Below are 54,124 nucleotides of genomic sequence, written 5' to 3'. Positions count from 1 at the left end.
GAAGAGCACGAAACCAAGGTCGGCCGCGGCGGCGGTGCCGGTTCGTTCGGCCCCGGCGACGGAGCGGGCGCGGCGGACGTAGCCGCCGGAGGAATGGGCGGCGCCCCGGCCCGCCCAGGCATGGGCTTCGGAGCCCGCCCGTACGACGACGGCAACGACCAGCCCGCGTTCGTCATGGAAATCGAGGACGACGAGGTATTCGGCAGCGGACATCGGTCCGCGCCGCCGGTGATCGGGGAATAGCTGGGGAGTCCGTTGTGGACGGTGGGGTTAGCGCATCGTCCACAACGGACTCACCGGGCTAGTCCGCGATGGCGGCCCAGTTCTGCATCATCCGGAGGGCGCTGGTCAGCGACTTGACCCCCTCCCGGAAACCACGCATCGAGTTCCGCAACGATGCGCTCATCTCTTCCAGTGGTCTCATCTGCGCTAGAAAAGCGTTCGAGGCTTCTTCTGCGCCACTCAGTGGCTTGGTGACCAAAGATATCGACTTGAGGTATTTGCGCTCATTTTCGAGCTGGTCATGCAGGTCGTTGTCCTTGAGCTCAACGCTGCGGGATCGCAAGACCTGGTCCGTTTTGAGCGTTGTCGTCTCCAGTATTCGTGCCTGATTCCGGAAGTTATTGCCGAACGGCAGCAGTTCGGAAGCCGTCTCCATAAGCACCCGCCTGATCTCGGAGGGAGACCTTTCAGTGAGTAACTGAGCGGAAGTGGTCAAAACGGTGGGGAGCGTGGCGAGAGCGTTCTTCATGCCCAAAATTGTCTGCTCGTTTTCTTTGGCGAAGAGTTTGAGGGCGTCGCTGACCTCCGCTGCTCCGGCCTCGGAGGAGAGAAGAGACGGCGTGGCGGAGGGTGACTGCTCGACGATAGTGACAGCCTCGACTAGTTGCGCGGCCAGAGCGAGCATCGTTCTGCGCCAGGTTGCCGACCGGGAGCCGTCAGTCCAGGTTTCTTTCAGGTCTTTGTACTGCCGGTCGGCGATGATCCGGGACGCTACGTCGGTGCTCTCGGTGGAGAGGTAAGAATGGCCGAGCAGGACGACCGGGAGGATCAGGCCGGTGGCGCGAAGACGAACCGCCTCGTTGTAGAAAGCCAGCAGTTCCTCGCGGCAGGAAGGCCGCTCGAAATACTGCCGGGTGACGATCGGCATGAAGATCGCGGCACTCTCGATGCCCTGCCGGATTCCGTCCCTCCAGTCCTCGCCCCAGCCGATCGTCTCGCGATCGACAAATATCTCCAGGGTTCTTCCTTGATCGGCGAAGGCTAGATGCTTGAGGGACTTCGTGAACGGCTCGATAAAATCGAGCACAACGTCGTCAGCATGCGCGTAGCTGAGAAACACCCGAATGGGAGGATCGGCCGGTCCTGTCATTCGCGAAAAATAATCCGCGACCGCGTCCGGGCACAACAAACCTGGATTTTTGTCCAGGTGTTGTCAAGTGGACGAAACTGGTCAGTACCGGTAGAACTTCTCCGCGCGTCCCTGCCGCACCAGCTTCAGCCACTGCACGAACGCCTTCGGGTCCCGCTTCACGCCCACGAAGTACAACCCGAAGCGCAGCACTTCCAGCGCCCCGATTTTCCGCATTCCCGGCTGCGACAGCAAATACCCGCGGTTGCGGTAGGTGTAATACCGCTTGACCTCGTTCTCCGGGTCCTGTGCGTGGAATTTCCCGCCCAGCATCGGCTTGAATTCGTCCGAGCCGTCGGGGTGCAGGTAGGTCGTGCGCAGCGACGTGCCGAACGGCAGGCCGGACCGCACCAGGCGGCGGTGCAGTTCCACCTCGTCGCCGCGGAAGAACAGGCGCAGGTCGGGTACCCCGGTGACGTCCAAAGTGGACGCACGGAACAACGCGCCGTTCATCAACGACGCGATGCCCGGCAGGAAATCCGTGCCCAGTTCGGCCGACGAGCGCTTCCAGGTGAGGCCGCGGCGCAGCGGGAACGCGAGTTTCGCCGGGGCGTCGATGTTGGCCACCACCGGGGAAATCTCGGCGAGGCCGCGCTTTTCGGCTTCCTCCAGCAGGATTTCGAGCACGTGCTCGTCCGCCGGGCGGCCGTCGTCGTCGGCGAGCCACACCCAGTCCGCGCCGAGCGACAGTGCGTGCAGCATGCCGAGCGCGAAACCGCCCGCGCCGCCGAGGTTCCGGTGCGACGGGAGGTACGTGTACGGCAGCGGGAAGGCCTCCACGACGTCCCGCGCGGACTTGTCCGGGCCGTTGTCGACCACCACGAGGTGGTCGACCGGCCGGGTCTGGGCGGCGATGATCTTCAGCGAGTCCGCGAGCAGCTCGCGCCGGTGCCGCGTGACCACCACGCCGACGACGGCGCCCTCGGGCAGCTCTCGCGTCTCGCCGGCCATCATTCCCCGCCGTTCGTCGTGGTCGCGGGCTCGATGCCGAGGCGCTCGAGACCTTCCTGGCTCATGTTCTCGAACGGGTCGCGGCCCTTGTACTCGGTGAGCACCTCGCGCAGCGAACCCTGCTTCTTCAGATGTCCCTCGTCCATCCAGATCGCCGAATCGCACAGCTCGAAGAGGAACTCGTCGGAGTGGCTCGCGAACACCAGGATGCCGGACCGCTTGACCAGGTCCTTGAGCCGGTCGCGGGCCTTGTTGAGGAACGCCGCGTCGACCGCGCCGATGCCCTCGTCCAGGATCAGGATCTCCGGGTCGATCGAGGTCACCACGCCGAGCGCGAGCCGCACCCGCATGCCGGTGGAGTACGTCCGCAGCGGCATCTGCAGGTAGTCGCCGAGTTCGGTGAACTCCGCGATGTCGTCGACCCGCTTCTCCATTTCCTTGGCGCTCATGCCGAGGAACAGGCCGCGGATGATGATGTTCTCCTCGCCGGAGATCTCCGGGTCCATGCCGATGCCGAGGTCGAACACCGGCGCGATCTTGCCGACGATCCGCGAGGATCCGCGGGTCGGCTCGTAGATCCCGGCGAGCAGCCGCAGCAGCGTGGACTTGCCCGCGCCGTTGTGCCCGACGAGACCGACCCGGTCGCCCTCGCGGAGGCTGACCGACACGTCGTGCAGCGCCTCGATGATCGGCACCTTCTGCTCGGTGCCGATCTTGCCGCCGACCTTGCCGAGCACGCGCTTTTTCATCGAACGCGTCTTCGCGTCGAAAATCGGGAAGTCCACGTACGCGTTGTGGACGTCAATGCTGACCATCTGTCACACCCAATACGAGACGCGAGACCGGTAATTGCGCATAGCGACGAGCGCGAGCGCCCATCCGACGACAGTGATGCCGCCGACCACGACCCAGCTGGTCCAGCTCACCGCCTGCCCGATGAGCGGCGACCGCACCACCTGCATGTAGTGGTAAAGCGGGTTCAGCTTGATGATCGGCAACGCCCACGACGCGCCGTCCCGCGCGCCGCCGGACAGCAGCTGGTCGACCGGCCAGACGATCGGGGTGCCGTAGAACATCAGCTGGATCAGCGAGTTGATCAGCTGCGGAATGTCGCGGAACCGGGTCGAGATGATGCCGAGCAGCAGCGCCGCCCAGCCCGCGGTGAGGGCGAGCAGCACGAACCCGGGAATGGCGAGGAAAATGTTCCAGCTCAGGCCCGGGTGGCAGTACTTGTCCGGAGTGCAGACGCCGTCCTTCGACCCCAGCGAATACGGGGAATCGAGCGCCGAGAAGAAAATGATCAGCAGCACGACGTAGACGATCATGTTGTGCGCCAGCAGCAGCGTCTGCCGCCAGATCGTGCGCAGCACGTACACGCTGAGCGGCGCGGGGACCTGTTTGATCAGGCCCTCGTTCGCGATGAACGTCTCCATGCCTTCGGTGAGGCAGCCCTGGATGAAGCCCCAGATGATGAAGCCGGTGGAGAGGTAGGGCAGGAACACCTCGATCGGCGTCCGGAACAGCTGCGAGTACAGCAGGCCGAGACCGAGCGCGATGACACCCTGGCTGATGGTGATCCAGAACGGCCCGATGATGGACCGCCGGTACCGCTGCTTGATGTCCTGCCAGCCGAGATGGGTCCACAGCTCGCGGGAGGCCAAACCGGTCTTGATGTCGTCGATCGCACGCCCGAACGTCTTGCTGTCCGACGACGGTGGAACCGGAGTCGAGACATCGGGTTCGGCTGCGTGAACCGTGCTGGTGGCATGCACGTGGACGAGGGTACCGATGGGGCAGGGCGGCCTCGGCTCGCCCCGGTCCGTCCGGGCGGAGAGCACTGCGCGGATACGGCGATACGGACCGGGACGTTCCCAGCGTCCTGGTAGTTTCTCCCCTTATGACTGCTGCTCTCGGTGCGGCGAGCCTCATGGTCGACCTCCTCTCGGCGTACGCGGACCGGCCGGACCCGCGTTCGATCGCCGTGGTCGGCAACCAGCCGCTGCAGCCGGACCCGGCCCGCGCCAAGGCGGTCGACGACTGTGACCTGGTCATTCGGGTGAACGGGTTCGTCACCGACGAACCGGATGGACCGGACATCACCGGTCGCAAGGTGCACACGGTCGTCTTCAACCGGGCGGTGCGCGCCACCCGGCACGTGTTCCGCGACTACCGCTCCCGGCTGTATCTGCTGGTCGAGCCGGGACGCCTGCATTGGGAACCGGAGGCGCTGCCCGGCTGGTGGCCCTCGGACCTGGGGTTCGTCCCGGTGTCGAACCGCGAGGTCGTGCTGCCCCTGTCGGACGCGCTCGGCCTGCCCACGCGCACCGAACCCACCTGGTCGACAACGGGTACGCTCGCGGCCTGGATCGCCCGTACCTCGTTCCCCGAGGCGCAGCTGGTCCTGACCGGGTTTTCGTTCATCGACAACCCGGAGCAGACCTCGTGGGAACACGCGGCGGGCGACTCGTGCATCGTGGGGCCGGAGCACCAGATCGCCGCCGAGGGCAGGCTGCTGGAGTCGTGGACCCGCACCGGCACCACCACTTTGCTCCGCTGAAGCTCGCTCGCACTCGTCGAAGGAACTCCCGCCATGCCCTTCATCAAGTTCAGAAACCTCTTCGGCTCCCGGATCGCCCGGATCGTCGACCACCGCTTCGAAGAGCGCACGCGCGGCGTGTTCCAGGACTTCGAGACCCGGATCGACGAGCTTGAACACTGCACGGTCGACCACCGCCGTCGTCTCGCCGAAACCGACGAGAAGCTGGAGGCGGCGCTCGGCGACCTGCGCTGGATCCGCGGCGAGCTGGACCGGATGATCCCGCACGTCGCCGCGCAGGAGGAGCAGCTGGAGACGCTCCGGGAGAAGATCGCGATGACTCCGCGCGCGGACGACGCCGAGGCTCTCGAAGCGCGTTCGCTGGTCGAGGAGATCCAGCGGCAGCACGCCCAGATCCGCGTCCGGCTGTCCGGGATGGCCCGGTACGAGGAGCGGCTGAGCCGGCTCGAGAACGCGAAGCTCACGCCTGCGCAGTGAGGTCGCTCATCGCACGCGACGCGACCGAGGCCGATGCTGAGCTGCTATTGGCCTGGCGTAACGACCCGGTGACCCGGAGGGCGTCGCGGTCCGGCGACGTGATCGATCTGGACCGTCACCTGCGTTGGCTGCGCGGGGTGCTCACGGCGTCTGACCGGATCCTGCTCGTGCTGGAGGAGTCCGGGAAACCGGTGGGCACGGTGCGGTTCGACGACGAGGGCGGCCGCGAGTGGGAGGTAAGCATCACGCTCGCGCCGGAAAGCCGCGGCCGCGGACTGGCGCGGCCGGTGCTCGACGCGGGAGAGCGGACCTTGGCCGCCCGAACGGACGCGGCGGCCGTGCTGGCCGCGGTGCACGTGGAGAACGCGGCGTCGGCGGCGTTGTTCGAGCGGGCTGGTTACCTGGAGGTCGCGCCCCCTGCCGACGGCTATCGCCGGCTGCGCAAGACTCTGCACTGAACCCCACCGGAAGGACGCCACCCATGTCCGAAGTCCGCATCGGCAAGCACCTGCTCGGCCCGGCGCGGCCGCCGTTCGTGATCGCGGAGATGTCCGGCAACCACAATGGCGACCTGGACCGCGCGCTGGCCATCGTGGACGCGATCGCCGACGCCGGCGCGCACGCGGTGAAGCTGCAGACCTACCGTCCGGACACGATCACCGTCGACGTCGACTGCCCGGCGTTCCGGATCGGTGACGGACATTCTCTGTGGGGCGGGGAAAATCTGTACAAACTGTACGAAAAGGCGCACACCCCTTGGGAATGGCACGAACCGATCTTCGCTCGCGCTCGCGAACGCGGTCTGGAAGTGTTCTCGAGCCCGTTCGACCCGACCGCGGTCGAGCTGCTGGAATCGCTGGACGCGCCTGCGTACAAAATCGCCTCGTCGGAGATCGTCGACCTGCCGCTGATCGAGCTGTGCGCCCGCACCGGCAAACCACTGGTGATCTCGACCGGAATGGCGAACGTCGCCGAGATCGACGCGGCCGTGCGCACTGCCCGCTCGGTCGGCAACGACCAGCTGATCGTGCTCGGGTGCACGGCGAGTTACCCGGCGTCACCGACGGAAAGCAACCTGCGGGGATTGCCGTTGCTGGCCGGGCTCACCGGAACGCTGGTCGGGCTGTCGGACCACACGCCGGGTCTTGGCGCGCCGGTCGCCGCGGTGGCACTGGGCGCGGTGGCGATCGAGAAGCACGTCACGCTCGCGCGCAGCGACGGCGGCGTTGACTCGGAGTTTTCGTTGGAACCAGCGGAATTGGCCGCGTTGGTCACGGAAACCCATCGTGCCTGGGAAGCGCTTGGAGAGCCGGTGCTGGGTCCGCGCGAGAGCGAGAAGGAGGGGCTGCGGCTCCGGCGTTCGCTGTACGTGGTGGAGGACGTCCGGGCCGGGGATCCGGTTACGGCGCAGAATGTCCGCTCGATCCGCCCGGCTGGAGGTCTTGCCCCGGCGGAGATCGTGAACGTGCTGGGGCGGACGTTCCGAGTCGACGCTGCCAAGGGGACCGCGTTGACGTGGGATTTGATCTAGGCTCGGTGGCATGGCAGGCGAGAAGTCCCGCAAGGCGTTGCTGGCTACGCTCGGCGTGCTCGGGGCCATACCGGTCGCTTCGGGTCTGACTGGCATCCTCGGCGGGCCGTCTCGCGCGCCGGGCGGGGCCGCGACGACGTCCAGCGTCGACAGCGAGTACCGGTTCGTGAACACGTTCTGGACCGCGGCCGGGTTCGCGTTGTGGTGGTCGATCCTCCGACCGGAGAAGCGGGAGGCGACTACCCGGGCTGTGCTGGGGACTGCTGCCGCGGGCGGGTTACCAAGGCTTCTTTCGGCTCGGCGGGCTGGGGCGCCGCATCCAGTGTTTCGGGCTGCGACGGTGTTGGAACTGGCTGTAGTGCCAGGGGTGTTGTTGTGGCATGCCAAGGTGATTCGAGACGGCCAAACGGCGAAGGCTGACTGATCACCTCCGCTCAGATCCTGTTGCGTCTGCGGGCCAACCTGCGATCTCACGCATGTGAGAAGTCAGGAATACCCGGAAATTTCTCGGCGGAAGAACGGCGATCGCTTGATCGGCATCGCGGGGCCGTTGGCCGAAGATCTGTACAGTGCTGGTACGCCGCCGGTGTGGGGCCTTGCTAAGAATCCGCCCCCGGCGTCCCGGATCTCTGAGGTCAAGATCGGGGACCAGCTTCAGGTGCGGCGGCTCGGCGGTCGCTGGGTCGTGCAAGACGCCCACGGCATTGTGGGGAATCTCCGATGGTTGCCTGGAGACGACGGTAAGACGGTCGTTACTACTGGTGCCCGGATCCGATTTCCGCTCACCGGGACTTTTCATGTCTGGCGATTGCTGATCGGTCCGAACGGGGTCGTTAAAGACATTGGTGGCTACGTCGAACCTCACTAGCGTCTTCGGATTTACCTCAGATCTCGAAGAACCCGCTGTGAGACGTCGTGACACAGCACGGGTCAGCAGAGCCCGAAGAACTCGCGCACTCCGTCGATCACCCGGTCCACGTCGGCATCACTCAACGACGGGAACAGCGGCAGCGATAGCTCCTGCTCGTAATACGCCTCGGCATTCGGGCACAACCCGCGCCGATAGCCGAGATCCTCGAACACCGGATGCCAGTAGGCCGGGATGTAGTTCACCTGCACCCCGATCCCCAGTCCTCGCAAGTGGTCGAACAGCGCGCGCCGACGGCCGTCCAGCACTCGCAGCGGGTACAGATGCCATACCGGGTCCGCGCCCTCGCGACGCGGCGGCGTCAGAACGCCCGCGACATCCGCAAAGGCCGCGTTATAACGAGAATGAATCTCAGCACGCCGCAGCTTGAACTCCGTCAGCCGCTTGAGCTGGCTGCTCCCCAGCGCACACAGGACGTCCGGCAGCCGGTAATTCAGGCCGAACTCGTGCACTTCCTGGTGCCAAGCACCTTCATCCGGATAGCGCTGACGCGACTTGTCCCGAACCAGACCATGGTTGCGGAACGCTTGCGCGCGCCGCAACAACTCCTCAGACCCGGTGACGACCGCGCCACCTTCAGCGGTGGTCAGGTTTTTGGTGGGAAAGAAGGAAAACGTGGTCAGGTCGGCAAGAGAACCCACTGGCCGCCCCTGCCAGGAACCGCCGACCGAGTGCGCGGCGTCCTCCAGCAGCAGAGCGCCAGCGTCGTGCGCGATCTTCGCCAACGTGTCCGCCTCGACCGGGTGCCCGGCGTAGTCGACGGCGGCGACCACCTTGGTACGGCTGGTAATCGCGGCTGAGGCGGCGTCGACGGACAGATTGCCGGTGTCTGGCTCGACATCGGCGAACACCACCTTCGCGCCGTGCAACGCCGCGGTCGCCGCGGTGGCGACGAAAGTCATCGGCGACGCCACGACCTCGTCGCCCTCGCCGATTCCAGCCGCGGCGTATGCGACGTGCAAGGCCGCGGTACCGGAAGTGACGGCTACGGCGGGGGTGCCGCCGGTGTGTTCCGCGAGGTCTGCCTCGAACTTCGCGACCGCGGGACCGGTGGTAAGCCAATCACCGCGCAGGACCGAGACGACGGCTTCGATGTCTGCTTCGCTGATGGACTGGCGGCCGTATGGCAGGAACTCCGCTGACGTGCTTTTTCCCGCGGAAGCGGCATTGGACTCAGGCATATTGCTCGACCAGTTCGCGGAGTTCGTCGGCCTCGAGCCAGAGGTCGTTGGTGTCCGAGCGGTACGCGAAACCTTCCGGCACCTGCTCCCCGGCGGTCGGCGATTCGTAACCCCAGCCGGCGAGGTGCGGCTGCACGACGTAGCGGTCAGGCAGCCGGAGAGTCCGCCGCGCGTCGTCCGGCGCGATCATTTCCTCGTGCAGCTTCTCGCCCGGGCGCACGCCGACCTCGTGCATCGGGGAACCCGGCGCGATGGCCTGTGCGAGGTCGACCAGCCGCATGCTCGGGATCCGCGGCACGTAGAGCTCGCCGCCGGACATCTGGTCGAACGAGTCGACCACGAATTGCACGGCCTGCGGGAGCGTGATCCAGAAGCGGGTCATCTCCTTGTGCGTGATTGGCAGCGACTCGCCTTGTTCGGCGAGCTTGCGGAAGAACGGGATGACGCTGCCTCGCGAACCCATCACGTTGCCGTAGCGCACTACGGAGAACCGCGTCGGGTGCGCGGCCGCGTAGTGGTTGCCGCTGATGAACATCCGGTCCGCGCACAGCTTCGTCGCGCCGTAGAGGTTGATCGGGCTGGACGCCTTGTCGGTCGACAACGCGACGACCTTCTTCACACCGGTGTCGATCGCCGCTTCGATCACGTTCTGCGAGCCCGTGACGTTCGTCTGGACGAACTCGAACGGGTTGTACTCACCGGTGTCGACCTGCTTGAGCGCCGCGGCGTGCACGACGTAATCGACGCCGTGCATGGCCCGCTCGAGGCGTCGGCGGTCGCGCACGTCACCGATGAACCAGCGCAGCCGCGGGTCGTCGTTGAACAACTGCCGGGCTTCGTACTGCTTCAGCTCGTCGCGGGAAAGCACCACGAGCCGGCTGGGGTTCAGCTCGGCCAGCGCGTAGGCGATGAACGCCTTGCCGAAGGAGCCGGTCCCACCGGTGAGCAGGATGCTGGAGCCATCCAGCTCGGACATCGATGACCTCCGCGATCGGGGTTCGTGGATCGGCGCGGGGCGCCGCAGGCCATCATGTCACCCATGCGTGCAGGCCCTGGCGTCAACGCCGTGATACAGGCCCGGTCGTCGTCCACCCGGCTGCCTGGGAAGGTGCTGCGACCGCTCGCCGGGCGGAGCGTGCTGGGCTGGGTCGTCCGGGCTGCTTCCGCCGCCCCCGGCGTTGCCAAGGTAGTGGTCGCGACCTCGGACGATGCGTCCGACGACGCTGTCGCCGCCGAAGCGGAACGCTGCGGCGCGCACGTCGTCCGGGGGCCTCTGGACGACGTCGTGGCCAGGTTCGGGCTCGCGCTGTCGGAACACCCGGCGGAGGCAGTGATCCGCCTCACGGCGGACTGCCCGCTGCTTGATCCAGCCCTGATCGGCCGGCTGGTCGCGGTGTGGCGGGCCGAACCGTCGCTGGACTACGTCTCCACCACGCTCGTCCGTACCCTGCCGCGCGGCTTCGACGCGGAGCTGGTGCGCGCGGAGGTGCTGGCCGAACAGGTGGCGACCGCTTCCGGGGCGGACCGCGAGCACGTGACGTCGGCGATCTACCGCCAGCCCGACCGATACTCGTGCACTGGCGTCGTGGTCAGCCCGGCCGCCGACGACTTGCGCGTCACTTTGGACACCGCGGAGGACTGGGAGCTGATCTCGGCGCTCGTGGCTGAGCTCGGCGACGTGCCGGGTTCGTGGCGGTCGGTGGTGTCGCTGCTGCGGTCGCGGCCGGATTTGGTCGCGTTGAACGCGCACGTCGAGCAGAAGAAGGTCGGCCAGTGAAGCTGCTGCTCCGGGCGGACGCTTCGCCGACCATCGGGGCCGGGCACATTTCCCGGGTGGTCGCCTACGCCGAGCGCGCGGTCGCGCGGGGCTGGGACGTGCACTTCGCTGGCTCCACGACTAACGCGGAGTGGCTGGCCGCGCGATTCGACGAGCTGGCGGTGCCGCGTTTGCCGGTTTCCTCCTTGGCTGGCTTGGCTTCCGGCTTCGACGCGGTGCTAGTGGACCATTACGGAATCGGTGACGTCCGTGCCGAGGTCAACGCCTCGGGCGCTCGGTTGGTGTCCATTGAGGACGACATATTCGGTCGTCGCCCGGCGGATGTGGTGGTGGATTCGGGCTTTGCGCCGGGCCCACGTCCCGAGGACGGTTCGGGCTTGGTGCTGCGGGGCGCGGAGTACACGCCGCTTCGAGACGTCGTACTGCGCGCGCGTTCTCGCCGGAGCACCTCCTCGCCGTTGCGGGTGACGGTGGTGCTGGGCGGCGGTGCGGAGTGGGCTTCGACGGTTTCGCTGTTGCTTCAGGCGCTTGCCGACACGGGACTTCCGTTCGCGGCGGACGCTCTGGTCCGCGGCACGCCGATGTTGCCGCCCACGGTGGAGGGGCAGGCGATCCGGGTCGCCGCACCGCATGCCGGACTGCTGGACCTGCTCGCCGGGACGGATGTCGCGATCAGCGCGTCCGGGGTGACGTTCTTGGAGCTGTGTTGCCTTGGGGTGCCGACGGCGGCGGTGCGGCTGGTGGAGAATCAAGCGGCCGGATACCGAGCGGCGCTGGAACGTGGCTTGGCGTGCGGCCTGGGCTCGGCGGACACACTGGGCTCGCGGCTGCCGGAGGTGACGGAGACGCTGCGGAAGCTGCTGTCGGACGCTTCGCTGCGATCGCGGCTTTCGGAGGCTAGCCGGTCCGCTGTAGACGGTCGGGGAGTGGACCGCGTGCTGGACGTCTTGGCCGGATTCTGATCGAGGACCGGAACAGTCCGCAATCCTCCCTAACGTCGTCGCCATGACCGAGACCCCGTTCCGGATCCACATCCCGCAGTCCGACCTGGACGACCTCCACCGTCGTCTCGCCGACGCGCGCTGGCCGGATCCCTTCGACGACCCGGCGTGGGAGCTGGGCATTCCGGTGCCCGAAGTCCAAGACCTCGCCGACTACTGGCGCCTGGGCTTCGACTGGCGCGCCCAGGAAGAACGCCTCAACGGCTTCCCCCAGTTCACCACCACCGTCGACGGCGCCAACATCCACTTCCTGCACCTCAAATCCCCCGAACCGAACGCCATCCCGCTCATCCTCACGCACGGCTGGCCCGGTTCGATCGTCGAATTCCTCGACCTCATCGGCCCGCTCGCCGACCCCCGCGCGTACGGCGGCGACCCGGCCGTGGCGTTCCACGTCGTCGTTCCCTCCGTGCCCGGGTTCGCCTTCTCCGGGCCGACGCCTGACCGCGGCTGGGGACCGGCGCGGACAGCGCGTGCGTGGGCGGAGTTGATGTCCCGCCTCGGGTACCAAAGCTTCGGCACTCACGGCGGCGACTGGGGTGCGTTGATCTCCCGCGAGCTCGCCGTCCAATTCCCGGAGCGGATCATCGGGGCGCACGTGACGATGCTGCCGTCCGCGGTAGCGCGCAGCGAGGCCGATCTGGAAGGGCTCAGCGGGGCAGAGCTGGCGAAAGGGCAGCGGTCACTGGAGAAAGCGCGGGCCTTCCAGCAAACCGGCGTCGGCTACGCGATGATCCAGTCCACCAAGCCGCAAACGCTTGCCTACGGCCTCACTGACTCCCCGGCCGGGCAGCTGGCCTGGATCGCCGAGAAGTTCCGGGCTTTCTCGAACACCGACCACGACCTGATCGACCGCGACGACCTGCTCGCCAACGTCTCGCTCTACTGGTTCACCCGCACCGCCGCGTCGTCCTCGCGGATCTACGCCTACCAAGACGTCCAGTGGGGCGCACCGCTGCCGAAATCGACCGTGCCGACCGCCGTCGCGGTGTTCCCGGACGACATCGGGCTTCCGCTGCGGCACCTGGCGGAGCGCACCGACCGGATCGTGCGGTGGACGGAACTTCCGCGCGGCGGGCACTTCCCGGCGCTCGAAGAACCCGACCTGCTGATCGGGGATCTTCGAGCGTTCTTCGCCGCGGAAAGCCCGGAGAGCCCGGAGAGCCCGGAAAGCCCGGAGAGCTAGAGGTACTGCCCGGTTCCGGTGATGCCGTGCCCGTGCCCCTCGCCCGGGTGGCCGCCGGAACCGGACGACCCCGCGGGCAGGCCGCGGCGCATCTGCTCCAGTTGCACCCGCGCGGCCATCTGCTGGGCGAACAGCGCGGTCTGGATGCCGTGGAACAGCCCCTCCAGCCAGCCGACCAGCTGGGCCTGCGCGATCCGCAGTTCGGCGTCCGAGGGGGTTTCGTTGTCGGTGAACGGGCGCACCAGGCGCTCCAGTTCCTCGCGCAGCTCGGGCGCGAGGGCCTCCTCCAGTTCGCGCACCGACGTCTGGTGGATCTCGCGGACCCGGTTGCGGCTGGCGTCGTCCAGCGGTGCGGCGCGGACCTCCTCCAGCAGCTGCTTGATCATGGTCCCGATGCGCATCACCTTGGCCGGTTCCTCGACCAGGTCGCCGACGGACTCGTTTTCCTCGCCCTCGGGTGCCGCCTGCGCGGTGCCGACCGGGACGCCGTCCGGTCCGACGACGACCACGCGCGGCGCGTCCGCGTCCCCGGCTGCGCCCGTTCCCCCGAAGTTCGGCTCGCTCATATGCTCCATCCCCGTCGGTTGGCGGTCCTGACCCGAGCCTAGCGGCCGTTCGGGCAGTTCTGCCCAACCCCGCGGCAACCGCGAAACCGCACGTCCGTACGGTGTCCCCATGGCGTTCGACGTCGCTCGTATCCGTGGGCTCTTCCCCGCGCTTGGCGACGGCTGGATTCACTTCGACGGCGCCGCCGGAATGCTCGTGCCCGAACAGGTCGCTTCGGCCGTTTCGACAGCTATGCGGGCTCCGGTGTCCGGCCCGGGCGGAGCGTTTCCTGCCTCCCAGCGGGCGGAAAGCATCGTCACCGCGGCCCGCCGGGCCGTGGCCGATCTGGTCGGGGCGGACCCGGCCGCCGTCGTGCTCGGGCCGAGCGCGCCGGTCCTGTTGCGCCGTCTCGTCGACGCGCTCGCCGAACGCTGGACGATCGGCGACGAGATCGTCGTCTCGCGGCTCGACGAAGAGGCCAACATCGCGCCGTGGCGGCGTGCCGCGAAACGCGTCGGCGCGGTCGTGCGCTGGAGCGAGATCGACATCGAGACGTGCGAACTGCCCGCGTGGCAGTACGAGAACCTCGTGTCCGCGCGGACGAAAGCGGTGTCGGTGACGCTGGCGTCCGGGTCCGTCGGGACCCGGCCGGACGTGCCGACGGTGATCGAATTCGCCAAGCGCGTCGGGGCGCTCGTCGTGGTCGACGCGACCTACGCCGCCCCGTTCGTGCCGCTTGACCTGCAAGAACTCGGTGCCGACGTCATGGTCGTCTCCGCTCCGTCCTGGGGCGGACCGGCGGTCGGCGCGCTCGTGTTCCGCGATCCGGAGCTGCTGGAGCGCATCTCGTCGGTGTCGCTCGACCCGGCCGCGACCGGTCCCGCGCGGCTCGAACTCGGCCCGCACGCGTACCCGCTGCTGGCCGGGGTCGTCGCGTCCATCGACTACCTCGCCGGCCTCGACGACGCCGCGACCGGTTCCCGCCGCGAACGGCTCGTGACGTCGCTCGGCTCGGCCAAGTCGTACCACGCGGGCCTGCTCGCGCAGCTGTCCACGGAACTGCGCTCGCTGCGGCACGTGATGGTGATCGGCGACGCGATGCGCCGGATCCCCGCGCTCGCGTTCGCCGTGGCCGGCGCCAAAGCATCCCAGGTCGCCGAATACCTGGCGTCGCAAGGACTCTGCGCGTTCGCCGACGACGGCACCAGCGGCGTGTTCGCGTCGCTGGGCGTCGGCGAGGTCGGCGGAGCGGTGCGGATCGGGCTCGCGCACTACTCCAACGTGTTCGAGATCAACCAGCTGGTGCGGGTGCTCGAAGAACTGCGCTGAGGCGCCGCGTCACGACTTCGCGGCCAGCAGGACCTTCCCGAAGATGCTGCCCTCCTCGAGCATCCGGTGCGCGGACGCGGCCTCGGCCATCGGCACCACGTCGCCGACGATCGGCTGCACCGAACCCTGTTCCACCAAGGGCCACAAGCGATTCCGGACATCCGCGACGATCGCCGCTTTCTGGTCCAGCGGGCGGGCACGCAGCCCGGCCGCGAACACGCTCGCGCGTTTGCCCAGCAGCTTGCCGATGTTCAGCTCGCCCTTGACCCCGCCCTGCATGCCGATGATGACCAGGCGGCCGTCGACGGCGAGCGCGTCGACGTTGCGGCCAAGGTACTTCGCGCCCATGTTGTCGAGGATGACGTCGGCGCCCTTCGTCTCGGCGCGCAGCACCTCGACGAAGTCCTCTTCCTTGTAGTTGATCGTGAGGTCCGCGCCGAGCTGGCGGCAGCGTTCGAGCCGTTCGGGCGAACCCGCGGTGACCGCGACGGTCGCGCCGAGCGCCTTGCCCACCTGGATCGCGTGCGTGCCGATGCCGCCCGCGCCGCCGTGCACCAGCAGGACCTGGCCCTCGCCGAGACCGGCGTGCATCACGACGTTCGCCCACACCGTGCAGGCCACCTCGGGCATCCCGGCCGCGGCGACCGTCTCGATCTCGGCGGGCACCGGCAGCAGCTGCCCGGCCGGGACCGCGACGCGTTCGGCGTACCCGCCGCCGGCGAGCAGCGCGCACACCTCGTCGCCGACCTGCCAGCCCTCGACGCCCTCGCCGAGTTCGGCGATCGTGCCGGAGCATTCCAGGCCGAGGATGTCGCTCGCCCCGGGCGGCGGCGGGTAGTTGCCTTGCCGCTGCAGCAGGTCGGCGCGGTTGACCGCACTGGCCGTGACGTCCAGCAGCACCTCGCCGGGCCCGGGTTCCGGATCGGGGACCTCGGTCCATTCGAGCACGTCAGGGGCACCGGGTTCGCGGATCGTGATCGCGTGCATGCGCCCGACTGTATCCCGGGTCAGCCGAGGTCGTTGGTGCTGAAGGTGTTGCAGCTCGCGGGCTGGCCGGTGCGGTAGCCGGTGGTGAACCACTTCTCGCGCTGCGCCGAGGTTCCGTGCGAGAAGCTCGACTTGTCGACGTGGCCGTTGCCGAGGTTCTTCTGGATGTAGTCGTCGCCGATCCGGGACGCGGTGTCGAGCGCGCGCGAGATGTCGTCCTGGGTGACGTCCTGGACCAGCGGTTTCCCGGAGCTGGTCGGGGTCGTGCTGGCGTGGTTGGCCCAGACGCCCGCGTAGCAGTCGGCCTGCAGTTCCAGCCGGACCGAGCCGGACGTCGGCCCGGTGCCGGTGCCGCGTTTGGACGTGCCGGTGAGGTTCTGCACGTGGTGGCCGTATTCGTGGGCCAGCACGTACGCCTCGGTGAACAGCCCGCCTTGCGCGCCGAAGCGGGTCTTCAGCTCGTTGAAGAACGACAGGTCGATGTACACGTACGAGTCGGCAGGGCAGTAGAACGGGCCGGTGTCCGACGTCGCGCCGCCGCAGCCGGTGCGCACGCCGCCGGTGAAGAAGCGGGTCGTCGCCTTGCGGTAGGTCTGGCCGGAACGGGAGAACTCCTGCGTCCAGTAGTCCTGGATGGAGTTGACGATCGCGACGATCGCGCAGTCGTGGTCGCGGTTCGCGTCGGCTCCGGTCTTGCACTTCTTCGCGAGCGTGCCGGCGTCCAATTGCTGCCCGGACTGGACGTCGCTGAGCCCGATCCCGCCCGCCGCGGGCGAGGTCCCGGTGCTGGGAATGCCGCCGAACTGGGAAAACAGGAAGTAGATGACCAGGCCGACGAGGCCGAGCCCGCCGCCGCCGATGGCCACGCGGCCGCCGATGCCGCCGCCCCCGCCGCTGCCGCGCATGTCCTGGATCTCAGAGGCGTCCAGATCCGCGTTGTCGTCGAATCGCACGCGGAAAGGGTAGCCGCAAACCTGGAAACAAGGCTGGGTGCGGCCCCTGCGCTGGGGGCCGCACCCAGGTACTACCGAGGTTTCGTTGACAGCGGTTGGCCACCGGCCGGGCTGGCGTCCGGCGCTGCCTTCGCGGTGCCGAGGCCGCGAAGAGAAGCAGCGGCATAACGACGCCGGTGCGCGTGGCCGATGCCGGAGCGCACGGGGTGCTCGTGCTGTTCGCAATCGCGACCGAACCGGAACGGGGCCGTGCCGATCGCGGGGACACAGCGGGCGGTCAACCGCGGGAACTACCTGCCATGCCACCACCTGGCCTTTCCCGGGGGGACATCGGGGCCGGCGTGCCCTTCGGCGCGCTCCGGGATCCTCGTCATCCCTCCGCTGTCTCCCGAGGATGCGCTTCTTCGCGCCGAGTCTCAACCTTTTCGTAACCCTCCATTGGGGGAAGTTCGGCCGGAAATTTCACGGCGGGCCGAAACGGCGGGGCGAAACCGGCCTTCTAGGCTGCCCGATATGAGCGATGACCAGGACGTGCGCTGGCTCGACCCGGCAGAACAGCGCGCCTGGCGGGCCTACATCGTCGCGTCGCTGCGGCTGCGCCAGCGGCTGCACCGCGAACTGTCCGAAAGCCACGGCATCTCGCTCGCCGACTACGAGGTCCTGGTGTGCCTGAATCTGGCCCCGGACCGGTGCACCCGGATGACCGAACTGGCGGCGCAGCTGGGCTCGACGAAGAGCAGGCTGTCGCACCAGATCGGCAAACTGGAGGTCGCCGGGCTGGTCACCCGCCGCCCGGACCCGGAAGACAAACGCGGGGTGCTGACGGAGCTGACCGACGCCGGCCAGCGCGTACTGGACAAAGCCGCGCCGACGCACGTGCGCGGCGCCCGCGAGCACCTCGTCGACCTGCTGACGCCCGACGAGCAGACGGCGATGGCCACGGCGTTCACCCGGGTCCTCGAACACCTGGACGACGTCGAAGGACGGCGCGATACCCTGACCTAGAAGGAAGCGTGGCAGAGCGGCCGAATGCAGACGCCTTGAAAGCGTCCGTAGGGAAACCTACCGGGGGTTCAAATCCCTCCGCTTCCGCTTGACGCCTCGAGTGTCCGGCCCCGGATTCCGCGCATCCCGCGGGAGACGGGGCCGTTTTCTTCGGCTGCCGGTCCCGGGTCCGCGCGGGTACCCTGACCGTGCTGTGCGCCGGGTTCCCGTGGAGTCTTCCGTCATTCGCGACGTCGGCTACGACGCCGCGAAGTCGGTGCTGGAAATCGGGTTCCGCAACGGCAGCGTCTACCGCTACCACCTCGTGCCCGCGCGGGTGCATCGCGAGCTGATGGCCGCCGAGAGCCCGGGGCGCTACCTCAACCAGGAGATCAAGCCGAGGTTTCCCGGGCAAGAGGCGGAGTGATTGCGGCGTCAGGCTTTCTTGGCCTCGCGCTGGGCGATCCGCGCCTGGACCTCCGGGCGGCGCAGCGGCGGCACGGTCGCGGGCGGCTGGCGGCGTTGCGGGAGTTCCTCCAGCAGCCGCGCGGTGATCTGGGCGATTTCGGCGACCGCCGCCTCGAACGGTTCGCGTGTCGCGTCCGAAAGGGACTGCACCCCGGTCACTTTGCGCACGTACTGGCGTGCCGCGGCTTCGATCTCGTCCGTGGTGGCGGCGGGCTGCAGGCCGCGGAGCGTCGTGATGTTTCGGCACATGCGCTTCAGGGTACGTCTCTGCGGCTGACCGCATCACACTCTAGGGCCAACCTCGTTGACGGGGTCCGAGATCGCCCGGCAACCTTGATGAAGTGCCCCTCAGACCGCGTGCTCCCCGGCTCAGCCGCCCCGTCCCGGAAGTTCCCGCCGACACCCCGATTCCCGAGCAGGCCTGGCACCGCGTTCCCGCCGACGAACTGGTCACGCTCGTTTCCGTTGTCCTGATGGCACAAGGCTTTCCCGAAGAGCGTGCGCGTCCGGCCGCGGAAGCGTTGTGCCATGGCGATCTCACCGGCGCGCCGGAAACGGGCGTCGGGGAGTTGACGCGGGTGCATCTGCCCGCGATCGAGAACGGCTTGGTCAGTCCTGGTGCTCAGCCGTTGCTGATCGCCGATCGTGGGGCCGCGGCGCTCATTGATTACCGGCGGGCGTCCGGGCTTTGGGCGGTGGGTGACGCGATGGATCGCGCGGTGCAGCGGGCCGGGCGGTTCGGGGTCGGGCTGCTGTCGGTGCGTGGGGTCGGGCCGTTTGGGCGCGTTGGGCATCATGCTGCTCGTGCGCTGCCGCACGGGATGATCGGGATTGTGATGGCGGCCGGGGGGTATGCGGATCAGCCGGTGCATCCGTTGGGGATGGCGGCTCCTGCGGGGGCTTATCCGGAGTTTGTGTTCGATATCGATCTTGCTGATGCTGCTCGGAATCCGCAGTTCGCTGGGTTCGCTCTGATGGTGGATGTGCTGGCCGGGGTGTTGTCCGGGGTTGCTGATCATGAGCATGACACCGGGTTGCTGGTGTTGGCGATCGCGCCTACGACGTTGCGTAGTGCGGACGGGTTTTATCGGGCGGCCAGTGCGGTGTTCGGGAGCATGCTCGGGTGGGAAGGGGGTGCGCCGGTGCGGTATCCGGGGTGGCGGGAGGCTCAGTATTTGGAGCAGTGCCGGGCGTTGGGGGTGCCGTTGCCTGGGGCGGTGCGGAGGCAGCTGGATTCGTTGGCGTTGAAGTTGGGGAGGGCGCCGTTGTCTACGGTGGGGTGAGTCTGCGGCTCGTCGCCTGGCGGCGACATTGCGCGCGTGGTTGCGTGGGGCACCCCGAAGCTTGATTGTGCTGACGGTCTGGGGGTGCTTGTCAAGGCGGGAAAGATGCCTTGACAAGCACCCCCAGACCGCAGGAGAGCTTCGTATCGGGGTGCGGGGGAGGGGCTGGGTGCCTCGCTCGTTTGGTGTGCTGGCTGCGGTTTGCTTAGTGTTCCAGCGAGACTCTTGCGTTTTCGGTGCCTACTGTTACTACGTCGCCGTCTGCTAGTTGGCGGCCTCGGCGGGTTTCTACTTCGCCGTTGACCGTTACTTCTTCTGCGTCGATCAGGTCTTTTGCGTGCGAGCCGTTGTCCGCGAGGTCGGCCAGTTTCAGGAATTGGCCCAGCCGGATCGGCTCTCCGGTGATCGGGACGTCGCGCGTGCTCATGGGACGCATCATGTCACGGCATCGTCGTCGCTCGGTTGTACAGATCGGCGATCTGGTCGTCGAAGTAGCTCGAGTACGAGATGTCGTCGGTGTAGCCGCCTGCTTCGTAGCCGCCGATTACGCCTACTACGGTGCCCGTTTTCGTGTCGGGGGACGGGTCGGCTACCAAGGGGCTGCCGCTCGTGCCGGTGGCGAAGCCTGGGCAGTCGACTCTGATCTGGTGTTCGTCTTGCTGCTGGGTGTGTGTTTCGCAGGTGGCGACCTCGTCGACGCCGTCCGGGTAGCCGGCGACCGTCACGGGGCGCGCGAAGGGGCCGTTCGTGCCTAGTTGGTTGGCTCCGGTCACCGCTTCCAAGGGTTCGGGGGAACCGTCTTGGCGGGCGGTTGCGAAACCGACATCGAGGTTGGGATCGGACGAGTCGATCCAGCTCTGTGCGACCAGTTCGTTCCCGACCTGCCAGTAGCCGTAGGGCGCGACGCCGTCGTGGAAACCCGGGGCGAAGGTGACATTGGCCAGGTAACCGCCGCCTTCGCCGTCGTGGAGGCAGTGTGCGGCGGTGAGCAGTTCGTCGCCTCGGGGGCTGTGCACCACGCTCGCGGTGCAGTAATGCGAGCCGTCGACGAACAGTGCGCCGATGGACGCTTGGATCGGCTTCGCCGGGGTCGACGGGGCGACCGCTGGTTCCGCTGCGTGCTCAGCACAAGCCACGATGGTCCCGCTCGCACTCATTAGTGCGAACAGCCCGATCACCGTGCGCCGCATGCCACCTCCAGTACTGGTCCTCGTCACTAGTATCAGAGAACGCGGTGAGACCAGGGTGGGGAGACGATGAAGGACTTCTCGAACAAAGTCGCAGTGATCACCGGAGCGGGCTCGGGCATCGGGCGGGCGCTGGCGCTCGAACTCGCGTTGCACGGCGCGCTTCTCGAACTGTCCGATGTCGACGCCGAAGGGCTCGACGGCACCGTGCGCGAAGCCCGTGAACGCGGGGCCGAGGTGCGCGGGCATTCCCTCGACGTGGCTGACCGGGCCGCGGTTCTCGCCCATGCCGAGGACGTCGCGCGGGAGCACGGTCGGGTCAACCTCGTCGTCAACAACGCGGGCGTGGCGCTCGGCGCGACGGTCGAGGACATGACGTTCGAGGATTTCGACTGGCTGCTCGGCGTCAACCTCGGCGGCGTCGTCAACGGCACGAAGGCATTCCTGCCGCACCTCATCGACTCCGGCGACGGGTACGTCGTCAATATCTCCAGCGTGTTCGGATTCGTCGGAGTGCCTACGCAGAGTGCCTACAACGCGGCGAAGTTCGCCGTTCGCGGATTCACCGAGTCGCTGCGCGAAGAAATGCTCGCGGCGCGGCATCCGGTCGGCGTCAGCTGCGTGCACCCGGGCGGGATCAAGACCAACATCGCCCGCAACGCGCGCGGCGGAGCGGCTGGCGACCAAGCCAAAGCGGCGGCCGGATTCGACAAAATCGCCCTTACCACACCGAAGAAAGCGGCCGAGACCATCCTGCGCGGCGTGCGCAGGCGGTCCGCGCGGATCCTCATCGGACCGGACGCGTATGTGATCGACGCGATCCCGCGCGTCCTCGGTTCGGCATACCAGCGTCCGCTCGCGGTTTTGGCGCGCCAGGGACTCAAACGCATCGAGCGGAACGGATAACTCGTCGCGACTGTCCGCATTCTTGATCACCCGATGGAGTTGCATTTTCACCGAAACCCTCGGGAATGTCGCAGAATGCTGCCAGTCCAGTCGTGTGTCCGCACCCCGGAGGTAGCCCTCGATGCTGCGCCTTGCCGAGCGCCGATTGGCCGCGCCCGCCGACCGCGCCGCCGGGGAACTGGTCGACCGCACCGGCATCATCGCCGCGAGCCTGCCGCGCGGGCCCCGGCTGCCGGACGAGGCCGCGCCGGAGACGAGCTGCGAATCGACCCAGCAGATCCCGGTGATCGCCGGGTGTGCCCCCGCCGAGGAACGCCCGCGCGCAGTCGCGTCGCGGCGCCGGGCCCGGGTGTGGGTCGGCGCCGGGTTGGCTGTGATCCTGGTCGGACTTGGCTGGCTCGCCGGAGGGTTCTTCACCGGCGCGCTGCCCGGGCAGCCCGCGGATGACGCCGTCGTGCAGGCTGAACAGCGCGTTCCGATCGCGGAACAGCAGATTCCCGTGCCGTCGACGATCACGCCCCCGGTGACGCAGACCGCGCCGCCGGTCACGGTGTACGTCCCGGTGCCCTCACACGACACCCCGGTGCGGCGGCACAACCCGGTCCGCTCGACCACGCCGCGCGCGACGTCGGCTCCGGATTCTTCGGAGCAGGCCGATCCGCGCGCGGACCTCGGGACGCCCGCGCCGAGCAAGACCCCGGCCCGGACGGGCATCGACCAGTTCCTCGACTGGAAACCGTGGCTCGACGCGGCGCAGCGGATGGCTGGCGGTCGCTGAGAATCAGCTAGTGGACGCTGGCTGGGGTTGACGGCTGCTGCAAGAGCATGGGGCTGTTGACTGCGGTTGCTGGGCGGGCCGAGGTCGGCGAGCTGGTTGACTGCGGTTGCTGGGTGGGCAGAGATCGGCGAGCTGGTTGACTGCGGTTGCCGGGTGGGCAGAGATCGGCAGGCGGGCTGGCTGCGGTTGCTGGGCGGGCAGAGATCAGCAAGCGGGTTGACTGCGGTTGCCAGGTGAGCCGAGATCAGGAAGCGGGCTGGCTGCGGTTGTCGGGTGGCTGAGGTCGGCGAGCGGGTTGGTTGTGGTTGCTGGGCGGGGTGAGGTTGGCGAGCGGGCTGGCTGCGGTTGCCGGGTGAGTCGAGACCAGCAGCGGGTTGGCTGTGGTTGTCGGGTGGGCCGAGGTCGGCAAGCGGGCTGGCTGCGGTTGTCCGGTCAGCTGATTCGCAGCTGACTTGCGGACCCGCCGGGGTCAGCCGCGGCCCCTCGACGGTCGGCAGGCGTGCGTTGGTTGCGAGGGCAGCCGCGGGGCGTCGGGGGTCAGCCGATCCAGTCGTATTCGTGTTCTGGGCGTCCGGTCGCGCCGTAGCGAAGGCGCATTTCCACTGCTCCCGACTCTGCCAGCGCCGTCAAATAGCGCTGCGCGGTGGCACGGGCCATGCCGAGTTCGCGGGCTACTTCGGCGGCCGAGAGCGGGGTCGGCGAACCGCGCAGTCGCTCTGACACCAGGCGGGCCGTCGCGCTTGACTGGCCCTTTGGCGTCGCCGCGCGGTCCTGGTCGTGGAGGGCTCGGAAGGCGCGGTCGACGTCGTCTTGGGACAGTGGGCGTTCGGTCGTGACCAGGCCGCGGTAGCGGGCGTACGAGGTGAGCCGTTCCGACAATTGCCGGGTCGTGAACGGTTTGATCAGGTAGTTCAGCGCCCCTGCGCGGATCGCGGCGGAGATGGACGCGGCGTCGGTGGCCGCGGACAGCACGATGGTGTCCGTTTTCAGGTCGGGCAGGACGGAAAGGCCGGGCTCGTCCGGCAGGTAGACGTCCAGCAGCACCAGGTCCGGGGCGAGTTCGCGCACGCGGGCGCGGGCTTCGGCGGCGGTGTGCGCGACCCCGGCGACGGTGAATCCCGGTACCTCCGACACGAATCCCGCGTGCACGCCGGCGACGCGGAAATCGTCGTCCACGATCAGGGTGCGGATCATGCGTCGGTCTCCTCGGGTCGGTCCAGCAGGCCGGGAAGTTTGGCGACGAACAACGCGCCGGTCGTCGCGCCGCCGGGGTCGGCGAGCCATACGTCGCCGTCGCGGGCTCGGGCGGCTTGGCGGGCCAAGGCCAGTCCGAGGCCGTGTCCGGGACTGAGCTTTGTGGACACTCCCTCGTCGAAAAGCTTGTCCCTTAACGCATCGTCGATGCCCGGCCCGCTGTCCACAACGGACACGTGCAAAGTGGAGCCATCGGCGAGCAGGCCGACCTCGACCCACGCGGGGCGGCGCGGGCCCATGCGGGCGGCGTGCAGGGCGTTGTCGACCAGGTTGCCGATCACGGTTCCCGCGGCGATCGGGTCGGTCACCGAGGCGGGGACCCAGGCGTCGTCGGCCAGCCGAAGTTCCATGCCTTTTTCCTGTGCCTGCTCGGTTTTCGCGACCAGCAGGGCTTGCAGGTACGGATCGGTCACCCGGTCGTCGAGCGGTTCCGCGCGCGAGGCGGTGGTCTCGGTGAGGGTTTGCAGGTACTCCTCGGCTTCGGTGTGGTGGCCTAGCTGCAGCAGCCCGGACAGAGTGTGCAGGCGGTTCGCGAACTCGTGCCGTTGCGCGCGGAGGCCGTCGGACAGCGAGCGGATGCCGTCGAGTTCTCGGGTGAGGGTGTCGAGGTCGGTGCGGTCGCGGAAGGTCAGGACGGTGCCCAGCGCGCGTTCATCCCGTTGCACGGCACGGGAATTGATCACCAGGACCCGGTTTCCGGCTACCGCCAGGAGGTTGTCCACGGGCCGTCCTTCGGCAACGGCTTTGTGCACTCGCGGGGACAGGTCCAGGTCCTCCAGCGGTGCACCGACCGGGAGCGGGGTGCCGAGGAGGCGTTCGGCTTCATCGTTGCGGACGGTCACCCGGTGTTCCGCGTCGACGGCCAGCACGCCTTCGCCGATGCCGTGCAGGACGGCTTCGTGTTCGTAGAGCAGTTCGGTCAGTTCGTGGGGTTCGAGGCCGTGGGTGACGCGGCGCAGACGGCGGTTGAGCAGGGCGGACGCACCCGCGCCGAGCAGCAGTGCTCCTCCACCGAAGACCAGGGTCAGGGAAAGAAGGTCGTTGAACGCACCGGTCAATTCGGTGATGTCGAAACCGACGCTTACCTCCCCGACGACCCGGGAGCCCTGCTTGATCGGGGTCTTGCTGCGCACCGACACTCCCAGCGTGCCCAGTTGGACGGCGCTGACGACGTCCTTGCCCGCGAGCGCTTCCTCCGCCGACGTGCTCACCCGCTGGCCGATCTCGCGCGGGGTCGGATGCGCGAGCCGGATCGCGTGGTCATCGGTGATGACCACGAACAACACGTCGGTCGCCTTGGTGACCGCTTGCACGCGTTCCTCGAGCGGCCCGCCGCGCTGCCGTGCGGCCGCCCCCGCGACCACCACGGGGTCGGCGGCCACCGACTTCGCGATCGCCAGCGCGCGTTCGCCGTATTGTCTCGACAGCGTCGATCGCAGGAGCGAGCTGACCAGCGCGACGCCGAGGCCCACGACGAGGACCACCACGCCGATCTGCAACAGCAGCACCTGACGGGTGAACCGCATCCGCGGAAAGAGCGCCCACTTCGGCATGCCAGGGAACATACCCCCAGCTCAGCGCTGTGCGCTAAACGAGCAAAACGTGGAGAACGCGCAGAGCGCACGCAGAACGTCGACAAGCTTCTCCGCCGCGAAACCCGAACTTAACCTGCCTCGAGCGAGTCCCCACCGTGACGAAGGAGTCACCTCGATGGCCCCACTCATCGAACTGATCGGCGCCACCAAAAGGTTCCCGAGCGGATCAGGTTCTGTCCACACCGCTGTCCGCGAGCTGACCATGACCGTCGAACCGGGGGAGTTCGTCGCCGTGGTCGGGCCGACCGGGTGCGGTAAATCCACCACGTTGTCCCTGGTCTCCGGGTTGCAGCCGCCGTCGGCGGGCCGGGTCGTCGTGCACGGCTCCGACGTGAAGTCCATTCCGGACGGCGTCGGCTACATGTTCCAGACCGACGCGGTGATGCCGTGGCGTTCGGTGCTGGACAACGTCGCGTCCGGGCCGCGGTTCCGCGGTGCGTCCAAAGAGGACGCTCGGAAGAAAGCCGCCGACTGGATCGGCCGCGTCGGGCTGGCCGGGTTCGAGAAGTATTACCCGCACCAGCTTTCCGGCGGGATGCGCAAGCGCGTCGCGTTGGCGCAGACGCTGGTCACCGAGCCGAAAATCCTGCTGATGGACGAGCCGTTCTCCGCGCTCGACGTCCAGACTCGCGCGTTGATGCAGGACGAGTTGCTCCGGCTGTGGTCCGGTACCGGAGCCGCGGTGATCTTCGTGACGCACGACCTCGACGAGGCGATCGCGTTGGCGGACAAGGTGGTCGTGCTGACCACCAGCCCGGCGACGGTCAAGGACGTCTTCGAGATTCCGCTCGAGCGGCCGCGCAAGGTGGAAGACCTGCGGCTGACCGAGGAATTCCGCAAGCTCTACTCCGACATCTGGGAATCGCTGCGCGGCGAGGTCGACAAGGCCCGCCAGAAGGGAGCGACCGGTGTCGCTTGATCTGACTGTCGGCCCGTCCAACCCGAACCCGCGGATCGAGGACGAGGCGAGCATTATTGCGCGGCAGAAGACGCGCACCGCCGCGCGCCGACGCAACGTCTGGCTGCTGCGGCTGGCGATTCTCGTTGCGTGGCTTGGACTGTGGGAGATCGCGGGCCGGTTCTGGATCGACCCGTTCTTCTATTCGATGCCGTCGAAGATCTGGGAACGGCTCACCGAATGGTTCACGACCGGGACCGATTTCGGGACCATTTGGTACCAGATCCTGGTGACCGTCGAGGAAGCCGTGATCGGGTTCGTGCTCGGCGCGGTCGCGGGCGTGATCTGCGGCGTCATTCTCGGCCGCAGCGCGTATCTCGCCGAGGTGCTGGCCCCGTTCATCAAGGCAGCCAACGCGATGCCGCGTATCGTGCTCGCCGCGCTGTTCGTGATCTGGTTCGGACTCGGACTGTCCTCGAAGGTCGCGACGGTGTTCGTGCTCGTGTTCTTCGCGGTGTTCTTCAACGCCTTCACCGGTGCCCGCGAGGTGGACCGGAATCTGATCGACAACGCCCGCATTCTCGGTGCGACGCGCTGGCAGGTGCTGCAGTCGATCGTGCTGCCCAGTGCGACGTCGTGGATTCTTTCGTCGCTGCACGTCGCGTTCGGTTTCGCGCTGATCGGTGCGGTCGTCGGTGAGTACACCGGTGCCAAGGCGGGCATGGGCTTCCTGATCGCCAACGCGCAGGGCACGTTCGACACCGCCGGGGTTTACGCCGGGATGATCGTGATCATGGTCGTCGCGTTGTTCGCGGAATGGCTGATCAGTTCGGCCGAGCGCAAACTGCTGCGCTGGCGTCCGCAGGTTTCGGCCCAGGCGAGCCAGGGGATCTGACATGCGGCTGAAAAGGACACTCGCGGTCGCGGCGGTCGCGCTGGTGACCGTGGCCGGGGTGAGCGCCTGCCGGGATTCCCGGGAGATCGACCTCGGCAACGGCGGACGGCCGCACATCAAGATCATGGTCGGCGGACTGTCCAAAGTGATCTATCTGCCGGGGCAGCTCGCGAAGCAGCTTGGCGAGTACCAGAAGCAGGGCCTTGACGTCGAACTGTTCGACCAGCCGTCCGGGGCCAACGCGGAAACCTCGCTGCTGGCCGGGGAAGTGCAGGGCGTGGTCGGGTTCTACGACCACACGATCGACCTGCAGGCCAAGGACCAATGCATCACCAGCGTGGTGCAGTTCGCGAATGTGCCGGGGGAAGCGGAAATGGTCGCGACCCCGAAAGCCGGGCACATCAAGTCCGGCGCGGACTTCCGCGGAAAGAATCTCGGCGTGACGTCGCTGGGGTCGTCGACCGACTTCCTCACCAAGGCGCTCGCCAGCCGCGGCGGCGTCGGCAGCAAGGACTACACGCCGGTGAAGGTCGGGGCAGGGCAGACGTTTATCTCTGCCATGCAACAAGGTTCGATCGACGCGGGCATGACCACCGACCCGACCATCGCGCAGCTGACCAACACCGGACAGGCCAAGGTGCTCTACGACATGCGCACGCCGGAAGGCACGCGCGCGGCGCTGGGCGGGCTTTATCCGGCGAGTTCGCTGTACATGAGCTGCGAAATCGTGAAACGCTATCCGGACGTCGTGCAGAAACTCGCCAACGCGTATGTGAATTCGCTGAAGTGGCTTTCCACGCACACCGCGGAACAGGTGGCGGATCTGATGCCGCCGTCGTTCGCGGGCGGAGACAAGGCGTTGTACATCAAGTCGCTCAAGGACAGTCTGCCGATGTTCACCAAGGACGGCCGGATGGACCCGTCCGGCGCGCAGAACGTGCTGAAGGTGCTGGGTGCGTCTTCCAGCAACGTGAAGCCCAAAAAGGACAAGATCGATTTGTCCAAGACGTACACCACCCAGTTCGTGGACGCCGCGCACGCCCGTACGGCGCGATAGTCCACTTCGGAAGGAGTCCGTGCCGGCCCGCTGCCTCCCCAGGCGGGCGGGCACGGACTTCCGTGTATACAAAGGAGAATCGGGACATTTGGTGAAGATTTCCCGAGATGTGAATACCCTTCGAAAGTAGCTACCAACCCGGGCGAGCGAAATTCAACACTGGTACGCGCAGGCACTCCCGTGACCAGATTGGATGCCCATGAGTTCACGATCTTTCCGTCGTCCCCTCGGATTGCTGGCGGTCGGCGCGTTCGCGGCCGCGACCCTCGTGGCAGGCGCGGGAGCCGGGCCCGTGACGTTCGGCAAGCACTTCCACGGAAACCACTACTCCGGCGGAAACTGGGGCGGCTACGTCAGTTTCGGCAGTTTCACGACCGCGACCGCGGGCTGGACCGAACCGGCGGCGACCTGCAATTCCAGCAACGACCTGTTCGCGCCGTGGGTCGGCATCGACGGCGACGGATCGTCCTCTGTGGAGCAGACCGGCGTCGCGACCGACTGCTCCAGCGGCAGCCCGCAATACCAGGCGTGGTACGAAATGTACCCGGCCGCACCGGTTTACTACTCGGCGAGCGAGGCGCCGGTGAAGGCGGGCGACCACATCACCGCGACGGTCACGCGCAGCAACAACAGCTACAAACTCGACCTGAAGAACGACACCCAGGGCTGGACGAAGACGACCACGCAGTCGTTGAACGCGAAGCACTCGTCGGCGGAGGCGATCATCGAATCGCCGTCCGATTCGTACCCGGCGATCAACGGCGGCGTGAAGTTCGACGGCGTCAAGTTCGACGGCAAGAACCTCGCCGACACCAGCCCGCAGGGCCTCAACGCGGACGACGGCGGCAGCGCGACCTGGACCCCCGGCGCGATCGGCTCGGACGGCCAGAGCTTCACCATGACCCGTCAGTAAAAAGCAAGGCCCCTGAGGGAATCCGATTCCCTCAGGGGCTCCTTCACGGACGTTCGAAGCGGTAGGCGCGTTCGACCCGGGAGACCTGGACGTCGAACTCGCGATACCACTCGGCGCGGCCCTGGTTGCGGGTTTCGGTGTGCTCCAGGTTGGTGCGCCATCCGGCGATGGATTCCTCGTCCTGCCAGTACGACACGGTGATGCCGAGCCCGGACTCGTCGCGGACGGAGTTGATACCGAGGTAGCCGGGCTGTTTCGCGGCGAGTTCGGCCATAGCGGCGGCGCGCTCGGCGTAGCCGCGGTCGCCGTCGGTGCGCCGGGACGTGAAGATCACCGCGTAGTACGGCGGTTCGGGAAGCTCCATGGCCGGAGATATACCTCTCGGACGCGGGCGAGGCCAGCGGGTTTCAGCCTTGGAGGCCGTTGACCGCCCAGGCGAACACCATCAACGCGAGCAGCAGCGAGATCCCGGCCTGGACCATCATGGTCATTTTCGCCCAGATCCGCAGCGGCATGACGTCGGTCGGGCTGAACGCGGTGGCGTTGGTGAACGACGTGTAGAGGTAGTCCAGGTACCGCGGTTCCCATTCGGCCTTCGCCATCGACGGGTCGCTCATCTGCGGAAACTGCAGGTCGGGGAAGTCCGCCCGGCCCGCCGCGCGCCGGGCCGGGCCGCCGCGGTCGAACTCCCAGTACCAGAGCGAGAAGACGACGATGTTGGTCCAGTAGATGACCACGCCGCTGATCAGCACCTGCACCGCGTGCCCGCGTTGCGCGCCCTGTGCGATCCCGATCACCAGCTGCACCGCGGACGCGCCGTTGAGCACGCTGACGACGGCGAGCGCGGTCAGTGCGACCATGCGCTCGACGATGTTGAACTCGGTGAGCCGACCGGGGTTCAGCAACAGCAGCGCGATGATCAGCACCGCGGTCAGCGAGGGCAGCAGCCACCATGGGTGCAGCACCATCTCGTCGGGCAAGGCGAGCTGCAGGGCGAGGGTTCCGATGACGACGGCCGCCGCGGGCCACCGGGTTTCGCCTTTGGTCGCCCGCCGCCAGGCAGGCACTGGTTTATCAGCCACGTGCACACGGTAGGACGGTGTGCTCGTTACCGCGCGGTTTCCGGTGACGGCAGTTTCCTCGCGACGTCCGTGCGGCTTCGCGCGCCTAGCTTGCGAAGCACCTTCGCGACGTGCTGCTCCACCGTGCGCGGAGACAGGAACAGTCCGTCGGCGATCTGACGGTTTGTCCGGCCTTCCGCGAGCATCTCGGCGACTTCGCGCTCTCGCGGCGACAGCTCACGACCGTAACCGCGACGGCCGCGCTGTGACGGTGCCCAAGCACCGTGTTCGCGAAGCACGTGATGACAGCGGCCAGCGTCGCGCGTGGCACCTAGCTGTACGTACGCAGCTGCGGCCTGACTGAGCGCAGCTGTCGCACCGCTCTGTCCTGCTTCGAGACGACAGCGCGCCGCGCGTTCACGCATGCCGGTGGCGAGGTACGGCATCGGCAGCTCTGCGTACGCGTCGGCTGCGGTGTCGAAGAGCGTCGCGGCCGCTAGGTGTTTCGCGCGGGCGTTTGTCAGGACGGCGCGGCCAGCGTGCAGGGCGGCAGTGGCGAGGGGTGCGTCGCGGTCTTCGATGCCGCGCGCGAACTCTTCGACGAAAGCGTCGGCGTCATGCCAACGGTCTGCGCGCGTGTACGCCTCCGCGGCGGCTGGGACGAGCGACGCTGCCCAGACCCACACGCCTTTGCGACGTGCGGCGTCGACAGCTACATCGGCGGCTTCGCAGGCCGCGGCGACGTCGTCGGTCGACAGGTGCACGCCGATCAACACCGAAGCCGCGCACAACACAACGGGGATAGGGCCTTCGCCCGGACGGTGTGCCGAGGCGTCGGCCAAGTGTCTTCGCGCTGCCGCGAACTCGCCGCGCACCGCGGCCAGCCCGCCCAGCACCAGCGACGTCTCCATGACGATCGCGCCCAGCGCCGGGTGCCGGGTACGGACGTCTTCGGTCGCCTCGGCTAGGCCGTCCCAATTGCCGCGGAACCAGGCAAGCCGTACTTCGGTGCCTTCGATCAGGCCTTTCGGGTACAGCGCACCGGCTTCGGAAGCCCGGCGCAGGCCTTCGGCGACCAGCTTTTCGGTCCGGTCGAGGTGGCCCGACCACGATTGCGCGTCGGCGAGATTGCACCACAGCCGGGCCAGCTGGACGCGCTCGGCAACGCTCGGCGCGGTGTCCGGCATCGCCTGAAACTCCGCCCACGCCGAACCGTCGCCGATGTGCGCGGCGGTCGCGATCCGGTCGCCGGTGAGCGCGAGCCGCAGCTCGGGGTCGGTCAGTCCGGAGTGGACTTCCCGGGCGCGGCGCATCCACTGCTCGTGCCAGGACAGCGGGGTGAGCCCGTCGAACGGCAGCGCGAGCAGGTTGATCCCGCGCGCGGCCAGTTCCGGCCGGTCCGCCAGCTCGGCGACGGCGCGTTCCACCGCCGCGCGCCCCTGCTCCAGCCGTCCAGCGACGCGGACCAGCAGCATGCCCAGCGCGAGCCGGATCGTCCCGTGCACGGCTGGCGGCAGCGGCCGGTCTTCGAGCACCTTTTCCAGTGTCAGATGGACATCGGGGCGGAAGACACGCAGCGACACATCGCTGAGTTTCTTCGCCAACCGGCCGACCGCGTCCTCGTCGGCCTTCGCGACGATCGCCTGCAGCAGATCGATGGCGCGTGCGGTATCGCCGTGCGCGATCGCTTCGTCAGCCGCTTGTTCCGCGTAGTACTGCCATTCCTCGACGCGTCCGGCGGCCTGCGCATGGGCGGCGTGCAGCGACAACGGTTGACCAGGAAGGTGCATTGCCTTGGTGTGCAACAATTTCCGCTCGGACGCGCTGAGACCATCGTACACGGCTTTGCGCGCGAACGGATGTCTGAAGCCGTAGCGATTGTCGTCGACCTCGTCCAACAGCCCGTCCGACAACGCGCTCTCGTTCTCGGCCAACCCGGCCAGTTCGTTCAGCACCGACAACTCTGCGGGCATGTTGAGCACGGCGGCGGCTTTGGTGCGCTGGACTGCGGCCCTAGGCAGCGCGGACAGCTGCCTGGACACCGATTCCTGAAGCGCGGCAGGAACTTCCAGCCGATCCAACGCCGACTCAGTCAGTTCAACGCCCCGCAACGCGCGGAGAGTTTCTTCAGCGACAAAAGGAATCCCGGCCGTGTACTCGTGCAGCTTCGCGGCGAACTCGGCGCTGATCCGGGGCAACCCCAGGAGGTCGCAAGCCATCGCGGTGACCGCCGCGGCATCCAACGGACCGAGCGTCACCTGCGCGCTGTGTACTTCTGGCGCGGTGCGAACGCGAGAGTTCCCAGCGCGGCAAGTGGCGACCACGCCTAGTTCCGGCGGCCAGTCGACGGCAAGGAAGCGCAGCAGGTCGCCGGTTCCCGGGTCGGCGCGATGCAGATCGTCGATGAGCAAGACGGTCGGACCGCAGGCGATCAGCAGTTCCCGGAACGCGCGGAACACGCGATGCCGCCCGGCGCTGGCGTCCGGCAGCGGTTCCGGCGCGGGTGGCAGGACGTCGGCGAGTTCTGGCAGAAGTGGTTGCAGCGCACCGGCAACCGGGCTCAGCGGTCCGAGCCGATCCCCGGCGGAGCGCAACGCTTCCAGCACTGGACCGTAGGGAAACGGCTCGGCCAGTCGCGGGCACGCGCCGCGCAGCACGCGGACGCGGGAAAACTCCGGGCGCGCGGCGAGTTCGGCGAGCAGCCGGGTTTTGCCCATTCCCGGCGCGCCCTCCACCAGCACCGCGGCGGGTCGGTGTCCGAGAACTTCGGCGACGGCGGCGAGTTCGCGGTCCCGTCCGGCGAAAGCCGCCGGACGCGGACGCACGGACACCACCGTCGGAACGGCCGGCCACATCACGACCTCCCCAGCGAGCATCTTGTCCGTTTCGCCCGGAGCTTAAGCAGTGCGCGGGGCGGGGTAAACCGACTCTCGACGGGAGTATGCGCACGCTCCTCACACGTCTGCCTCCGCACGGTAACCAAATGGCAGAAGAAAACCCGGCGCGCGGTCACAAAGAGTGCGAAACCTCGTGGAGTTCGCCGGTTCAGCGGAACAACCCACGGACGCCCGCTGCCGCGGCGAACGCTCGGTAGTCGCACAAGTCCCTACTTAAGGATTGCTCCGCTACCTATTCTCGCGCCCCCTTATTGCAGTGGATTGGACCACCGCCGCACCCTTCGAGGCCGGGGGGAACCGAACGCGAGGGAGAAGCATGAAAGCCATCAGATTCCTCGGCGCCGCAACCGCTGCCGCGGCGGTGACGGCGATCTTCGCCGGCGTCCCGGCCGCCAGCGCCGCTCCGCTCAACCCCGACATGGTCCCGGCGATGCAGCGCGACCTCGGCCTCACCCACGGCCAGGCACTTGCCCGGCTCGCGAACGAGGAGGCCGCGAACAAGGTCGGCGCGGCACTGGAGAAGTCTCTCGGCGAACGCTTCAGCGGCACGAGCTTCAACGCGTCGACCGGCAAAGCCGTGGTCTCGGTGACCGACGCGGCGCTGGTCGACCAGGTGCGCGCGGCCGGCGCCGAGGCACAGGTGGTCCGGTTCAGCGCCCGGCAGCTCGACTCGACCGTGCAGACGCTCAACGCCCACGAGAAGGCGGCACCGAAGTCGGTGACCGGCTGGGGCATCGACACCGCGAGCAACCGGATCAGCCTGACTGTCCTCAAGGGACAGCGCGGCGCGGCGGAGCAGTTCGTCCGTCAGTCCGGTGTGGACAGTTCAGCGGTGACCGTGACGGAGACCTCGGCAGTGCCCAAGGCGCACTACAACGTCCTCGGCGGGGATGCGTATTACATCGGCAGCTCGTCCCGCTGCTCCGTCGGATTCTCGGTGAACGGCGGCTTCCTGACCGCGGGCCACTGCGCCGCACTCACCGGCGGCGGCGCGCTGTCCGGCTACAACCGGGTCGCGATGGGCCAGTTCACCACCTACCGCTTCCCCGGCGCGGACTACGCGGCCGCGCGGGTCAACAGCAACTGGACCCCGGTCGGCCAGATCAACAACGGCACCCGCGTCGCCGGTTCCACTGAGGCCGCCGTCGGCGCTTCGGTGTGCAAGTCCGGTTCCACCACCGGCTGGACCTGCGGCACGATCCGCGCCAAGAACCAGACCGTGCGCTACCAGGAAGGCACCGTGACCGGCATGGTGCTCACCAACGCCCGGTCCGACCACGGCGACTCCGGCGGTTCGTTCATCAGCGGAAACCAGGCACAGGGCATGGTTTCCGGCGGCGACACCGTCAACAGCTACTACTACCCGGTGAACGTCGCGCTGTCGGCGACCGGCACGACGCTCGTCCGCGGCTGAGTCCAAACGCGACAAGGGCGGCTCGAGTGCCTCCAGCGCACTCGAACCGCCCTTGTCCGCATTGCCGCGGGATCGGCAGGTCTTCGGTCAGACGTTGCTGATCTCCTCGATCAGCCCGTCGATGTCGAAGTGCTCGCTCTCGGCTCCGAGCGGCACCAGCTCGTAGGAGGATTCGAGGAACGCCTCGAGGTCGGCGCGCTCCAGCTCGAACGACGCGTAGCCGTCGGGCGACTCGATTTCCAGCGTCAGCAAGGCCTCGTCCTCGGACAGGTCGGGCCGGATCCGCACGTCGCCGATCCCGGTCGGCTCGTCCAGCCCGGTCACGAGCAGGTCGCGGGCGAACGTCCACTCGATCCACCGGCCCCGCTCGGTCCGGAACGCCACGGTGACCGCGTAGGGCTCCGCCACGTGGAAGGAGAGGCGGGACAGCACCGGCGTAGTGCTCTCGTTCAGCAGTACGAACTGGGTCTGGTGTACGGCGTCGGTGGTGTGCACGGCTGCTCCTGGAGTCCTCCGGTCGTTCGCGCCTCGCGAACTGGTCGGCAGGGAGATGATCGACTCGGGAGCACATGACGTCGTTCCGCCGACGTTCACGCGATCGGTTGCATCAGGCCGCGAACGCGTAACGCCGGACACAGAACCCTTGCGTTTCCGCGCAGGTCAGGAAAGCGGCAGCGTGAGGCCCACTTTGACCCGGTCCATGGCCACGCTCGTGGTGAAATGCCGGACGTTGGGGTTGTCGAAGAACATCCGCCGCGCGAAATTCTCGAACGCCGCCATGTCCGGGCAGGTGACCACGAGGACGAAGTCCGCGGTGCCGGTGACGTAGTAGCACTGCTGCACGCAGTCGTCGGCGAGGACCTGGGCGCGGAAGCCGTCGAGCACCGCCAGGCTCTCGCGTTCCATCTCGACCATGACGACGAACGTCATGTCCAGTCCGAGCGCGGCCGGGGACAGCACCGCGACCTCCTTCTCGATCACTCCGGCTTCGCGCAGCCGCTTGATCCGCCGCTGCACGGCCGCGGCGGACAGGCCGACTTTGGACCCGATGACCTCGGCGATCGTGCGGGCGTCGGTCTGCAGGCAGGAGAGGATGGCGAGGTCAAGCTGGTCCAGGTCGGGAGTGCGCACACTTCAGGCTAACCGGGCGGACCGACAAAAAGCCTCGGGTTTATCACGCCGCCGAGACGCTGGTCGCAATACCTCCTATCGAGCGAATGTGGAAGAGGTCTCTTAGTGACGTGGAACACAACTGACCGGTCTACCCAGGGGTAGGCCATACAAGGGAGGCAACCGGCGACGTCCGCCAACAAGCCGGTCTGGGAGGTTCCGCCATGAGCGCTGTCCGGTCGCGCCACCGTGCCGCAGTCGTCGCCGGGATCGGCGGCGCGCTGCCCGAGCACGTGGTGACGAACGACGAGATCTCGGCCCGCCTGGACACCAGCGACGAGTGGATCCGCACCCGCACCGGGATCCGCGAGCGCCGCCGCGTCGCCCCCGGCCAGTCCACAGTGGATCTCGCCGAGGAGGCGGGGCGGGCGGCGCTCGGCCCGGACGGGCACGCGGACGCCGTCGTGCTGGCCACCTCCACCGCCGACCAGCTGTGCCCCGCCACCGCTCCGCAGGTGGCGGCCCGGCTCGGCCTCGGCACGGTGCTGGCCCTCGACGTCAACGCGGTGTGCAGCGGCTTCATCTACGCGCTCGCCACCGCCGCCGGCTTCATCGCGGGCGGGATGGCCGAGCGGGTGCTGGTGATCGGCGCGGACGTCTTCACCTCGCTGGTCGACCCGGACGACCGCACCACGGTGCCGATCTTCGGCGACGGCGGCGGCGCGGTGCTGCTGCGCGCGGGCGAGCCCGGCGAACGCGGCGCGCTCGGCCCGTTCGATCTGCACAGCGAGGGCGAACTGGCCAAGCTGCTGTGGGTCGAGGCGGGCGGTGCGGCGCAGCGGGTGCCGGAGAACCCGAAGGACCGGTTCATGGTCATGCAGGGCACGGCCGTGTTCCGGCAGGCGTGCGCGCGGATGGCGGAATCCTCGCGCGCGGTGCTGGAAGAGGCCGGCTGGATGGTCGGCGACGTCGACCGGTTCGTCGGGCACCAGGCGAACATCCGCATCCTCCAGGCGACCGCGAAACAGCTCGGCATGCCCGCGGACGCGGTGGTGTCGAACATCGAGCGGGTCGGCAACACCAGCGCGGCGTCGATCCCGCTGGCGCTCGCGGACGCGGTCGCCGACGGGACGCTGACGCCGGGCCACCGGGTGCTGCTCACCGCGTTCGGAGCCGGGCTGACCTGGGGTTCCACGGTGCTGACCTGGCCCGAACTGCCCTGAGCTACGCGTACTCCGGCAGCGCGATCGCTTCCGAACGCGGCTTCTCGAACCGTCCCGCGACCTTGCCCAGCCGCTGCGCCAACGGCGTGCTCGCCATCCGCAGCGCGGCGTGAAGCGCGGTCCGATGCGCCCGCGACCTCGGCATCGTCACCTGCGGCGCACCGGGGAAAAGCCTCTGCGCCTCGGCGACCAGCGGCCGCATCCGGTGTTCGTACTGACCGAACGCCGCCTGCGGGTCTTCGTGCGCCATGAGCTCTCCGGCCAGGATGTACGCGCCGGTCAGGGCGAGCGTCGTGCCCATGCCGCTGATCGGTGAAGCGCAGTACGCGGCGTCGCCGAGCAAGACGACCCGGCCTTGGTGCCACGTCGGCAGTTTCGTCTGGCCGACGCCCTCCAGGTAAAGCGAGCCGTTGTCCATTTCGGCCAGTACGCGCGGCCCTTCCCAGCCGACGTCGGCGTACGTCTTGCGCAGCACGGACACGGTGTCTTCGGGGGTGAGCCGGTCCAGTCCGCGCACGTCGGACAGGAAGAACAGTCCGGCGCGCATCGTGCCGACGTTGTCCGGACGCAGGAACAACATCCGGCCGCGGCCGCAGAACATCGTGCGCCACCAAGCGTTGTCGGTGGCGATGCGCGGGATCGCGAGGTGTGCGGTGTAGAGGCCGAGTTCGTGCGGACGCGCGTCCGGCATCAGCATCGCGCGGGTGCGGGAGCGCAGGCCTTCGGCAATGACGACGGCGTCGAAGCGCTGAGTTTGGCCGCTCTGGAAATCGACGTCCACGCCGGTGCCGTCGTCGTGCAACGCCTGGATCTGGTCGCCGAATCGATACGTCGTCTCGCCGGCTGACTGCTCGTACAGCAGTCTCGACAGCTGGCCGCGCAGGATTTCGATCTCGGCAGTCCCGCCTCCGGAATCGCCCTCGCCGGCGCGGAACTCGGCGACCACGCGGCCGTGTCCGTCCACGAACTGCGTGCCGACCTCGCCGGTGTGCGCGGCGCGGACCGCCTCTTCGAGCCCCATCTTGCGCAACACCTGGCGGCCGACGCCGCGGATGTCGACGTTCTGGCCCTCCTCGCGCAGATGATCGAACCGTTCGACGATGGTGACGTCCCAGCCGGAGCGCGCGAGCCGGGAAGCGAGCGCGGGACCGGCGATGCTGGCTCCGGAGACGAGAAGACTGCGACGGGTCATGGTGCTCCTCCTTGCCGTTGCTGAGGTACATAGATAACCTATCTATTAGTTTCTCTACTGACAAGGAGGGTCGCGTGGACGAGAACCAGGCAGCGCTCGCGAACATGAACGAGACGACCTTCGCGGTGCGGGACGTCATCGAGGCCAGCCGTGACCTGATGGCGCGGATGGCGAAGAGCGTCGAGATGAACGCGAACGACCTCACCGCGATCGCGATCCTCAACCACCACGGGCCGATGGGGCCGGTGGAACTGGGCCGCCGCCTCGGGATCAGCGGACCGTCGGCGACCACGCTCGTGGACCGGATGGAAGAGGCCGGTTACCTGGCGCGCGTCCGCAGCGACACCGACCGGCGGCGGGTGGCGGTCACGGTCACCGATGCCGCCCGGGAGATCGCGGCGGCGGTGTGGCGGCCGCCGATCGAGAAGCTGGACGCGGTGTCGCGCACGCTCAACGCGGCGGAAAGCGCTGTGGTGCGGGACTTTCTGGCCCGGATCACGGAGGCGATGAACGAAGGCCGGGAACTCTAGGTCGTCCAGGTCCGGGTCTCGCGGTGGCGGCCGCGGAGGTGGAGTTCGCCGTGCAGCCGCCAGTGTTCCCGTTCGCCGCCCAGCGCGGCTTTCACTGTCGTTTCGCTGGCGAGCACCCGCGACGGAACCGCTTTCGCGTGTTCGGTGAGCCGCGCGGCCTCGTTCACCGCGTCGCCGATCACGGTGTACTCCAGGCGGCTCGACGCACCGAGCTGCCCGGCGAACACCTGTCCGGTCGCGACGCCGATCCCCAGGTCGAGTTCGCCTTCCGCCAGCACCGCGTCGCGGATCGCGCGGGCCGCGGCGAGCGCCATCGTCGGGCCGTCGGACAGCCGGGTCGGCGCGCCGAAAACGCACAGCGCGGCGTCGCCCTGGAACTTGTTGACCAGCCCGCCCCGAGCGTCCACCGCGGACACCACGCTCGCGAAAAACCGGTTCAGCTTCTCGACCAGTTCCTGCGGCGGAGTGCGCGACGCGAGCGCTGTCGAGTCCACGACGTCCACGAACAACGCGGTGACCTCGCGGACGTCGCCGGAGAGCGAAGCGCCGTATTCGAGCGCGTGCCGGGCGACGTCGGTGCCGACGTGGCGGCCGAAGAGATCGCGCATCCGGTCCTGTTCGCGCAGGCCGGCGGCGAGGTCGTTGACCGACGTCTGCAGCATCCCGATCTCGCTGGAGTCGTCCACGTCGACGTGCACGTCCTTGCGTCCGCGCGCGATGCCGTCCAGCGCGATCCGCAGCCGGTGCAGCGGCGCGGCGACGGCGCGGGACAGGAGCGCGGTGCCGATCGCGCCGGTCGTCAGGCCGGTCACGGACAGCACGATCAGGCTCGCCGTCGGGTTTCCGTTGCGGCCGAGATCCGGCGGCGTGGTCACGAGGAGCACGCCGATCAGCGGCACGCCGCTCGCCAGCACCCAGGTGACGACCAGCCGGGTAAGCACCGTGACCGGCAGCGAACCGCGCGGCGGCAGCACGTCGAGCGCCATCGTCATCACCGGACGCGCTACCCATTCCGCAGCAAGGTAGGTGAGTCCGACCGTGGTCAGCCCGCCGAGCCCGATGGTGAGCGCGATGCCCGCCGCGTCGCCGAGCGAACCGAGAACGCCGGCCAGAATGCCCAGCGCGAGCGCCCCGATCAGCCAGAGCGTGCCGCTCACCACAGCCATGTCGAACGGCAGCCGCAGCGCGCGTTTCGCCTCGTCCGCGGTCGGCGGGCGGCCGATCGTGAACCACACCACGGTGCGGCGCTGCAGGTAGGCGGTCCAGAGCGTGCCGACGATCAGGGCGAGCGCGACCACCCCGGCCGCGGTGACGCCGAGCACCCAGCCGCGGTCGTCGACGTCCTCCGGCAATCCCTGCAGAAGCAGCAGCAACGCGACGACTCCGGCGCCGGCGACACTCGACCCGACACCGAGCGCGGCGAAGCCCAGACTGGTGCGCAGAACCAGCCGGAACCTCCCCGCGATCATCGTGCGCACCCGCAGATCGTATGGGGTGGCGGGGCCGGGAGCGAAAAAAGCGGTCGCCGCCGCGGCGGAGCGATGGTTAGCGTGGCCGTATGCAACCGCTCGACCCCGCGGAGATCCGCGCCTCGTTCGTCAACTGTTCTCGCGGGGAAGCCAAGTCCGTCACGCTGCCCGCGGACGTCCCGTGGGAGAAGCGCGACTTCCTCGGCTGGCGCGACGTGAAGGCTCCCGGCCGGGCGTACCTCGTCGTGCCGCACGGCGACGAGCTGATCGGCCTGTCGCTGCGCGCCGCGCCGCCGGCGAAATCACGGGTGCGCAGCAACATCTGCGCGTTCTGCACCACGACACATCCGCTCGCCGACATCACGCTGTTCAGCGCGCGGCTCGCCGGGAAAGCCGGCCGCGACGGCAATACGGTCGGCACGTATTTGTGCGCCGACCTGGCGTGCAGCGCGTATCTGCGCGGCGAGCTCAAGCCCGCGGTGCCGCAGCCGAAGGAGACGCTCACACAGGAGGAAGCCGTCGAGCGGATGAACGAGAAGATCAGCCGGTTCGTGGCACGGGTGCTGGAAACCCGGTAACCGCCGTTGCCGCGGTTCCGGTCAGGGGTTCAGAAATCCCATTCGGCGATCCGGCCCATTTTCCGGATCACCGGGAACAGCGCCGACGCGCGCAAGGCCAGCCGGGACCCGGCCGGGATCTTCGCGAGGACTTCGTCGCTCGCCCACTCGGTCGCGTCCAAACAGGACACCAGGCGCAGGCCGTAGCGTTCGAGTTCGTGCGGATCGTCGATGCCCCAATGCAAAGTCGCGCCCGAGCGGCGGACCACCGGGTTGATCATCTGCGCCTTGACGCCGAGCGAGCTGAAGAAATCGGCCACGATCCGGCCGGACGGGAACCTGCCGACGAGCCTGCGGACCAGTTCGGTCCCGGACTCCGCGGTGAGGTACATGGTGAGCCCCTCGGCCACGATCAGCGCCTCGCGGTCGCCGGGAACCTGGTCGAGCCAGCCGAAATCGGTGACCGACGAGCCGATCATGGCGTACCCCGGGCGTTCCGGGTAGATCCGGCCGCGGACGTCCACGACCTCGGGATAGTCCACGTCGAACCACGCGACAGAGGGCGGCGGGTCGAGCCGGTACACGCGGGTGTCCATCCCGCAGCCGAGGTGCACGACGATCGCGTCCGGGTGCTCGGCGAGCCACTCGGCGGCCATCGCGTCGATCGCGCGCGCCCGGATCGCGACAGAGACCGAGGAGTTTTCGTTGACGCCGAGCTTGCTGAAGTCGTAGTCGATCTTCTTGACCGCTTCGTCCGCCGCGGTGTCACCGAGAATCGGGTCTTTGCGGCGAGCGTCGAGGGCGCGGCCGTACAGCGTGCCCAGGTTGGTCGCCTTCTCCTCGGTGAAGTGCACTTTCTCCACGGCCGGACCCCCTTGATATCAATCTTTTTATAAACTTGTGAAGACTGTAGCGCTGATCGCGCCGTGTTGCGCGGGTGCTGATTCAGGAAGACGCGTAGTCGTGGGCGTAGGTTTTCGCGTCCAGCAGGTGTTTGAGCGTGATCTCGCGCGCCGCGGCCGCGTCCGACCGGCTGATGGCGTCGAGGATCGCGCGGTGCTCGGCGACGGCCTTGCGGATCTGCCCAGGAAGCCGCAGGGCAGCCCGGCGTTCCTCACCGACCAGGGCGAGCACCGAACGGAGCAGGTCCGCGACGTCGTCATTGCCCGCGTTGCCCGCGATCACCCGATGGAACTCGGCGTCCGTCGCGATGACGCGCAGCATGTCCCCGGCCGCCGCGGCCTCCTCCATCTCCGCGACGTTGTCCGCGAGCCGCTGCACGACGCGCGGCGTGTGCTGCGTCGCGAGCCGCTCGGCGAGGGTCGGCTCGACGGTCGCGCGGAGGTCGAACAGCTTCTCCACCAGCTGTTCGTGCTCGGAAAACCAGCTGCTCAGCGGGCTTTCCGCAGTGCCTTGCTCGCGGACGTAGGTGCCTGACCCGGCGCGGATCTGGACGTAACCGATCGAATCCAGGACCCGCAACGCCTGCCGCAACGACCCGCGGCTGATGCCGAGCTGCTCGCACAGCGCGCGTTCCGCGGGCAGGCGCGAGCCCGGCGGGAGCTCGCCCGAGTCGATCATCGTGCGCAGATGGTCGACCGTGGCGCTCCAGACCTGCTCGGATTCGTGAGCCACGCCGCCCATCCTGGCAGCTGGCGACCCGAGCCGCGCGAAATTGTCGGTGGCGGGTGTCACGATCTTTGGCGGGAAAGGGAGGGACCATGACCGCGAAGTTCAAGGATCTGGCACTGGACGCACTCGACCACCAGGCACAAGCAGACTGGTGGTGTTCGACGCTCGGCTACGTCCGCCGAAGTCCGCCCGGAGAGAGCCCGCCGGACTGGCCGGTCGCCATCGTCGACCCGGCCGGGGAGGGTCCGTTGCTCTGGCTGAACCCGGTGCCGGAGCGCAAGACGGTGAAGAACCGGATGCACCTGGACGTGTGGGGAGATCCGGCTGAGCTGCGTGCCGCCGGAGCACGGATGGTGGCGGAGCGGGGCGAGGACCGGGAGTGGTGGGTGATGGCGGATCCGGAGGGGAATGAGTTTTGCGTTTTTGAGCGGTGAAGTGCTGGTTGGCGGTTTAGGCGGGAATGGGGATGGAAGGAGGGGTGCGGAGGGGGAAGCTGGTTCGGACGAGTGGCGCGGGTGAAGCGCGGGCTCGGTAGGCGAAGTGGGACGTGCGCTGGCGGACGTGTGTCGGCTCGCTGGTGATGCCGTCGGGTGTGTGGGCGCGACGGAGGTGTCGGCTTGCGGGCGGTGCCGTCGGGTCTGCGTGCGCGGCGGCCAACCGGTGAGCATGCGCGGCAGGCCACGGGTGCGTGTGCGCGGCGGGTTGCGGGTGTGCGGGCGCGGCGGGCAGCCGATGCGTGTGCATGGCGTGCAGTTGGCGCGTGTGCGCGGCGAGGCGTCGGCTCGCGGACGACGCGGTCGACTGTGCGGGCATGACGGGCGGGTGCGCATGCACGCGGCCGTGTTGGCTCGTGGGTGATGCCGTTGGGCGTGCGTTCGCGGCGGGCAGTCGTTGCGTGTGCATGGCGTGCAGCTGGCGCGCGTGCATGGCGCGGGCGCGGTGGCTCACGGGTGATGCCGTCGGGTGTGCGCACGGCAGGCAACCGGTGAGCTGAACCCAGGCCCATCACCGAGCCTCCCCGCGCCCCGAGACGGTCCCGTCAAGTGTCTGACCGGACACATCGCGTCGCCGGGTGTCGGGGGTGCTGCTTAGGGTCAGCGGGTGAGTGCTTTATGACCTGGTGGCATGCCGTCGTCATCTTCATTGCCGGGATGTGGGCCGGGACGATCAACACCGTCGTCGGTTCCGGGACGCTCGTGACCTTTCCGGTGCTCGTCGCGCTGGGGTATCCGCCGGTGACGGCTACGACGTCGAACGCGGTCGGGCTCGCGCCGGGGACGATCAGCGGGGCCTATGGCTACCGGCATGAGCTGGTCGGCTACTGGCCGCAGGTGGTGCGGTTCGCGGTCGCCTCGTTCTTCGGGGCCATCGGCGGCACCGTTCTCCTGCTGACGCTGCCCAAGGACGCCTTCGAGAAGATCGTTCCGGTGCTCGTCGGGCTCGCCGTCGTGCTCGTGATCGTTCAGCCGAAGGTGTCGAAGTGGGTGCAGAAGCGCCGCGAGGCCAACGGGCGCGAGCATCACGCCGGGCCGTTGCTGTTCGGGCTGCTGTTCGTCATCGGCATCTACGGCGGTTACTTCACCGCCGCGCAGGGCGTGATGATGATGGCCGTCATGGGCATGCTGCTGTCCGAACCGCTGCAGCGGCTCAACGGCGTCAAGAACGTGCTGTCCGCGGTCGTGAACATCGTCGCCGGCACGATTTACGCGTTCGTCGCCCCGGTGAGCTGGCCGGTGATCGGGCTGCTCGCGCTCGGGTCCACGATCGGCGGGCAGCTCGGGGCCAGGATCGGCCGCAAGCTGCCGCCCACCGTGTTGCGCGGCGTGATCGTCGTGATCGGGCTCGCCGCGGTCGTGCAGCTGGTGCTCAAATAGCGCGGAATTCCTTGGCCGCGGCCAGGAACAGGTCGTTCTCCTCCGGCGTTCCGATCGTCACGCGCGCGCCCTCGCCGGGGAACGGGCGCACGACCAGCTTCCGGTCCAGCATGTGTTCGGCGAAGGCCGCGGTGGCATCGCCGAGCGGGAACCACACGAAGTTCGCCTGGGTCGGCGGGATCTCGTAGCCCATCTCCAGCAACGCGTCCCGCACGCGGGTGCGCTCGGAGATGATTTCCTGGCACCGGGCGAGCAGTTCGTCCTCCGCGTCGAGCGACGCGATCGCGGCCACCTGCGCGATGCTGTTCACCGAGAACGCCACGTACACCTGCTGCAGCGCCTGCGCGATCGGCTCCGGAGCCACCGCGTAACCGACCCGCAGCCCGGCGAGTCCGTACGCTTTCGAGAACGTGCGCAGCACCGCCACATTGCTGTGCGTCCGCGTGAACTCGACGCCGTCCGGCACCTCGGGGTCGGTGACGAATTCCTTGTACGCCTCGTCCAGCACCACGAGCACGTGCGGCGGCACCGCTTCGAGGAACCGCTCGATCTCGTCCCGGTGCAGCACGGTGCCGGTCGGGTTGTTGGGGTTGCAGACGAACACCAGCTTCGTGCGGTCGGTGATCCGCGCCAGCATCGCGTCGAGGTCCAGCCCGTGCTCCGGCGTCAGCGGAACCTTCACGCCCGTCGCGAGCGCCACCTGCACCACGATCGGGTAGGCCTCGAACGACCGCCAGCCGAACAGCACCTCGTCGCCGGGACCGCACAGCGCCTGGATCATCTGCTGGCACAGCGAAACCGAACCGCAGCCGATCGCGAGGCGTTCGGCAGGCACGTCCAGCCGCCGCGAAAGCCGCTCGCGCAAAGCCTGGGAACCGTTGTCCGGGTAGCGGTTCACTCCGGTGACCGCAGCCGTGATCGCCGCCTGGACGCTCGGCAGCGGACCGCCGGGCACCTCATTGCTCGCGAGCTTGACGGCCCCTTCGATCGTCCGGCCAGGGACGTACTTCGGCAACGAATCGAGGTCAGGGCGGGGGGCGAGGGACGGCATCGTCGGAACTCCTCGGTTTTCACGGGACGACGGGGTCACCGTATCTCGCCCCGGCGGATCCGGAAAGGTTCCCAATGTTCACCCAGAGGTGATTGCATGAGGCGATGACGTCGACGACCACCGTGGATCACCAGCGTACCGACGGCAGCACCCTCCGCCTCACCTTCGCCGAACCCGACGGCGCTCTTCGCGGCGGCCTGGTGGTCCTGCACGAGGGCGACGGGGTCACCGACGGCGTCCTGCTGCTGGTCAAAAGCCTTGCCGGCGAAGGCTGGCTCACCGTCACCCCGCACATCGAATCCGGCGAAAAGCTCACCCAGCGCGACCTGCTCGACGCCACCGACCGCACGCTCGAATGGCTCACCGACCGCGGCGTCGAGGCCGACCTGCGCGGCGTCGTCGGCTTCGACCTCGGCGGCACGGCGGCGCTGGTAGTCGCCTCGCACCGCAAGTTCGGCGCGGCGGTGAGCGTCGGCGGCCAGGCGGTGGCGGAACTGCCGAAGCTGCTGGAAATCGCCGGACGCGTGACCAGCCCGTGGCTCGGCATGTACGGCGATGCCGGGGACGAGGCGGGCGAGGCCGAGGTGGAGCAGCTGCGCGAGGCCGCGGCGTCGGCCAAAGTCGCGACGAACGTCGTGCACTATCCGGGTGCCAACCACCGCTTCGACGCCGATCCCAGCGCGGCGGAAGAGGCTTGGCAGCGCACCCTCGACTGGTTCAACGCGCACCTCCGCTGATCTTCGGCAGCACCCTTGACGGGTCGCTGCGCACTCGCATAACGTTCCGATCCGGATCGAAACGTTAACGCGAGAGGAACCACCTGTGAAAGCGGTGCTTGTCGAACCCCAGCAGCGACTCGTCCTGGCCGATACCCCTGACCCGGCTCCTGGCCCAGGGCAAGCCGCCGTCGAGGTCGAGGCCATCGGCGTCGGCTACTTCGACATCATGAATCTGCGGAATGGCACCACCTCAGTGCCGGGCGTCGAGGTCGTCGGCCGGATGCGGGACGGGCGGAGAGTGCTGGCGCTGGTCCTTTCCGGCGGCTACGCCGAGCAGGTCGTCGCCGACGCGGACCAGCTGTACCCCGTGCCCGAAAACCTCGATCCGGCCGACGCGGTCGCTCTCGGCGTGAACGCGATGGTCGCCGAGAGCGCGGTGCATCGGGCTGGGGTGGCACCTGGCGAACGGGTGCTCGTCCGCGGCGCGAGCGGCGGGATCGGCGTGCTCGCGACCCAGATCGCCCACGCTCGCGGTGCCGAGGTCACCGCAGTGACGTCCTCGGCGGAGTACGGCGAACGGCTCCGGACTCTCGGTGCCGCGAAAATCGTCGACCGCACCCGCGAGCGTCCCGAGGAGACTTACGACGTCATCATCGACACCGCGGCTGGACCGCAGGTCCGGGAGCATCTGGAACTGTTGCGCCCCAACGGTCGCTATGTCCTTTGTGGAGGAACGGCGGGTGTCCCGGAACCGGAAGCGTTCGAGCCGCTGATGCGCGATTTCCACAAGTCGCCGACGTTGTTCGCGTTCAGCCTGACCTCGGTGCCGCCGGAAGAACGCCGGAAGTCGTGGGACCGCGTCCTCGAGCTCGTGGAAGACGGTCAGCTCGCCGCCGTGCGCGACCAAACGTTCCCGCTCGCCGGCGCCGCGGCTGCCCTCCAGCACGTGGAGCAGGGGAAATCGTTCGGTAAGGTCGTGCTGCTCAACGGATAGCGGGAGAATTCATGGCGCGCCAACGCGACGAGCGGATCGACCACGCCGTGCTGGTCGCGGTGTGCGAACTGGTCCGGGAATCCGGCTATTCGGCGCTGACCATGGAGGCCATCGCCCAGCGCGCGGGCACCACCAAACCCGCCATCCGGCGCCGGTGGAAAAGCCAGAAACACGTGGTGGTCGCCGCACTGGCGGAGGCGCGCACCGGGATCGCGGAGATCGACACCGGGTGCACCTGCTGCGATCTCGTCGGCCACCTCGACGCACTCCGGATCGGCCTGGAGGACCCGGTCTTCGGCCGCGTCCTCCCGGCGCTGGCCGTTGACCTGGCGGACGACCCGGAGCTGCGGGAGGACTTCCTGACCTCGTTCTGGGCCCCGCGCCGGGAGGCCTGCGTCGTTTCCCTGCGCAAGGCCGAGGAGCGCGGGGACCTCCAGTCCGGCCAGGACGTCGACCTGCTGCTGGACCTGTTCGCCGCCCCCGTCGTGTTCCGCGCGCTGTTCGGGCACCAGGACCTGACCCGCGAGTTCGTCCTTGACGTCGTCCGCGCGCTGCTGTCCGGGGTGGGCACGGTCGAAAAAGGACTTTGCGCGCATGCCGGGGTTAGCATCGGCGAGTGACCGAGAACGCCGCTGTTCCCGAGGTGCTTTGGCGACCCGACCCGAACCGGGTCGCTGACTCGAAGATCGAGGCCTTCCGCCGATGGCTGCGCGAGCAGCGCGGCGTCGACCTGGCCGATTACGCCGACCTGTGGCACTACTCGGTCGAGCACGTTCCGGAGTTCTGGACCGCGGTGGCGGAGTTCTTCGGCGTGCGCTGGCACGAACAGCCACGGGAAATCCTGTCCGGCGCGATGCCGGACGCGAAATGGTTCGACGGCGGCACGCTCAACTACGCCGAGCACTCGCTGAGCCCGGGCACCGGCGGGGCCACGAAGGCCGACGACGAACTCGCGGTGATTTTCCACCGCGAGGACGGGCTCGCCGAGCAATTCACCTACGGCGACCTCCGCGCGCACGTTGCCGCCGCGCGCGCCGCGTTGCGTGCTTTCGGGGTCGGCAAAGGAGATCGCGTCGTCGCGCTCGCGCCGAACTGCCCGCAGACGCTCATCGCTTTCCTCGCCACCGCCAGTCTCGGCGCGATCTGGTCGTCGTGTTCCCCGGACTTCGGGATCCGCGCGATCGCCGACCGGTTCACCCAGATCGAGCCGAAGGTGCTCATCGCGGTCAACGGATATGCTTACAACGGACGGAAATTCGACATCCGGGACACCGTTCAGCAGCTGCGCGACCAGATTCCGTCGATCGAAGCCACCGTTTTGGTGAAATACCTGGGCGACGGGACGCTGGACGGCGTCATCGACTGGAACGCGATGCTCGCCGAACACGCGGGCGGCGAGCTGGCGTACGAGCCGGTGGACTTCGCGCATCCGTTGTGGATCCTGTATTCCTCGGGCACGACCGGGCTCCCGAAGGGGATCGTGCAGGGCCACGGCGGCATCGTCGTCGAACACTTCAAGGCGCTGGGCCTGCAGAGCGGGCTCGAGCCGGGGGACCGGTTCTTCTGGTTCACCACCACCGGCTGGATGATGTGGAACTTCATCGCCTCCGGGCTTCTCGTCGGTGCCACGATCGTGCTGTACGACGGCAGTCCCGGCCATCCGGACCTGAACGCGCTGTGGCATCTGGCCGAACAGCACCGCGTCACCTACTTCGGCACGTCCGCGCCGTTCATCCAGAGCTGCCTCAAAGCGGGTCTCGCCCCGGCCGAACGCTACGACCTCAGCGCGCTGCGCGTGGTCGGCTCGACCGGTTCGCCGTTGTCCTCCGAGGGTTTCCGCTGGATCGCCGACGCGATCGGCCGGGACGTGCAGATCTGCTCGGTCTCCGGCGGCACTGACCTGTGCGCGGCGATCGTCGCGGCCGCGCCGGACGTTCCGGTGTGGCTCGGCGAACTGTCCTGCCGCGCGCTGGGCGTGGCCGCGGCGGCGTTCGACGACCACGGCGAGCCGGTGGTCGAGGAGGTCGGGGAGCTGGTGATCACCGAACCGATGCCGTCCATGCCGGTCTCGTTCTGGAACGACCCGGACGGTTCCCGGCTGCGCGAGGCGTACTTCGACACGTACCCGGGTATCTGGAGGCATGGCGATTGGGTCAAGATCACGCGCCGCGGTTCGGCGGTGGTCTACGGCCGCAGCGATTCGACGCTCAACCGCGGCGGCGTCCGGATGGGCACCGCCGAGTTCTACCGGGTCGCGGAAGGGTTCGCCACGGTCGCCGACTCGCTCGTCATCGACACGTCGGCGGCGGGCAACGAAGACGGGCAGCTGCTGTGTTTTCTCGTACTCGCGCCGGGCGCGAAGCTCGAAGAGGTAGAGCCTGACCTGCGGAAAGAGATTCGCGGTGCGCTGTCGCCACGACACGTACCCGATCGGTTCCTGGTCGTTTCCGAGATTCCCCGTACGTTGAACGGTAAGAAGTGCGAAGTACCAGTGAAGCGGATTCTCTCCGGAGTCGCGCCGGAGAGGGCGGTGAGCACGGACGCGCTGGCCAACCCGGCCGCGCTGGCCCCCTTTGTGGAGCTCGCCGCGGAGTGAACGCGCCAACGGGGGGAAGCATGGCAGGGCCGTGCGTGTTGCACGCGTGGTGACGGGGACACGCGCGCAGCACACTTGGCAGGCGGCAGGCGTCACGTCGGTCGTCGCGATCACGTGGGTGACCAGGCTGGCCGGGCTGCTGGCGATCGTGTCCACGGTCGTCCCGGTGGGCCGCGACGTGCGCGGGCACGTCGCCAAATGGCTGGAACTGCCGAGCGAAGCGACCACCGCGGCGGCCGCTGTGGCACTGGTCACCGGTGTGTTGCTGATCATGCTCGCGGCCGGGCTCCGGCGCCGCAAACGCCGCGCTTGGCAGCTGGCGGTCGGCTTCGCCGCGCTGCTGGCGCTGTCCCACCTCGGGCTGCGGCACGTTTTCGGCGCCGGCGTGGTGTCGATGGTGCTGCTCGCTGGGCTTCTCGGCACGCGGCGGTACTTCGTCGCCCGCCCGGACCCGACCGTCGGCCGCTGGCGCGCGCTGCGGGTGCTGCTGCAACTGGTGCTGGCCGGGTTCGTGCTCAACTTCGCGCTGCTGTCGGTCGCGCCAGCCCGGATGCTCGACCCGCTGAGCTTCGCCGACCGGCTGTCCCAGTCCGCGCTCGCGCTCACCGGCGTCAGCGGGCCCGCGGTGTTCCACGAGATGTGGTTCGAGGACCTGTCCGCGTCGATCGGGCTGATCTTCAGCATCACCGGCGTGCTGGTGTCGGCGTACTTCCTGCTGCGCTCGGCCGAACCCGCGCCGGAGCTGTCCGACGACGAACTCGCGCGGCTGCACGAGTTGCTGAAGCAGCACGGGGAGCGGGATTCGCTCGGCTACTTCGCGCTGCGCCGCGACAAGTTCGCGGTCTTCTCCAAGACCGGCAAGGCGGCCGTCACCTTCCGCGTGATCGCCGGCGTCGCGCTGACCTCGGCCGACCCGCTCGGCGACCACGAGGCCTGGCCCGGCGCGATCGAGGAGTACCTGGACATCTGCCAGCGCAACGCCTGGGTGCCCGCCGCGATGGGCGCGTCCGAACTGGGCGCGACGGTGTGGGCCCGGTTCGGCCTGGAGGTACTGGAAATCGGCGACGAGGCGGTCGTCGACACCCAGACGTTCACGCTGGAAGGCCGCGTGATGCGCGGCGTACGGCAGGCGGCGTCGCGGACGAAGCGGGCCGGCTACAAGGTCCTGGTGCGCCGGGCCGAAGACCTGCGTCCCGGCGAGCTGCCCGAGCTGGTGCACCTTGCCGCCACCTGGCGCGGCACCGAAACCGAACGCGGGTTCTCGATGGCGCTGGGCCGCATGGGCGACCCAGGTTCGGTGATCGTCACCGCGGAACAGGGCGGACGCGTCCGAGGCGTGCTGCAGTTCGTGCCGTGGGGCGAGCGGGGCCTGTCGCTGGACGTGATGCGCCGGGACCGCACCGTCGACAACGGCGTGAACGAGCTGATGATCTCGGAGCTGCTGCTGTACTCCCGCGAGCACGACATCGACCACGTGTCGCTGAACTTCGCCGCCTTCCGCGCCCTGATGGAACAGGGCCAGCGCATCGGCGCGGGCCCGGTCGCGCGCCTTTCGGCGAAAGTCCTGCACTTCTTCTCGCGCTGGATCCAGATCGAAAGCCTCTACCGGTTCAACGCCAAGTTCCAGCCCCGGTGGGTCCCGCGGTATCTCGTCTACCCCGGCGTCGGATCCCTCCCGCGCGTCGGCATCGCCACCTTCGAAGCCGAGGGCCTCGGCGGCCGTTCTCCCTGGTTGCGGCGGGTGCTGCAGCGTTGAGGGGGGTGCCTTCCGGAGGGGCTGGAGGGGTGTGTAACCTATCTGAGCAGTGGTCGTTAGGACCCAGGAGGCTTCGCCTAGTCTGGTCTATGGCGCCGCACTGCTAATGCGGTTGGGGGTAACCCCCCCTCCCGGGTTCAAATCCCGGAGCCTCCGCTGGTGCCTGTTTCGGCAGGTGCTAGGTTAACAACTGAACACGCGCCCGTAGCTCAGCTGGATAGAGCATCTGACTACGGATCAGAAGGTCAGGGGTTCGAATCCCTTCGGGCGCACTGTCTGGTCGAGACAGTAGGAAACCCCCCCTCGTACGAGGGGGGGTTTCCTTTTTCTGCCCATACGCGCGCTGGAGAGTGGACCCATTAAGTTGATCTTGGTCCGCAGTCTGGTCCACCAACGTTGCTACCGTGATCTTCATGACCACGAGGGTAGGCGAAGGGGCACGGAAACGCGGAAGCATCCGCCGGCACCGTGACACGTTCCAGGTTCGGATTTCCCTCGGGAAGGACCCCGCAACGGGCGAATGGATCGTGCTGACCGACTCGGTGACCATCGAGCGGCCAGGCAACGAACGGTCCGAGCGAGCGGCCTGAAAGGAAGCCGAGAAGGGCCGTACGCGGGTGCAGGGCGAATCGGATTCCCTCAAGGTCGCGACGAGGGCAACCTTCGGCGCGCTCCTCGATCAGTGGCTCCCGCAGGCTGAGATCGACGCCACAACGCGGATGAACTACGAGTGGATGATCCGCGACCACATTCGCCCAGTGCTCGGCGACGTGCCGCTCGTACTGTTGCTACGCGACGCGTTCGCGCCGCTGGAGGCGTTTACGCCGATCTCCGGCGTTGCCGGAAGCGGTGCGACGGGAAGCCGTTCATCGAGCATCGGGCCGATGGTCCGCACCAATGCCGCACAGTGCGGCACCGTCGGTCCCGGGGTCGGCCGCAGTCAGATTGGGCGACGGCCCACAACTGGGAATCCGCCGGGTGCGTGGTAACCGAATGCCAGCCGCACAAGTGCAAGCCCTATGCCGCCTCTTCGGCCCGGTCGGTGCACGCGATCATCAGCGGAGCGCTGAGCGCAGCTCTCCGCTGGAACCACATCCCCTCCAACCCGGCGCCGGCGGTGAAGTTGCCGGCGAAGCGCAAGCAGCAGCCGCGACCACCGTCCAGTGCGGACATAGCCCGGATTATCGAGGCCGCGCACGAAAGCAGTCCGGAGTGGGGACGTACGTCTGGCTGTCAGCTGTCACCGGCGTACGACGAGGCGAAGTCGTGCGCAGCGATGGGAGGACATCGACCTGGACGCCACCGTGGTAATCCTTGACGAGAACTACGTTCGCGGGCCGGACGGCATGATTCTGAAGGATACGAAGACGCGCCAGGGCCGTCGTCTTTCCCTCGACTCGGACACCGTGACCCTGCTTCGGCAGCATCGCGAGGCCGCGATTGAGCAGTTGGCCGGGCTGGACCTCGCGCTGACGGGCAAAACGTGACTCTTCTCGGACAAGCCTGATCTCAGCAAGCCGCGGGATCCGAGCTCGCCCACACGCAAGTACGCGCGGCTCGCCGCAAAGCTATCCATCGAGACACAGCTCAAAGAGTTGCAGCACTACTCGGCGACGGAACTTCTCACCTCTGGCACCGACCTTCGAACGGTCGCTGGCAGGCTGGGACGCGGCGAGGGCACGACAACGCTGCCGGCACTACGCGGCTTGGCGCGGTGCGGCAGACCGAACTGCAACCGACGCGATCGGCAGCCGTATGCCTAAGCTCCGGCGACGTGCCGCACCGAGCATGGAATAGCGTCTTACAGGACGACGCAAGCCAGCGCTTTGTCGTCGCTGACCTTCGCGCGCGGGAGCAATCGGCCGTCGGGGTCGACTTCATGTTCCCATCTAGCGCACTCTGCGAGCGTCCGTTGAAGCACTGGCGCAGGTTGGCGGGCGAGTTGTGTCCAGTTCACAAGTCCTAAGTGGAGCATGGTCCGTGGTTTCCGCGATCCAGTAACCGCCAGGTCGATTTCGACGTTTGTGTTGTTCTCGCTGCAGTTCCGCGAGCAATCCGCGATGCTTCGTGTCGTAGCCGTGTCCCGCGGCGATGTGCTCGCGATATGCCCGATGTTGGGGTATGCCAGGATTCGCACGGCGCGAGCGTCCTCGCCCAGCGCGGTAGCAGCTGCTCGACGACCTCGCCCGCGCAGAGGAGAACCGGTGACCTTCACTCTGTACGGCGAGTTCGTCGGGTTCGGCGGCAGCTCCCACGTCGACCTGTACGTTGTGGGGCAACGCCGCGACATAACGTCGGCGAGGGAAATGAGGCCGCATGCGATTCGCCTCCTGCGAGCCGGCGCGTGAGAATGGAGTGGGACCTTGCCATCAGACTTTGACCGATCGCCTGCTCGGCGGGGTCTACGTCTCCTGTAATTGGCATGACCACTGGGCCGCATTTCTCGAGCGCTACCGGACGAGCATGTGCACGATGTTCAGACACGCGAAGACATCGCGCTGCACATGCTCGCCGCGCTTACGTGGGCCCGGTTCCTCAATGACTGGTGCCAGGGAAAAGATGGACGAGGAGAGCTTCCAGGGTATAGAGACTCCCGAGCGGAGGTTTAAGTGTTACTCAACGCGGCGCGATAGGTGACGAACCATGGGATTCACCAGTTAACGGCAATTACGGTCGCGTACGGAGTGATGAGTTTTCCCACCGACTGGAGCAGGGGGCTGCTCGGCTGGTTCAGTGGGGTCCGCTGGCTTCCGAAGGAGCAGCTGCCGCCAGAGGAAGAGGGACGCGACAAAGCTCAAAAGCGGTACCGTGCTGACTACGAGAGGTGCTTTGCCAGCAACGACATCGGGCCTGCGCTTGCGCAGATCCGCACCTGGTTCGAGCGACAGGTCCGCTAAGTGCATCCCGCGCCGGGATCAGCGCGAACAACTCCAGCCGCGTGAGCAAGGCGGCCCAGGGCTGCTGGGACGGGGGGAGCATTGAGGTTCACCCCGAACGGTGGACAGGGGCTTACGAG

At 68.0% G+C, this 54,124-nt stretch carries 58 protein-coding genes, 3 tRNA genes and 1 pseudogene (1 of these 62 cut by a window edge); 36 read left to right on the top strand and 26 right to left on the bottom strand.

All coding sequences use genetic code 11. The annotated features are described in order from the left end of the window. Window positions 1–243: the 3' end of a hypothetical protein gene (locus tag EIZ44_RS06060; RefSeq protein WP_037807155.1), read on the top strand. 942 nt of this gene lie to the left of the window's left edge; only the last 243 of its 1,185 coding nucleotides appear in the window; its start codon lies off the left edge, out of view; the stop codon is at window positions 241–243. A gap of 58 nt (window positions 244–301) precedes the next feature. On the opposite strand, the gene EIZ44_RS06055 is transcribed toward EIZ44_RS06060, so the two are convergent. The 4 genes from EIZ44_RS06055 to wzm all read right to left on the bottom strand — a co-directional run bounded on the left by EIZ44_RS06055 (window position 302) and on the right by wzm (window position 4,134). Next, complete coding sequence (locus EIZ44_RS06055) at window positions 302–1,372, bottom strand: toll/interleukin-1 receptor domain-containing protein (RefSeq protein ID WP_134727942.1); 1,071 nt, start codon at window positions 1,370–1,372, stop codon at window positions 302–304. Window positions 1,373–1,453: 81 nt separating this feature from the next. Next, entirely contained in the window at window positions 1,454–2,362 is a 909-nt protein-coding gene (gene glfT1, locus EIZ44_RS06050) for a galactofuranosyltransferase GlfT1 (RefSeq protein ID WP_037807159.1), read from the bottom strand. Then, window positions 2,362–3,177, bottom strand: a complete 816-nt coding sequence (gene wzt / locus EIZ44_RS06045; RefSeq protein WP_037369048.1) for a galactan export ABC transporter ATP-binding subunit Wzt/RfbE — start codon at window positions 3,175–3,177, stop codon at window positions 2,362–2,364. Before wzt ends, glfT1 begins: the two co-directional genes overlap by 1 nt. 3 nt (window positions 3,178–3,180) lie before the next feature. Further along, on the bottom strand, window positions 3,181–4,134 hold the full coding sequence (gene wzm / locus EIZ44_RS06040; RefSeq protein WP_134664093.1) for a galactan export ABC transporter permease subunit Wzm/RfbD: 954 nt from the start codon (window positions 4,132–4,134) through the stop codon (window positions 3,181–3,183). 155 nt (window positions 4,135–4,289) lie between these two features. Between wzm and EIZ44_RS06035 the strand changes: the two genes are divergently transcribed. From EIZ44_RS06035 to EIZ44_RS06015, 5 genes are read left to right on the top strand one after another with little or no spacing between them, the layout of a single operon-like run. Continuing rightward, a complete protein-coding gene (locus EIZ44_RS06035) occupies window positions 4,290–4,919 on the top strand; it encodes a hypothetical protein (RefSeq protein WP_134728054.1) in 630 nt (209 codons plus the stop codon). Between the two features lie 33 nt (window positions 4,920–4,952). Beyond that, on the top strand, window positions 4,953–5,396 hold the full coding sequence (locus EIZ44_RS06030) for a hypothetical protein (protein WP_134727941.1): 444 nt from the start codon (window positions 4,953–4,955) through the stop codon (window positions 5,394–5,396). Continuing rightward, window positions 5,393–5,854, top strand: a complete 462-nt coding sequence (locus tag EIZ44_RS06025) for a GNAT family N-acetyltransferase (RefSeq protein WP_134727940.1) — start codon at window positions 5,393–5,395, stop codon at window positions 5,852–5,854. The genes EIZ44_RS06030 and EIZ44_RS06025 overlap by 4 nt, the downstream gene beginning before the upstream one ends. 23 nt (window positions 5,855–5,877) lie before the next feature. Continuing rightward, window positions 5,878–6,927: a pseudaminic acid synthase gene (gene pseI, locus EIZ44_RS06020; protein ID WP_134727939.1), complete on the top strand. Its 1,050-nt coding sequence runs from the start codon at window positions 5,878–5,880 to the stop codon at window positions 6,925–6,927. 10 nt (window positions 6,928–6,937) lie between these two features. Beyond that, complete coding sequence (locus EIZ44_RS06015) at window positions 6,938–7,351, top strand: DUF4345 domain-containing protein (protein ID WP_134727938.1); 414 nt, start codon at window positions 6,938–6,940, stop codon at window positions 7,349–7,351. Window positions 7,352–7,857: 506 nt separating this feature from the next. On the opposite strand, the gene EIZ44_RS06010 is transcribed toward EIZ44_RS06015, so the two are convergent. Further along, complete coding sequence (locus tag EIZ44_RS06010) at window positions 7,858–9,036, bottom strand: DegT/DnrJ/EryC1/StrS family aminotransferase (RefSeq protein ID WP_134727937.1); 1,179 nt, start codon at window positions 9,034–9,036, stop codon at window positions 7,858–7,860. Continuing rightward, complete coding sequence (gene pseB, locus EIZ44_RS06005) at window positions 9,029–10,012, bottom strand: UDP-N-acetylglucosamine 4,6-dehydratase (inverting) (protein WP_134727936.1); 984 nt, start codon at window positions 10,010–10,012, stop codon at window positions 9,029–9,031. Before pseB ends, EIZ44_RS06010 begins: the two co-directional genes overlap by 8 nt. Before the next feature lie 63 nt (window positions 10,013–10,075). Between pseB and EIZ44_RS06000 the strand changes: the two genes are divergently transcribed. Genes EIZ44_RS06000 through EIZ44_RS05990 form a run of 3 tightly spaced genes read left to right on the top strand, consistent with a single transcriptional unit; the run spans window position 10,076 to window position 13,000 of the window. Further along, window positions 10,076–10,813, top strand: a complete 738-nt coding sequence (locus EIZ44_RS06000) for a cytidylyltransferase domain-containing protein (protein ID WP_134727935.1) — start codon at window positions 10,076–10,078, stop codon at window positions 10,811–10,813. Continuing rightward, a complete protein-coding gene (locus tag EIZ44_RS05995; protein ID WP_134727934.1) occupies window positions 10,810–11,775 on the top strand; it encodes a spore coat protein in 966 nt (321 codons plus the stop codon). The genes EIZ44_RS06000 and EIZ44_RS05995 overlap by 4 nt, the downstream gene beginning before the upstream one ends. Window positions 11,776–11,818: 43 nt before the next feature. Next, window positions 11,819–13,000, top strand: coding sequence for an epoxide hydrolase family protein (locus EIZ44_RS05990; RefSeq protein WP_134727933.1), 1,182 nt, complete (start codon window positions 11,819–11,821; stop codon window positions 12,998–13,000). Here the strand turns inward: EIZ44_RS05990 and EIZ44_RS05985 are convergent. Further along, window positions 12,997–13,575: a bacterial proteasome activator family protein gene (locus tag EIZ44_RS05985; RefSeq protein WP_037807169.1), complete on the bottom strand. Its 579-nt coding sequence runs from the start codon at window positions 13,573–13,575 to the stop codon at window positions 12,997–12,999. The two genes, EIZ44_RS05990 and EIZ44_RS05985, sit on opposite strands and share 4 nt — an antisense overlap. A 100-nt stretch (window positions 13,576–13,675) precedes the next feature. Here EIZ44_RS05985 and EIZ44_RS05980 point away from each other — a divergent pair, with 100 nt between their 5' ends. Continuing rightward, window positions 13,676–14,875 carry a cysteine desulfurase-like protein gene (locus tag EIZ44_RS05980; protein WP_037807172.1) on the top strand — a complete coding sequence of 400 codons (1,200 nt, stop codon included), beginning with the start codon at window positions 13,676–13,678 and terminating at the stop codon, window positions 14,873–14,875. 9 nt (window positions 14,876–14,884) lie between these two features. Here EIZ44_RS05980 and EIZ44_RS05975 read toward each other — a convergent pair whose 3' ends face one another. Both EIZ44_RS05975 and ypfJ read right to left on the bottom strand, forming a co-directional pair. Next, window positions 14,885–15,862, bottom strand: coding sequence for an NAD(P)H-quinone oxidoreductase (locus EIZ44_RS05975; protein WP_134664085.1), 978 nt, complete (start codon window positions 15,860–15,862; stop codon window positions 14,885–14,887). A gap of 20 nt (window positions 15,863–15,882) precedes the next feature. Next, window positions 15,883–16,815 carry a KPN_02809 family neutral zinc metallopeptidase gene (gene ypfJ / locus EIZ44_RS05970; RefSeq protein WP_134727932.1) on the bottom strand — a complete coding sequence of 311 codons (933 nt, stop codon included), beginning with the start codon at window positions 16,813–16,815 and terminating at the stop codon, window positions 15,883–15,885. Window positions 16,816–17,328: 513 nt separating this feature from the next. Between ypfJ and EIZ44_RS05965 the strand changes: the two genes are divergently transcribed. The 3 genes from EIZ44_RS05965 to EIZ44_RS05955 all read left to right on the top strand — a co-directional run bounded on the left by EIZ44_RS05965 (window position 17,329) and on the right by EIZ44_RS05955 (window position 18,226). Continuing rightward, window positions 17,329–17,820 (top strand): MarR family winged helix-turn-helix transcriptional regulator, encoded by a 492-nt coding sequence (locus EIZ44_RS05965; RefSeq protein ID WP_107050862.1) that lies wholly within the window; start codon window positions 17,329–17,331, stop codon window positions 17,818–17,820. Window positions 17,821–17,822: 2 nt separating this feature from the next. Further along, a tRNA-Ser gene (locus EIZ44_RS05960) sits at window positions 17,823–17,907 on the top strand. A 121-nt stretch (window positions 17,908–18,028) separates the two neighbouring features. Continuing rightward, entirely contained in the window at window positions 18,029–18,226 is a 198-nt protein-coding gene (locus EIZ44_RS05955) for a KTSC domain-containing protein (RefSeq protein WP_200864486.1), read from the top strand. An 8-nt stretch (window positions 18,227–18,234) separates the two neighbouring features. Here the strand turns inward: EIZ44_RS05955 and EIZ44_RS05950 are convergent, their stop codons facing one another. Then, entirely contained in the window at window positions 18,235–18,516 is a 282-nt protein-coding gene (locus tag EIZ44_RS05950; RefSeq protein WP_037807183.1) for a DUF2277 domain-containing protein, read from the bottom strand. 92 nt (window positions 18,517–18,608) lie between these two features. On the opposite strand from EIZ44_RS05950, the gene EIZ44_RS05945 reads away from it, so the two are divergent. Further along, window positions 18,609–19,550, top strand: a complete 942-nt coding sequence (locus tag EIZ44_RS05945) for an Ldh family oxidoreductase (protein ID WP_037807185.1) — start codon at window positions 18,609–18,611, stop codon at window positions 19,548–19,550. Window positions 19,551–19,755: 205 nt separating this feature from the next. Here EIZ44_RS05945 and EIZ44_RS05940 read toward each other — a convergent pair whose 3' ends face one another. After that, on the bottom strand, window positions 19,756–19,977 hold the full coding sequence (locus EIZ44_RS05940) for an RNA-binding S4 domain-containing protein (protein ID WP_037807659.1): 222 nt from the start codon (window positions 19,975–19,977) through the stop codon (window positions 19,756–19,758). 13 nt (window positions 19,978–19,990) lie between these two features. Next, a complete protein-coding gene (locus EIZ44_RS05935) occupies window positions 19,991–20,740 on the bottom strand; it encodes a trypsin-like serine peptidase (RefSeq protein WP_134664081.1) in 750 nt (249 codons plus the stop codon). 66 nt (window positions 20,741–20,806) lie between these two features. Here EIZ44_RS05935 and EIZ44_RS05930 point away from each other — a divergent pair, with 66 nt between their 5' ends. Continuing rightward, window positions 20,807–21,643 (top strand): SDR family NAD(P)-dependent oxidoreductase, encoded by an 837-nt coding sequence (locus EIZ44_RS05930; protein WP_134727931.1) that lies wholly within the window; start codon window positions 20,807–20,809, stop codon window positions 21,641–21,643. 121 nt (window positions 21,644–21,764) lie between these two features. Continuing rightward, window positions 21,765–22,421 (top strand): hypothetical protein, encoded by a 657-nt coding sequence (locus tag EIZ44_RS05925; RefSeq protein ID WP_134727930.1) that lies wholly within the window; start codon window positions 21,765–21,767, stop codon window positions 22,419–22,421. Window positions 22,422–22,958: 537 nt separating this feature from the next. Here EIZ44_RS05925 and EIZ44_RS05920 read toward each other — a convergent pair. Further along, entirely contained in the window at window positions 22,959–23,615 is a 657-nt protein-coding gene (locus EIZ44_RS05920) for a response regulator (protein ID WP_043837751.1), read from the bottom strand. Then, window positions 23,612–25,201, bottom strand: a complete 1,590-nt coding sequence (locus EIZ44_RS05915; RefSeq protein WP_134728053.1) for a sensor histidine kinase — start codon at window positions 25,199–25,201, stop codon at window positions 23,612–23,614. The genes EIZ44_RS05920 and EIZ44_RS05915 overlap by 4 nt, the downstream gene beginning before the upstream one ends. Window positions 25,202–25,385: 184 nt before the next feature. Between EIZ44_RS05915 and EIZ44_RS05910 the strand changes: the two genes are divergently transcribed. The 4 genes from EIZ44_RS05910 to EIZ44_RS05895 all read left to right on the top strand — a co-directional run bounded on the left by EIZ44_RS05910 (window position 25,386) and on the right by EIZ44_RS05895 (window position 29,033). Then, complete coding sequence (locus EIZ44_RS05910) at window positions 25,386–26,189, top strand: ABC transporter ATP-binding protein (protein WP_037807196.1); 804 nt, start codon at window positions 25,386–25,388, stop codon at window positions 26,187–26,189. A 34-nt stretch (window positions 26,190–26,223) separates the two neighbouring features. Then, window positions 26,224–27,063: an ABC transporter permease gene (locus EIZ44_RS05905; RefSeq protein ID WP_439098586.1), complete on the top strand. Its 840-nt coding sequence runs from the start codon at window positions 26,224–26,226 to the stop codon at window positions 27,061–27,063. Between the two features lies 1 nt (window position 27,064). Further along, complete coding sequence (locus EIZ44_RS05900; protein WP_134727928.1) at window positions 27,065–28,120, top strand: ABC transporter substrate-binding protein; 1,056 nt, start codon at window positions 27,065–27,067, stop codon at window positions 28,118–28,120. Between the two features lie 199 nt (window positions 28,121–28,319). After that, entirely contained in the window at window positions 28,320–29,033 is a 714-nt protein-coding gene (locus EIZ44_RS05895; protein WP_043837749.1) for a G1 family glutamic endopeptidase, read from the top strand. Between the two features lie 43 nt (window positions 29,034–29,076). Here EIZ44_RS05895 and EIZ44_RS05890 read toward each other — a convergent pair whose 3' ends face one another. The 4 genes and pseudogenes from EIZ44_RS05890 to EIZ44_RS46235 form a co-directional block, all read right to left on the bottom strand. Then, on the bottom strand, window positions 29,077–29,397 hold the full coding sequence (locus EIZ44_RS05890; protein WP_134727927.1) for an antibiotic biosynthesis monooxygenase family protein: 321 nt from the start codon (window positions 29,395–29,397) through the stop codon (window positions 29,077–29,079). A 43-nt stretch (window positions 29,398–29,440) separates the two neighbouring features. After that, window positions 29,441–30,115 carry a DUF1345 domain-containing protein gene (locus tag EIZ44_RS05885; protein ID WP_106961501.1) on the bottom strand — a complete coding sequence of 225 codons (675 nt, stop codon included), beginning with the start codon at window positions 30,113–30,115 and terminating at the stop codon, window positions 29,441–29,443. 26 nt (window positions 30,116–30,141) lie between these two features. Beyond that, window positions 30,142–30,519: a helix-turn-helix domain-containing protein gene (locus tag EIZ44_RS46240; RefSeq protein ID WP_370318178.1), complete on the bottom strand. Its 378-nt coding sequence runs from the start codon at window positions 30,517–30,519 to the stop codon at window positions 30,142–30,144. Window positions 30,520–32,454: 1,935 nt separating this feature from the next. Then, window positions 32,455–32,949, bottom strand: a pseudogene (locus EIZ44_RS46235) (ATP-binding protein); the annotation flags it as partial. Window positions 32,950–33,307: 358 nt separating this feature from the next. Here EIZ44_RS46235 and EIZ44_RS05875 point away from each other — a divergent pair. Further along, complete coding sequence (locus EIZ44_RS05875; protein WP_134727925.1) at window positions 33,308–34,405, top strand: S1 family peptidase; 1,098 nt, start codon at window positions 33,308–33,310, stop codon at window positions 34,403–34,405. Window positions 34,406–34,492: 87 nt separating this feature from the next. On the opposite strand, the gene EIZ44_RS05870 is transcribed toward EIZ44_RS05875, so the two are convergent. Both EIZ44_RS05870 and EIZ44_RS05865 read right to left on the bottom strand, forming a co-directional pair. Further along, window positions 34,493–34,900, bottom strand: a complete 408-nt coding sequence (locus EIZ44_RS05870) for an SsgA family sporulation/cell division regulator (protein WP_043837742.1) — start codon at window positions 34,898–34,900, stop codon at window positions 34,493–34,495. Window positions 34,901–35,065: 165 nt separating this feature from the next. Next, window positions 35,066–35,536, bottom strand: a complete 471-nt coding sequence (locus EIZ44_RS05865) for an Lrp/AsnC family transcriptional regulator (RefSeq protein WP_009085935.1) — start codon at window positions 35,534–35,536, stop codon at window positions 35,066–35,068. A gap of 203 nt (window positions 35,537–35,739) precedes the next feature. Between EIZ44_RS05865 and EIZ44_RS05860 the strand changes: the two genes are divergently transcribed. Then, window positions 35,740–36,738, top strand: a complete 999-nt coding sequence (locus tag EIZ44_RS05860; protein ID WP_134727924.1) for a beta-ketoacyl-ACP synthase III — start codon at window positions 35,740–35,742, stop codon at window positions 36,736–36,738. Window position 36,739: 1 nt separating this feature from the next. On the opposite strand, the gene EIZ44_RS05855 is transcribed toward EIZ44_RS05860, so the two are convergent. Next, a complete protein-coding gene (locus EIZ44_RS05855; protein ID WP_037807211.1) occupies window positions 36,740–37,930 on the bottom strand; it encodes an FAD-dependent monooxygenase in 1,191 nt (396 codons plus the stop codon). Window positions 37,931–38,004: 74 nt separating this feature from the next. Here EIZ44_RS05855 and EIZ44_RS05850 point away from each other — a divergent pair, with 74 nt between their 5' ends. Next, window positions 38,005–38,460 (top strand): MarR family winged helix-turn-helix transcriptional regulator, encoded by a 456-nt coding sequence (locus EIZ44_RS05850; protein WP_051728591.1) that lies wholly within the window; start codon window positions 38,005–38,007, stop codon window positions 38,458–38,460. Here EIZ44_RS05850 and EIZ44_RS05845 read toward each other — a convergent pair. Beyond that, window positions 38,457–39,929 (bottom strand): adenylate/guanylate cyclase domain-containing protein, encoded by a 1,473-nt coding sequence (locus EIZ44_RS05845; RefSeq protein WP_037807674.1) that lies wholly within the window; start codon window positions 39,927–39,929, stop codon window positions 38,457–38,459. The genes EIZ44_RS05850 and EIZ44_RS05845 overlap by 4 nt on opposite strands. Window positions 39,930–40,018: 89 nt before the next feature. Here EIZ44_RS05845 and EIZ44_RS05840 point away from each other — a divergent pair, with 89 nt between their 5' ends. Next, window positions 40,019–40,507: an FBP domain-containing protein gene (locus EIZ44_RS05840; protein WP_134727923.1), complete on the top strand. Its 489-nt coding sequence runs from the start codon at window positions 40,019–40,021 to the stop codon at window positions 40,505–40,507. 29 nt (window positions 40,508–40,536) lie between these two features. Here the strand turns inward: EIZ44_RS05840 and EIZ44_RS05835 are convergent, their stop codons facing one another. Continuing rightward, window positions 40,537–41,349 (bottom strand): class I SAM-dependent methyltransferase, encoded by an 813-nt coding sequence (locus EIZ44_RS05835; RefSeq protein ID WP_037807216.1) that lies wholly within the window; start codon window positions 41,347–41,349, stop codon window positions 40,537–40,539. Between the two features lie 82 nt (window positions 41,350–41,431). Next, complete coding sequence (locus EIZ44_RS05830; protein WP_037807218.1) at window positions 41,432–42,130, bottom strand: FadR/GntR family transcriptional regulator; 699 nt, start codon at window positions 42,128–42,130, stop codon at window positions 41,432–41,434. A 77-nt stretch (window positions 42,131–42,207) separates the two neighbouring features. Between EIZ44_RS05830 and EIZ44_RS05825 the strand changes: the two genes are divergently transcribed. Beyond that, window positions 42,208–42,552, top strand: a complete 345-nt coding sequence (locus tag EIZ44_RS05825) for a VOC family protein (RefSeq protein ID WP_037807221.1) — start codon at window positions 42,208–42,210, stop codon at window positions 42,550–42,552. A 678-nt stretch (window positions 42,553–43,230) separates the two neighbouring features. Continuing rightward, window positions 43,231–43,992: a sulfite exporter TauE/SafE family protein gene (locus EIZ44_RS05820; RefSeq protein WP_037807224.1), complete on the top strand. Its 762-nt coding sequence runs from the start codon at window positions 43,231–43,233 to the stop codon at window positions 43,990–43,992. On the opposite strand, the gene hisC is transcribed toward EIZ44_RS05820, so the two are convergent. Next, window positions 43,985–45,043, bottom strand: a complete 1,059-nt coding sequence (gene hisC / locus EIZ44_RS05815) for a histidinol-phosphate transaminase (protein WP_134727922.1) — start codon at window positions 45,041–45,043, stop codon at window positions 43,985–43,987. The genes EIZ44_RS05820 and hisC overlap by 8 nt on opposite strands. 104 nt (window positions 45,044–45,147) lie before the next feature. Here hisC and EIZ44_RS05810 point away from each other — a divergent pair, with 104 nt between their 5' ends. From EIZ44_RS05810 to EIZ44_RS05775, 9 genes are all read left to right on the top strand, one after another. After that, complete coding sequence (locus EIZ44_RS05810; RefSeq protein ID WP_037807230.1) at window positions 45,148–45,780, top strand: dienelactone hydrolase family protein; 633 nt, start codon at window positions 45,148–45,150, stop codon at window positions 45,778–45,780. Window positions 45,781–45,865: 85 nt separating this feature from the next. Continuing rightward, entirely contained in the window at window positions 45,866–46,756 is an 891-nt protein-coding gene (locus tag EIZ44_RS05805) for a quinone oxidoreductase family protein (protein WP_134663929.1), read from the top strand. A gap of 11 nt (window positions 46,757–46,767) precedes the next feature. After that, window positions 46,768–47,376, top strand: coding sequence for a TetR/AcrR family transcriptional regulator (locus EIZ44_RS05800; RefSeq protein WP_134727921.1), 609 nt, complete (start codon window positions 46,768–46,770; stop codon window positions 47,374–47,376). Further along, the gene (locus EIZ44_RS05795) at window positions 47,373–49,352 is read left to right on the top strand and encodes an acetoacetate--CoA ligase (RefSeq protein ID WP_134727920.1); all 1,980 of its coding nucleotides are present in this window, start codon (window positions 47,373–47,375) and stop codon (window positions 49,350–49,352) included. Before EIZ44_RS05800 ends, EIZ44_RS05795 begins: the two co-directional genes overlap by 4 nt. A 46-nt stretch (window positions 49,353–49,398) precedes the next feature. Then, complete coding sequence (locus EIZ44_RS05790) at window positions 49,399–51,108, top strand: phosphatidylglycerol lysyltransferase domain-containing protein (RefSeq protein ID WP_134728052.1); 1,710 nt, start codon at window positions 49,399–49,401, stop codon at window positions 51,106–51,108. Window positions 51,109–51,174: 66 nt separating this feature from the next. Continuing rightward, window positions 51,175–51,264: transfer RNA gene (locus EIZ44_RS05785), tRNA-Ser, on the top strand. A gap of 42 nt (window positions 51,265–51,306) precedes the next feature. Beyond that, window positions 51,307–51,380 (top strand) — tRNA-Arg (locus tag EIZ44_RS05780). A gap of 141 nt (window positions 51,381–51,521) precedes the next feature. Beyond that, entirely contained in the window at window positions 51,522–51,698 is a 177-nt protein-coding gene (locus EIZ44_RS44595; RefSeq protein ID WP_167753992.1) for a hypothetical protein, read from the top strand. 27 nt (window positions 51,699–51,725) lie between these two features. Next, complete coding sequence (locus EIZ44_RS05775; RefSeq protein WP_134727919.1) at window positions 51,726–52,097, top strand: tyrosine-type recombinase/integrase; 372 nt, start codon at window positions 51,726–51,728, stop codon at window positions 52,095–52,097. A 28-nt stretch (window positions 52,098–52,125) separates the two neighbouring features. On the opposite strand, the gene EIZ44_RS44590 is transcribed toward EIZ44_RS05775, so the two are convergent. Further along, window positions 52,126–52,281 (bottom strand): hypothetical protein, encoded by a 156-nt coding sequence (locus EIZ44_RS44590; RefSeq protein WP_167753989.1) that lies wholly within the window; start codon window positions 52,279–52,281, stop codon window positions 52,126–52,128. 131 nt (window positions 52,282–52,412) lie between these two features. Between EIZ44_RS44590 and EIZ44_RS05770 the strand changes: the two genes are divergently transcribed. Beyond that, window positions 52,413–52,595 carry a hypothetical protein gene (locus EIZ44_RS05770; protein ID WP_134727918.1) on the top strand — a complete coding sequence of 61 codons (183 nt, stop codon included), beginning with the start codon at window positions 52,413–52,415 and terminating at the stop codon, window positions 52,593–52,595. Window positions 52,596–54,124 lie beyond the last annotated feature (1,529 nt).

Origin of the sequence: Amycolatopsis nivea (assembly GCF_004522235.1) — a bacterium.
Taxonomy (GTDB): domain Bacteria; phylum Actinomycetota; class Actinomycetes; order Mycobacteriales; family Pseudonocardiaceae; genus Amycolatopsis; species Amycolatopsis nivea.
The sequence above is the reverse complement of the archived record's forward strand: the minus strand, read 5'-3'. Positions and strand labels throughout refer to the sequence as shown.

Coding starts and splice junctions, on each gene's coding strand:
- EIZ44_RS06055 (WP_134727942.1), bottom strand. CDS start 1,372: ATGACAGGACCGGCCGATCCTCCCATTCGGGTGTTTCTCAGCTACGCG.
- glfT1 (WP_037807159.1), bottom strand. CDS start 2,362: ATGGCCGGCGAGACGCGAGAGCTGCCCGAGGGCGCCGTCGTCGGCGTG.
- wzt (WP_037369048.1), bottom strand. CDS start 3,177: ATGGTCAGCATTGACGTCCACAACGCGTACGTGGACTTCCCGATTTTC.
- EIZ44_RS06035 (WP_134728054.1), top strand. CDS start 4,290: ATGGTCGACCTCCTCTCGGCGTACGCGGACCGGCCGGACCCGCGTTCG.
- EIZ44_RS06030 (WP_134727941.1), top strand. CDS start 4,953: ATGCCCTTCATCAAGTTCAGAAACCTCTTCGGCTCCCGGATCGCCCGG.
- pseI (WP_134727939.1), top strand. CDS start 5,878: ATGTCCGAAGTCCGCATCGGCAAGCACCTGCTCGGCCCGGCGCGGCCG.
- EIZ44_RS06015 (WP_134727938.1), top strand. CDS start 6,938: ATGGCAGGCGAGAAGTCCCGCAAGGCGTTGCTGGCTACGCTCGGCGTG.
- EIZ44_RS06010 (WP_134727937.1), bottom strand. CDS start 9,036: ATGCCTGAGTCCAATGCCGCTTCCGCGGGAAAAAGCACGTCAGCGGAG.
- pseB (WP_134727936.1), bottom strand. CDS start 10,012: ATGTCCGAGCTGGATGGCTCCAGCATCCTGCTCACCGGTGGGACCGGC.
- EIZ44_RS06000 (WP_134727935.1), top strand. CDS start 10,076: ATGCGTGCAGGCCCTGGCGTCAACGCCGTGATACAGGCCCGGTCGTCG.
- EIZ44_RS05990 (WP_134727933.1), top strand. CDS start 11,819: ATGACCGAGACCCCGTTCCGGATCCACATCCCGCAGTCCGACCTGGAC.
- EIZ44_RS05985 (WP_037807169.1), bottom strand. CDS start 13,575: ATGGAGCATATGAGCGAGCCGAACTTCGGGGGAACGGGCGCAGCCGGG.
- EIZ44_RS05980 (WP_037807172.1), top strand. CDS start 13,676: ATGGCGTTCGACGTCGCTCGTATCCGTGGGCTCTTCCCCGCGCTTGGC.
- EIZ44_RS05975 (WP_134664085.1), bottom strand. CDS start 15,862: ATGCACGCGATCACGATCCGCGAACCCGGTGCCCCTGACGTGCTCGAA.
- EIZ44_RS05965 (WP_107050862.1), top strand. CDS start 17,329: ATGAGCGATGACCAGGACGTGCGCTGGCTCGACCCGGCAGAACAGCGC.
- EIZ44_RS05950 (WP_037807183.1), bottom strand. CDS start 18,516: ATGTGCCGAAACATCACGACGCTCCGCGGCCTGCAGCCCGCCGCCACC.
- EIZ44_RS05940 (WP_037807659.1), bottom strand. CDS start 19,977: ATGAGCACGCGCGACGTCCCGATCACCGGAGAGCCGATCCGGCTGGGC.
- EIZ44_RS05935 (WP_134664081.1), bottom strand. CDS start 20,740: ATGCGGCGCACGGTGATCGGGCTGTTCGCACTAATGAGTGCGAGCGGG.
- EIZ44_RS05930 (WP_134727931.1), top strand. CDS start 20,807: ATGAAGGACTTCTCGAACAAAGTCGCAGTGATCACCGGAGCGGGCTCG.
- EIZ44_RS05925 (WP_134727930.1), top strand. CDS start 21,765: ATGCTGCGCCTTGCCGAGCGCCGATTGGCCGCGCCCGCCGACCGCGCC.
- EIZ44_RS05920 (WP_043837751.1), bottom strand. CDS start 23,615: ATGATCCGCACCCTGATCGTGGACGACGATTTCCGCGTCGCCGGCGTG.
- EIZ44_RS05915 (WP_134728053.1), bottom strand. CDS start 25,201: ATGCGGTTCACCCGTCAGGTGCTGCTGTTGCAGATCGGCGTGGTGGTC.
- EIZ44_RS05910 (WP_037807196.1), top strand. CDS start 25,386: ATGGCCCCACTCATCGAACTGATCGGCGCCACCAAAAGGTTCCCGAGC.
- EIZ44_RS05900 (WP_134727928.1), top strand. CDS start 27,065: ATGCGGCTGAAAAGGACACTCGCGGTCGCGGCGGTCGCGCTGGTGACC.
- EIZ44_RS05895 (WP_043837749.1), top strand. CDS start 28,320: ATGAGTTCACGATCTTTCCGTCGTCCCCTCGGATTGCTGGCGGTCGGC.
- EIZ44_RS05890 (WP_134727927.1), bottom strand. CDS start 29,397: ATGGAGCTTCCCGAACCGCCGTACTACGCGGTGATCTTCACGTCCCGG.
- EIZ44_RS46240 (WP_370318178.1), bottom strand. CDS start 30,519: ATGCGTGAACGCGCGGCGCGCTGTCGTCTCGAAGCAGGACAGAGCGGT.
- EIZ44_RS05875 (WP_134727925.1), top strand. CDS start 33,308: ATGAAAGCCATCAGATTCCTCGGCGCCGCAACCGCTGCCGCGGCGGTG.
- EIZ44_RS05860 (WP_134727924.1), top strand. CDS start 35,740: ATGAGCGCTGTCCGGTCGCGCCACCGTGCCGCAGTCGTCGCCGGGATC.
- EIZ44_RS05855 (WP_037807211.1), bottom strand. CDS start 37,930: ATGACCCGTCGCAGTCTTCTCGTCTCCGGAGCCAGCATCGCCGGTCCC.
- EIZ44_RS05845 (WP_037807674.1), bottom strand. CDS start 39,929: ATGATCGCGGGGAGGTTCCGGCTGGTTCTGCGCACCAGTCTGGGCTTC.
- EIZ44_RS05840 (WP_134727923.1), top strand. CDS start 40,019: ATGCAACCGCTCGACCCCGCGGAGATCCGCGCCTCGTTCGTCAACTGT.
- EIZ44_RS05830 (WP_037807218.1), bottom strand. CDS start 42,130: ATGGGCGGCGTGGCTCACGAATCCGAGCAGGTCTGGAGCGCCACGGTC.
- EIZ44_RS05825 (WP_037807221.1), top strand. CDS start 42,208: ATGACCGCGAAGTTCAAGGATCTGGCACTGGACGCACTCGACCACCAG.
- EIZ44_RS05820 (WP_037807224.1), top strand. CDS start 43,231: ATGACCTGGTGGCATGCCGTCGTCATCTTCATTGCCGGGATGTGGGCC.
- hisC (WP_134727922.1), bottom strand. CDS start 45,043: ATGCCGTCCCTCGCCCCCCGCCCTGACCTCGATTCGTTGCCGAAGTAC.
- EIZ44_RS05810 (WP_037807230.1), top strand. CDS start 45,148: ATGACGTCGACGACCACCGTGGATCACCAGCGTACCGACGGCAGCACC.
- EIZ44_RS05800 (WP_134727921.1), top strand. CDS start 46,768: ATGGCGCGCCAACGCGACGAGCGGATCGACCACGCCGTGCTGGTCGCG.
- EIZ44_RS44595 (WP_167753992.1), top strand. CDS start 51,522: ATGACCACGAGGGTAGGCGAAGGGGCACGGAAACGCGGAAGCATCCGC.
- EIZ44_RS44590 (WP_167753989.1), bottom strand. CDS start 52,281: ATGTCCGCACTGGACGGTGGTCGCGGCTGCTGCTTGCGCTTCGCCGGC.